The sequence below is a fragment of the Kitasatospora sp. NPDC001119 genome (assembly GCF_053598475.1).
The window spans coordinates 1-56,394 of the sequence record NZ_JBSFKI010000044.1; the positions used below are offsets into that span (position 1 = coordinate 1).

Consider the following 56,394-nt stretch of genomic DNA (forward strand, 5'->3'; position numbering starts at 1 on the left):
GCAGGGGGGACCCTGTGGGAGAGTAGGACGCCGCCGAACAATTCTTCAGAAGAACCCCCATCCGGGTCCCGGATGGGGGTTCTTCGCATTTCCGGTGACGTATCGTCAGGGCATGGACGATCAGACAGCGGTCATTGCGAACGATGTGCTCCGGCCCGCGCAGTGCGACGGCGCTCTGCGTGTTCTGGCGGAGGCCCAGGCGGTGGACGGCCGGGCCGCCGTGTCCGAGCAGGGCCGGCTTCGGCTGCGGAACGCGGAGACTCCGCGCCCGGGCGTCATCCATCTCGTAGCGACCGAATCCGGGGCCGAACCCGAGTCCGAAACCGGAGCCGTCCTCGGCTACGGCCAGCTGGAGGTGCCGGAGAACCCGGCCGCCAACCCCGCCGCCGAGCTGGTGGTCGATCCCGCCGTCCGCGGTCGCGGCCTGGCCCGCCCGCTGGTGGACGCCGTCCTGGCACAGGCCCACCGCGCGGGGCGCGAGGCGGTGGACTTCTGGGTGCACGGCGGCCACCCGGCGGCCCGGCACCTGGCCGAGGCGTACGGCGCGGAGCTGGTCCGCGAACTGCGCCAGATGCGCCGGCCCGGCCCGCAGACCGAGGACGTGGTCGTCCCCGCGGGCATCGAGCTCCGGACCTTCCGCCCGGGGGAGGACGACGCCGAGTGGCTGCGGCTGAACGCCCTGGCCTTCGCCCACCACCCCGAGCAGGGCACCTGGACCGAGCAGGACCTGGCCGAGCGGATCGCCGAGCCCTGGTTCGACCCGGCCGGCTTCTTCCTCGCCACCCGGGACGGCAAGGTGGTCGGCTTCCACTGGACCAAGGTGCACCCGGCCACCGCCACCGAGCCCGAGCTCGGCGAGGTGTACGTGGTCGGCGTGGACCCGGCGGAGCAGGGCAGCGGCCTCGGCCGGGCACTGACCGCGGCGGGCCTTCGCCACCTGACCGGCAGCGGCCCCGGCGAGCGCGGACTGGGCGCCGTCCTCCTCTACGTCGACGCCGACAACCCGGTGGCCGTGCGGGTGTACGAACGCCTGGGGTTCACCGTCCACGAGGTGGACCTCATGTACCGGGCCCCGTACCGGGCGCCCCGCCCCGCCTAGCCGTCGGTAGCCGCCGGCGGCCGGAACGCCCCCGGAACACCCCCGGACCGGGGCACGGACCAGGGAACGGACGGGGTACGGGACGGCCGAACCCCTTGCCCCGACCGACTCAGCTTTCCTCCCGGCCATGCGGTGTTTACCGTGGATTCAATTGCTGCCGCGAAGATCACAGGATGAAGTCCGTAGTGTCTCGCTCGTGCAGAGTCGACCGCCACGCACCGGCCGGTCCTGTACGGACCGCGCCCGGAGGGTGGGTGCTGTCCCCGGGTCCGGCCCGGGGCGAGGGCGACGGCCCGCAGAGCCCATCGCGTCCGGACGCCGTCCTGCTGCTGGAGGAGCTGGAGCCCATGAGCATCCCCCGCCCCGTCTCTGCCCCGCTGTCGCCCCCGGCCCGGATGTCCAGCGCGCTGGGGATCCCGCCGGAGCTGCCGGCCACGGACGACGAGGAGTTCGAAGCGCTGCCGCAGGGCCGCTTCCTGGACCGCGAGCGCAGTTGGCTCGCGTTCAACGAGCGGGTCCTGGAGCTGGCGGAGGACCCGGGCATCCCGCTGCTGGAGCGGGCGAAGTTCCTGGCGATCTTCGCGAGCAACCTGGACGAGTTCTTCATGGTCCGGGTGGCCGGCCTCAAGCGCCGGATCGCCACCGGCGTCGCCACGCGCAGTGCCTCCGGCCTCCAGCCGCGCGAGGTGCTGGACCTGATCTGGACCCGCTCGCGCGAGCTGATGGCCCGCCACGCCGCCGCCTTCCAGCAGGAGGTGCTGCCGGACCTCGCCGCCGAGGGCATCGAGCTGGTCCGCTGGTCGGAGCTGGCCGAGAAGGAGCAGGCCCGGCTGCACACGCTGTTCCGGCAGAAGATCTTCCCCGTGCTGACCCCGCTGGCCGTCGACCCGGCGCACCCCTTCCCGTACATATCGGGACTCTCGCTGAACCTGGCCGTCGTGGTGCGCAACCCGGTCTCCGGGCACAAGCACTTCGCGCGGGTCAAGGTGCCGCAGTCGCTGGCCCGTTTCCTGGAGGCCTCGCCCCAGCGGTACGTCCCGCTGGAGGACGTCATGGGCGCCCACCTGGAGGAGCTCTTCCCGGGGATGGAGGTGCTGGCCCACCACGCCTTCCGCGTCACCCGCAACGAGGACCTGGAGGTGGAGGAGGACGACACCGAGAACATCCTCAAGGCCCTGGAGAAGGAGCTGATGCGGCGGCGCTTCGGCCCGCCGGTCCGGCTGGAGGTCGAGGAGTCGATCGACCCGTACATCCTGGACCTGCTGGTGCGGGAGCTGAACATCACCGAGGCGGAGGTCTTCCCGCTGCCCGGGCCGCTGGACCTGACCGGGCTGTTCGGGATCGCCGAGCTGGACCGCCCGGAGCTCAGGTACCCGAAGTTCGTGGCCGGCACGGCCCGCGGGCTGACCGACGTCGAGTCGGCCTCCCAGCCGGACATCTTCGCCGCGATGCGCGAGCGCGACGTCCTGCTGCACCACCCGTACGACAGCTTCTCCACCTCGGTGCAGGCATTCCTGGAGCAGGCCGCCGCCGACCCGGACGTGCTGGCGATCAAGCAGACCCTGTACCGCACCTCCGGCGACTCGCCGATCGTCGACGCGCTGATCGACGCGGCCGAGTCCGGCAAGCAGGTGCTGGTGCTGGTCGAGATCAAGGCGCGCTTCGACGAGCAGGCCAACATCAAGTGGGCCCGCAAGCTGGAGGAGTCCGGCTGCCACGTGGTGTACGGCCTGGTCGGGCTGAAGACGCACTGCAAGCTCTCGCTGGTGGTCCGGCAGGAGGGCGACACCCTGCGCCGCTACTCCCACGTCGGCACCGGCAACTACCACCCGAAGACGGCCCGGCTGTACGAGGACCTCGGTCTGCTCACCTCCGACCCGCAGGTCGGCGCGGACCTCTCGGACCTGTTCAACCGGCTCTCCGGCTACTCGCGCCGCGAGTCCTACCGCCGTCTGCTGACCGCCCCGCGCGGCCTGCGCGACGGGCTGGTCGCGCGGATCCACAACGAGATCGCCCACCACCGGGCGGGCCGCCCGGCCTACGTGAAGGTCAAGGTCAACTCGATCGTCGACGAGGCCGTGATCGACGCGCTGTACCGGGCCTCCCAGGCCGGGGTGCCGGTGGACGTCTGGGTGCGCGGGATCTGCGCGATCCGCCCGGGTGTCCCGGGGCTGAGCGAGAACATCCGGGTCCGCAGCGTCCTGGGCCGCTTCCTGGAGCACTCCCGGATCTTCGTGTTCGGCAACAACGGCGATCCGGAGGTCTGGATCGGCAGCGCCGACATGATGCACCGCAACCTGGACCGCCGGATCGAGGCGCTGCTGCGGATCACCGATCCGGCGCACCGCGCCGAGCTGTCCGGGCTGATCGACCTCGGGGTGTCGGACGAGACCGAGTCCTGGCACCTGGGGCCGGACGGCGCCTGGACCAGGCACTCGCAGGACGCCGAGGGCCGGCCGCTGCGACACGTCCAGGACCTGCTGATCGACTCGCGCCAGCGCCGCAGGGCCGCCACCTCGCGCTGACGCGCCCACTGATGCGAGCCGCCGGAGCAGTCGGGCCCCTCGGGCCCGAAGGGGACCTGTTCCGGCGGTCGGCCACCAGCTCCGGGGGACCGCCCTGGGAGAACGGGGATCTACCACGCCATGACCGAAGCGCCGATGACGGCCCAGGCGGCCTCCACAGCGACCGCCGGGGACATCCTCTCCCGCCACCTCACCGTCCAGGCCGGCGCCTTCCTGCGCGCGCTGCCGCTGGCGGTGGGCGAGGTCGGTGCCAGACCCGGGACGGCCTCGACCGTCCCGTCGGCCGGCACCTCGGACCTGCTGCGGGCCGTCCGGCGGATCGGCGGGCTGCTGCACACCTTCGGCTCGGTCTTCGAACAGACCTGGGCGCAGGAGTCGCGCACCGAGCTGCGCTGGCTGCTCAACCTGCTGGCGCTGGAGCCCGGCTACGTCCGCCGCTCGGCCCGGCTGCTGGGCGCGCTGGACCTGCTGAGCGGCACCGACCCGGAGGGGACGGGCATGCTGGCCGGCCACGCGGGCGCCCCCAAGGCGCGCGCGCTGCTGGACCGGCAGCTGACCCTGGCCCGGACCAGGGCGCACTCCACCGTGCTCCAGGAGCTCCGCTCCGCCCGGCTGCACGCCCTGGCGGACCGGATGACCCTGCTGGTCGGCGAGGCGCCGCTGCTGGACTCGGCGGACGGCCGGGCCCCGGCCGTGCTGCTGCCGCAGGCCGCCGCCGCGTTCGCCGCGCTGTCCGCGGGCGCCCAGCAGCTGCCGCTGCAGCGGGCCGCGACGCCGTACGGCGGGGACGGGCTGCGCCGGCTGGGCGCGGTGCCGGCGTCCCGCGGGGCGACGGACGCGGACACCGCGCTGGCGGCCGACGACGCGCCCTGGGCGCGGTTGCGGATCCTGGTGAAGCGGGCCCGGTACGTGCTGGAGGTGTGCGGCCGCGCCTCCTCCGAGCTGGACGGGCTGGACGCGGTGCTGGACCGGCAGCAGGAGGCGGCGGACGCCGCCGTCACCGCCGCCACCGCGGCGCGCACCCCGCGGATCACCCCGGCGACCGCGTACGTCCTGGGCGTGGTGCACGCCGACCAGCGGCTGGAGGTGGAGTCGGCGCGGTACGCCGTCGGCCGCCGCTGGCCGGACCTGCCGCCCGGCCCGGACGGCTGGCTGGAGCTCGTCCCGGCCGACGCCTGGGGGCACTCCGTCGCACCCCGGACGGTCTGAGGTGGGCGAGCGCCCCCGCACCGGCCGGGCGGCGGCCGGTGCGGGGCACGGCCCGGTGATCCTGGCGGCGGGCGCGGTGCTGTGGCTGCCGGGCCGGCCGAAGAAGAGCGGCCGGCTGGGGCGGCCGCGGATCGCGCTGGTCCACCGGCCCAAGTACGACGACTGGAGCCTGCCGAAGGGCAAGCTCGAAGCCGGTGAGGGGATGGCCGAGGCGGCGCTGCGCGAGGTCCGGGAGGAGACCGGGTTCCACTGCCTGCTGGGCCCGGAGCTGCCTACCCAGCACTACCGGGTGCAGGGCCGTCCGAAGGAGGTCCGCTACTGGGCGGCGGTGCCGTCGAGCGGGTCCTTCCGGCCCAACCGGGAGGTGGACCGGCTGGACTGGCTGCCGGCCGGGAAGGCGCGCGCACGGCTCACCCACGACCAGGACCGGCTGCTGGTCGACGCCCTGCTGGCGGTCCTGGGGGCGGAGCCGGTGCGGGCCGCGGGGGCCGGGCCGGTGAAGGAACGGTGGAAGTGATCTCGTCGCGCCCTCCCCGTGACGCAACCGTTACTACCTGACGTAGTTTCCTGTCATCCGTTCGAGGTTCACTCGCCGTTCACTTGCGACCGGCTGTCGTGTCACTTACCCGGCCTAACTTCGGGACCACCGGAGGGCCGCACGGGCCCCGGACCACAGCAAAACCCGCGCTGGGCCGTACGCGTACGGCGCACGCCAAGGGCAATGCCACAGAAAGGGACACCCCTGTGAAGCTCCAGCGGAACGGCCGCTCCAAGGCCCTCGCGATCGGTGCCATGGCGCTCGTCAGCTCGCTGTCGCTCGCCGCCTGCGGGTCGGACAACAACAACACGACCGCGTCCGGTGGCTCCAACGGCTCCGCCGCGACCAGCGCGATCAACTGTGGCAAGGCCGGTTCGCTGATCGCCGCCGGTTCGACCGCGCAGACCGCGGCGATGGACGTCTGGAAGACCAGCTTCGCCGCCGCCTGCTCCGGCAGCACGATCAACTACCAGGGTGGCGGCTCCGGTGCCGGCATCCAGCAGTTCAACCAGGGCAAGATCCAGTTCGCCGGCTCCGACTCGGCCCTCAAGCCGGCCGAGGTCGACGCCTCCAAGGCGGTCTGCACCGGCGGCCAGGGCATCGACCTGCCGATGGTCGGCGGTCTGATCTCGCTGGTCTACAACGTCGACGGCGTCGACAACCTGGTCCTGGACGGCCCGACCTCCGCCAAGATCTTCGACTCGCAGATCACCAAGTGGAACGACCCGGCGATCGCGGCCCTGAACCCGGGCGCCAAGCTGCCGGACGCGGAGATCCAGACCTTCCACCGCTCGGACGACGCCGGCACCACCGAGAACCTGACCAAGTACTTCGCCGCCGCCGGCGGCGGCGCCTGGACCTACCCGGCCGGCAAGGCCTGGGCGGCCAAGGGCGGCCAGTCGGCCAACGGCAGCGCCGGCGTCTCGGCCCAGGTGAAGCAGGTCAAGAACTCGATCAGCTACGTCGAGCTGGCCTACGCCCAGACCAACAGCCTGAAGAGCGCCGACATCAACACGGGCGCCTCCAAGCCGGTCGCGGCCACCGCCGAGAACGCCGCCAGCACCATCGCCAAGGCCCAGGCCGCCGGCACCGGCAGCGACCTCGCGCTGAAGCTCGACTACGCGACCAAGGACGAGGGCTCCTACCCGCTGGTCCTGATCACCTACGAGATCGTCTGCGACAAGGGCAACAAGGCCGAGACCCTCGACACCCTGAAGTCCTTCCTGACCTACACGGCCAGCGACGCGGGCCAGAAGGCCGTCGGCGAGAAGGGCTACGTCCCGCTGCCGAAGGCCGTGACCGACAAGGTCAACGGCGTCATCGCGACCCTGGCCTGACCCGACAGGACCCCCGGTGGGGCGGCCCCGTGAGCGAGGGGGGCCGGGGCCGCTCCACCGGAACGCACCACACCCAGCACCACGTCCGGGGCACCGCCGCCATGGTGCCGTTCCCCCTTCCGGGGCGGCACCACCAGACCGGAGTAGACCAATGACTTCATCCTCCCCTGCCGCCCCGCGAGGCAGGGAACGCCGGCCGCGCGACAGCCGGGTCGGCGACAAGATCTTCATGAACCTCGCCCGGGGCTCGGGCATCCTGCTGCTGGTCATCATGGCCGCCATCGCGGCGTTCCTGACCTGGCGGTCGGTCCAGGCCCTGAGCACCAACGAAGGCAACTTCCTCACCTCCTTCGAGTGGACGCCGGACGCCCCGAAGCCCGTCTTCGGCATCGCCGTCCTGGCCTTCGGCACCATCGTGAGCGCCGTCATCGCGATGGCGATCGCCGTCCCGGTGGCCATCGGGATCGCGCTGTTCATCTCGCACTACGCGCCGCGCCGGATCGCCCAGCCGTTCGCCTACCTGGTCGACCTGCTCGCCGCCGTCCCCAGCATCGTCTACGGCCTCTGGGGCGCGCTCTTCCTCGTGCCGCACATGGACGGTCTGACCAGCTGGCTCAACGAGTACCTGGGCTGGACGTACATCTTCGACCAGACCAGGACCGGCACCCCGCGCAACCTGTTCACCGTCGGCATCCTGCTGGCGATCATGGTCCTGCCGATCATCACCGCGGTCTCCCGCGAGGTGTTCCGCCAGGTGCCGCGGATGCACGAGGAGGCGGCGCTCGCGCTCGGCGCGACCCGCTGGGAGATGATCCGCACCGCGGTGCTGCCGTTCGGCCGCCCCGGCATCATCTCGGCCTCGATGCTCGGCCTCGGCCGCGCGCTCGGCGAGACCATCGCGGTCGCGGTGGTGCTGTCCGCCAGCAACGTCCTGTCGCTGCACATCCTCGACGCCGGCGGCGGCACCTTCGCGCAGAACATCGCGCTGAAGTTCGCCGAGGCCGGGGACAACGGCCGCAACGCGCTGATGGCCTCCGGCCTCGTCCTGTTCGTCATCACCCTGCTGGTGAACGGTGCCGCGCGACTGATCATCGCCCGCCGCAAGGAGTACTCGGGGGCCAACGCATGACCGTCACCGCGCTCGTCGAGGACGCCCGGCCCGTCGGCCGTCCGCTGACCGCCAACCGCCTGCCCAAGTGGGCCCCGGCCGCCGTCGCCGCCGGCTCGATCGCCCTCGGCTGCGGGATCGGCGCGGTCGGCGGGCTGGCCAGCCACCTCCAGTGGGGCCTGATCTCGGGCCTGCTCTTCCTCCTGATCAGCTACACCCTCTCGGCCCAGGTCGAGGGCCGTCGGCAGGCCAAGGACCGGTTCGCCACCTCGGTGGTCTGGGTCGCCTTCATCCTGGCCGTCGTCCCGCTGGTCGCCCTGACGGTCTACACCGTCCAGCAGGGCATCCACGTGGTCGACGGGAACTTCCTGGGCCACTCCATGAAGGGCGTGATCCAGTCCGGGCCCGGCGGCGGCATCTACCACGCGCTGATCGGCACCCTGGAGCAGGTCGGCCTGGCCACCGCCATCGCCGCCCCGATCGGTCTGCTGACCGCCGTCTACCTGGTCGAGTACGGCCGCGGCACGCTCGCCAAGGCGGTCACCTTCTTCGTCGACGTCATGACGGGCATCCCGTCGATCGTCGCCGGTCTGTTCATCCTCTCGATCTGGAACCTCGCGCTGGGCTTCAGCTACTCCGGCTTCTCGGGCAGCCTCGCACTGGCGATCCTGATGATGCCGGTCGTGGTCCGGTCCACCGAGGAGATGCTCAAGCTCGTCCCGAACGAGCTGCGCGAGGCCTCGTACGCGCTCGGCGTGCCGAAGTGGAAGACCATCCTGCGGATCGTCCTCCCCACCGCGATCGGCGGCATCACCACCGGTGTGATGCTCGCGGTCGCCCGCATCACGGGCGAGACCGCCCCGGTGATGATGCTGGTGTTCGGCGCCGACTCCATCAACAACAACCCGTTCGAAGGCCCGCAGCAGTCCCTGCCGATGTACATCTGGCAGCAGTACTCGCAGGTCAACAACGACTTCGGCTACGCCCGTGCCTGGGGCGCGGCGCTGGTGCTGATCGCCTTCGTGATGGGGCTCAACCTCATCGCCCGGGGCATCGCGCGCTGGCGCTCGCCCAAGGGCGGGCACTGAGCGACCGACTGACGTACGAGACAGACGAGAGAAGCAACGATCATGGCCAAGCGCATCGACGTCAGCGGACTGTCGGCCTTCTACGGCACCACCAAGGCCATCGAGGACATCTCGATGAGCATCGAGCCCCGCTCGGTGACCGCCTTCATCGGCCCCTCCGGCTGCGGCAAGTCCACCTTCCTGCGGACCCTCAACCGGATGCACGAGGTGATCCCCGGCGCCCGGGTCGAGGGCAAGGTCCTCCTGGACGACGAGAACCTGTACGCCTCCAACGTCGACCCGGTCGCCGTGCGCCGCTCGGTCGGCATGGTCTTCCAGCGCCCGAACCCGTTCCCGACCATGTCGATCTACGACAACGTGATCGCCGGTCTCCGGCTCGCCGGCGTGAAGAAGAAGGCCGTGCTGGACGAGGTGGTGGAGCGCTCGCTGAAGGGCGCCAACCTCTGGAAGGAGGTCCACAACCGGCTGAACAAGCCGGGGGCCGGCCTCTCCGGCGGTCAGCAGCAGCGCCTGTGCATCGCCCGCGCCATCGCGGTCGAGCCCCAGGTCCTGCTGATGGACGAGCCCTGCTCCGCGCTCGACCCGATCTCCACCCTCGCCATCGAGGACCTGATCGGCGAGCTGAAGGAGCAGTTCACCATCGTCATCGTGACCCACAACATGCAGCAGGCGGCCCGCGTCAGCGACCGCACCGCCTTCTTCAACCTGGCCGGTGTCGGCCAGCCGGGCAAGCTGGTCGAGCTGGACGACACCCAGCGGATCTTCTCCAACCCGCAGGTCCAGGCGACCGAGGACTACATCTCCGGCCGCTTCGGCTAGACCGGCCCCGTCACGGGCGGCGCCCCGGCGCCGAGCGGCGTGACGGACCGCGAGCTGTCCCGTGGTGCTGCATGGCGGTGCCGCCACGGGGCATGGAAAAGGGCCCGCCCCCGAGATGTGGGGGCGGGCCCTGTCCGTTCGTGCGTCCTGCTCCGCGCGTCCTGCTCCGTGCGTCCCGCGGGGCCGTCAGCCCCAGAACAGGTGGGCGAACCAGTACACCAGCGCCGCGACGAGCGCGGCCGCCGGCATCGTGATGAACCAGCCGAGCACGATGTTCTTCGCGACGCCCCAGCGCACCGCGCGGATCCGCTTGGTGGCCCCCGCGCCCATGATCGCCGCGGTGATCACGTGGGTGGTGGAGATCGGCGCCTTGAAGACGAACGAGGTGACGTACATGACCGTGGCGGCGGTGGCCTCGGCGGCGAAGCCCTGCGGCGGGTCCAGCTCGATGATCTTGCGTCCGAGCGTCCGCATGATCCGCCAGCCGCCCGCGTAGGTGCCCAGCGAGAGCATGGTCGCGCAGGAGATCTTCACCCAGACCGGGATCCCGTTGCCGGACTGGTGGCCGGAGATGGTGAGCGCCATCACCACGATGCCCATGGTCTTCTGGGCGTCCTGGAGACCGTGCGCCAGCGCCATCGCGGCGGCCGAGGCGGTCTGGGCGACCCGGAAGTTGCGCTTGGCCTTGTGCGGGTTGGCCCGGCGGAAGATCCACAGGATCGCCAGCATCACCAGGAAGCCGCCGACCAGGCCGACCACCGGCGAGACGATCATCGGGATGACGATCTTGTCGAGGACCCCGCTCCAGATCACGTCGATGCCGCCGGCCATCGCCGCGCCCACCATGCCGCCGAACAGCGCGTGCGAGGAGGAGGACGGCAGGCCGAAGTACCAGGTGACCAGGTTCCAGGCGATCGCCCCGACCAGGGCGGCGAACAGGATCACCATGCCCTTGTCGCCGGTGGGGGTCTCGATGATCCCCTTGGAGACGGTGTGCGCCACGCCGCTGCCGAGGAACGCGCCGGCCAGGTTCATCACCGCGGCCATCGCCAGTGCCGCCCGGGGGGTGAGCGCCCGGGTGGAGACCGAGGTGGCGATCGCGTTCGCCGAGTCGTGGAAGCCGTTGGTGTACGTGAAGAAGAACGCAACGCCGACGACGGCGATGAGTGCTGCCATGTCCACGAGGGTCAGGACTCCTTGACGGCGATGGTCTCCACCGTGTTGGCGACGTGTTCGAACGCGTCCGCCGCCTCCTCAAGGACGTCCACGACCTGCTTGAGCTTGAGGACCTCGATGGCGTCGTACTGACCGGAGAACAGGTGGGCGAGCAGCTTGCGGTGGATCTGGTCGGCCTGGTTCTCCAGCCGGTTGACCTCGATCCAGTACTCGGTGAGGTTGGACATGCTGCGCAGGTTCGGCATCGCCTCGGCGGTGAGCTCCGCGGCGCGCGCCAGCACCTCGATCTGCTGCTCGATGCCCTTCGGCAGGGTCTGGATGTCGTAGAGGACGACCAGGTCGACGGCCTCCTCCATGAAGTCCATGATGTCGTCCAGCGACGAGGCGAGGCTGTAGATGTCCTCGCGGTCGAAGGGCGTGATGAAGGACGAGTTCAGCTGGTGGAAGACGGCGTGGGTGGTGTCGTCCCCGGCGTGCTCGGCGGCGCGCATGCGCTCGACGATCTCCGCACGGGCCGACACGTCTGATCCCAGCAGCTCCAAGAGGAGCTTCGATCCGACGACGAGGTTCTCCGCCGCGGCGGCGAACATGTCGTAGAAGCTCGTCTCCTTCGGGGTCAGGCTAAAACGCACGGAAATCTCCGATGTGCGGGGTAGGGACTGAACGATGCTAGGTGCAACCAAGCGCAATCACGCAAACGGGGGGCCGGGGAAGGAGCCGGAAGCTCCCCTTCCGTTCGGCTGCCGCACCGGCTGATCCGGACCGCACCGCCACGTGCGGACTCGAGCCCTCAGTCTGACGGAACCTCGCCCGGATTGTCCCCGTCGTGCGTACGGAAGACCGGGGCGCCGCTCAGACGGGTGAACCGCCGGCCACCCCCGCTCCCGGCCCGGCGGCACGTGCCGGGTCGGCCGTCGGAACACCACGGAGGGCCCCGGTGTTGGACACTGGTGGCCGACGCAGCCACCAGGCACTGAGACGAAGGCGGGGCCGATGACCACCACGCAAGCGCGCACCGAGCCGGAGCACGCGCAGGGGACCGACCCGCACGCCGGCCACGCCCCGGCCGGGCACCACGGCCCGCACGGCTACAGCGCGCAGAAGGACGCCCACCTCAAGCGGCTGCGCCGGATCGAGGGCCAGATCCGCGGCCTCCAGCGCATGGTGGACGAGGACGTCTACTGCATCGACGTGCTCACCCAGGTCTCGGCCGGCACCAAGGCGCTGCAGTCCTTCGCGCTCTCCCTGCTGGAGGAGCACCTGCGGCACTGCGTCGCCGCGGCCGCCGAGGAGGGCGGCGCCGAACTGGACGCCAAGGTGGCCGAGGCCACCGCCGCGATCAGCCGCCTGCTGCGCAGCTGAGCCGCCGGCCGTCCGCCGCTCCGGGGCCCGCCGCGCGGGCCCCGCTAGCCGTCGGCCTCCCGGTCGGCCTGCCCGGGTTCGCTCCGGTCCAGCAGCACCTCGTCGATCCGCTCGGTCGGCAGCCGGTCGCCGGAGCTGGCCGTCGCGGCGATCATCAGCTCCCCGGCCAGATCGATCTCGTCGAGGGCCGCGTCGTCGTGGCCGCCGCTGCGGCCGCCCGTGGACGACACCACCTGCACCACCCCTTCAGTGCCTCGCCAGCCCGGGCGGCAGCCACCCGGAGCCCAGCCTAGGCACTCCGGGGCCCGTCCACATGGCACGGACGGGCCATCTCGGCACCGCCGAAACGGGTGGCCGTCGCTCCCCGGACGGCCACCCGCCCCGGCCGCACCCCGTCTCGCCCCGGCAGCCCGGGAAGCATCGGACCCGCCCTACTTCGGGCTCTCCGTGGGCTTCATCTGGTAGATGTCCGAGGCCGCGGGCTCGGCCGCCTCCACCGGCTTGCCGAAGTCCGCCAACGAGGTCGTCGACGTCACCTTCACCTGGTCCTTGGGCTCCTTCGACCCGGCCACCCCGGCGAAGGTGAACACCTCGACCACCTTGCGCAGCCGGCCCTGGTCGTCCAGCCAGGCGTCGTACGGGACCTCCTTGACGGTGAAGGTCTGCGCGCCCGTCCGCAGGCCGTCCCCGCCCCGCCCGCCGGTCGCGTCGGCGGCCTTCGCCAGGTCCAGGGTGCCCCGGTAGTGGTGCAGCGCGACGCCGTCGACGGTCTCGGTGCCCACCGCCTCCGCCTTCTGCGCCCCGCGCAGCGCCCCCGCCGCCGAGGCCGGGTCGGTGGCGCCGCTGCTGACCAGGTTGCCGTCCGGCAGCTGACGCACGTCCAGCTTGACCCACTTGCCCTCGGGGACCTTGGCGCCGCTGTTCTGGAGGTAGACGGTGCCCGGCAGGACCACCTCGACGATCTTCCCGGTGGTCGCCGCGCCCGGCGGCACCTGGACCTCCAGCCGGCCGATCCGCTTGACGTAGTCGTAGCCGCCCGTGCCGCTGAACGAGGCCTTCTTCTCGGCGGACTCGGTGACCAGCTCCGTCGCGGTGTGCGCGGAGCCGGTGCGGCCGGTGATGTCGGCGGCGTTGCGCACCGCCGTCAGCGGGTCCGCGGCGAGCTGGTCGGGCGCGGCCGACTGCTGGTCGGAGGAGCCGTCGACGGATCCTCCGGAGCAGCCGGCGGCCCCCGCCGCCAGGGCGGCGGCGAGCAGGGCGGCCCCGGCCGCCGAGCGCAGGTGCGGACCCGGCCGGCGTGCCGGCCGTCCGGTGCGCTGCTGGTCGGTCATCTTCATCCTCGCGACAACCCCCTCGGGCCCGACTGCCCCGCCGGACACCACCGGTGGGCAGAGCTCTTTCCGGGCAAACGAGTTGGGGCGCGAAGGGTTACGGGGCCGGTACCGCCGGAGCGTCGCGCGGGGGGCGTCCGGCGCGTTACGGTGAACCACGTGCACAGTGAGCTGCCGGTCGCACCCGGCACCACCAGGATGCCCGAACACCGCCTCGTGATCAGCGAGCGCGGCTCCTTCGCCTTCGCGACCTGCAGCTGCGGCTGGTACTCCCCGGCCCGCCGCTCGCGCGACCTGGCCCGCCGTGAGGGGGCCGACCACCTCGCCGGGAACGGTGCCGAGCCGGACTGACCGCCTGGACCGCTTGGCCGCGTCCGCCCGCGGGCTCAGGCCGCGAGGTCGGACTCCGGCGGCTGCTCCCCGGCCCGCACCGTCCCGCGCCCGCGCCGACGGCCGCGCGGACCGGCCCCGCCGCGGGCCGCGCCGCCGCGCTCGGGCGCCCGGATCAGCGGGGCGACCGCCGTCCGGCTCAGCGCGTGGCAGAACGGCACCAGCACCGCCATCGCGATCGGCGCCAGCAGCAGCACCACGGCGACGGCCAGCGCGAAGCCGCCGATCACGTCGGTCGGGTAGTGGACGCCCATGAACATCCGGCAGAAGCCCTGGAGCAGCGCCAGCCCGCCGGCGATCCAGCCCAGCCTGCGGTTCACCAGGAACAGCGCCACCGCGACGCCCATCGTCATGGTCGAGTGGTCGCTGACGAAGGAGTGGGTGCCGGCCTTGCCGTCCACCAGCACCAGCAGCCCCGGATGGTCGACGAAGGGGCGTGGGCGGTTCACGATCGCGGCGATCGGCAGGTTCGCCAGCTCGGCGACCGCCACCGAGAGCGGCACCCAGAGCAGCCCGGCCATCGCCACCGGCGCGTCCGGACGGCGCCTGGCCTGGAGCCAGGCCACCAGGCCCAGCATCGCCAGGCCGATCAGGATGCCGTACTCGCCGATCCACGAGACCAGGTGGTCAAGCCACTGCGGGGAGCGCTTGGCCAGGCCGTTGACGGCGTAGAGCAGGTCGAGGTCGGGGTTGGTCGTGTCGGCAAGCGGCGTCGACACGCCGCACCTCCTTCTGGTCCACTGCACCTGTACGTTCCCGCCGGGGCTGGCCCGGCGCCGAAAGCTGACGGGGGGCCACCGGACCCAACGTCATCGCCGGGACACAGCGTTCCATGGAAACACGCGGTTATGTAAACGTGACTCAGCGTCCACGGCGCGCACACAGGTCCCGGCCGTCCCGGCCTCCTCGGGCCTACCCTCCCGTCCCGGTGGGACTCGGCCCGGCCTGCGCGGGCGGGGCGGCGGCCGCGGGCCGGCCGGAGGCTGCCGGAGCACCGCTCGGAGCACTGCCCGGCGCGCTGCCCTGGGTGCCGCCATGGCCTCCCGCCGGGGCGGTGGGCTCCGTCCCGCCCGGCCGGCTCGGGGCGTTCACCACGCCGTCGTTGTTGCGGGTCGGCAGCGCCTGGGCGCCGTCCGAGGTGACCCGGGTCGCGCCGATGTACTCCCGGGTGTCGATCTTGTCGTAGCGGATCACCGCGCCGGTGTGCGGCGCGTTGATCATGTACCCGCCGCCGACGTAGATCCCGACGTGGTGGATGCTCCGCGGATCGCTCAGGTCCGTCGCCCAGAACACCAGGTCGCCCGGCCGCAGCTGGTCCCGCGACGGGTGCGGCCCGGCGTACCACTGGTCGTTGGCCACCCGGGGCAGGGTGATGCCCACACTGGCGAACGCGGCCTGGGTCAGGCCCGAGCAGTCGAACCGCCCGTTCTGCGAGGGCAGGCCCTCGCCGCCCCACAGGTACGGGGTGCCGAGCTTGGTCTGCGCGAAGTAGATCGCGGCCGACGACTGCGCGGACACCTCCAGCGGCGCGGTCGGCGAGACCGGAGCGGTGAAGCTGCGGGCCATCGCCTGGATGTTCCGCACGTAGCCCTGGGTCTCCCGGTACGGCGGGATCCCGTTGTACTTGAGCACCGCGCCCTCGCCGGCGTTGTAGGCGGCCAGCAGATTGGCCTGCGGGTCGCCCGGGACCTTCGCGACCTGCTTGGCGATCGCGCAGTCGTAGGTCGCGGCCGAGGCGATCGCGTCCAGCGGGTCCCAGACGTCCGCCCTGCCGTCCCCGTTGCCGTCGGTGGCGTACGAGCTCCAGGTGCCCGGCATGAACTGCGCCATGCCCTGCGCCCCGACCCCGGAGCGCGCCTTGGGGTCGAAACCGCTCTCCTGGTACAGCTGCGCCGCGAGCATCGGCGGGGAGATCTCCGCGCAGAGCGCACCCCACCGCTGGATCGGTTCCTGGTAGGCCGCGGGGACCGTTCCGGGGGACAGGGCGGAACGATTCGCCGCCTGCTGCGGCGTCCCACTCGCCGCATAAGTCCCTATCGTCACCAGCCCGATGAACCCGAAACCAACAACTCCCGCAGCGACGGCGGCCGTACCGGCCTTCCGGAGTACCATCAGCACCATCCCGACGAGTCGTCAGTCGAAGTGTCCCGGAAGGCGTTGCTCACCGCAATCATCAGAGATACGAACAGTGAGCGCTATCCTTCGTACGGTGTACATCCTCGCGTACGTGTCCGATGCCTCACGACCAATCCGCGAGAAGTAGCCAAGTCGACATCAGATCTGGCCAAGAATAGGTACCGACCCTTCGCGCGGGCCGGGTCCGGGCCCTTGAATTTGCCTGATCGGGCGGTGAGATGGAAATGAACCTGAGCAGCGTGCACACCAATGCGGTCAGCCACCTGGCCGAGGACCCCCCCAAGAAGCCGAACATCGACACCATCATCGGCGGAATCGCCCCGGACTGGGGGCCGTTCGCGACCCTCGGGTCGGAGGCGCGGGTGATGGTCGAGGTCATCATGGCCGTCGCCATCCTCCTCTGCCTCGGCATCGCGGTCTGGGGCGCGGCCAAGCAGCGGATCGGGGCGACCGCGATGCGCGACAGCTTCGGCGCCGAACAGGGCAAGGGGCTGATCGTCGCCGGACTGACCGGCGTGTTCATCATCGGATCACTCGGCACTCTGTTCACCATTGTCTACGGCATGGCGATCTGACGATCGGACAGCAGTAGTCCGATCTGCCTGAGACCGGGTCCCCGTCCGGACCCCCTCCGACGGCCGGCCCGCCAGGACCTCACCCCCGTTCCCACCCTCCGCTCGCGCCCGCCCCCGGGCGGAGGGCCCCCGGAGCCGCCCCGGCTCCCCGCACCAGGAGGGCCGCCGTGCCGTTGTCCGACGACCAGCCGCGCACCCGTACGCGCCTGCCGGTCGGCGAACAGTCCTCCCCCCAGCAGAACCACCGTCAGTCCCGCCCGCTGCGCGCTCTGCTGGCCGTCCTCGTGGTCGTCACCCTGCTCGTCGTGGCCATCGCCATCGCCAACCGGGTCACACCCGGCAGCGGAAGCGGCACCGGAGGCGGCGGCGCCTCCGCCGACCGCGCCGGCTCCGGCGCCGGCCCCGCCCCCAGCGGCGACCAGCCCGTCGGCACCACCGTCAACGGCATCCCCACCGGCTACCCGCACACCGAACCCGGTGCCCAGTCGGCCGCCACCAACTACGCGGTGGCGATCGGCTCCGCGGACATGTTCCGCACCGACAGCCGGCACGGCATCATCACCACCATCGCCGACCCGGACGCCCTGGCGGGGCTCCAGGGCCGGCTGGACCAGGGCTTCGGCGGCGACACCGCCACCCGCTACGGCCTCGACGCCCAGGGCCACGCGCCCAAGGGCCTCACCTTCGTCAGCCGCACGGTACCGGTCGGCACCAAGTCGACGGGCTACAGCGACGGCGACGCCAAGGTCGAGGTGTGGTGCACCGGCCTCACCGGCCTCGCCGGCGAGCACTCCGTCCAGCCGGTGACCACCAACTGGTTCACCCTCACGCTCTCGCTGCACTGGACGGGCAGCGACTGGAAGCTCACCGACTACACCAGCAGGCAGGGCCCCGCGCCGCTGCCCGCAGACCAGCAGGCCGCCACCGCCGATGAGATCACCGGCGCCGTCCAGCAGTTCGGGGGGTTCCGCTTTGCGCGTTGACCAGACCTCACGCCGTTCCGGCGCACGGCGCCGCGTGGGCACCCTCGCCGGTGTGCTGGCCACCTTGCAGGTGGCGGCGCTGGCGGCCGCCCAGCGGGTGCTCGCGGAGCCGTCGCCGACGCCGAATCCGAGCGGCACCGCCAAATCCAACTGCCCTGACCTGCCGATCTCGGGCAGCGACATTCTCTGCGCCGACAAGCCCGGCGGGGGCTCCCTCCCCGGTGGCGGCGCCGTCGGGGCCGTGGCCGATCCGCTCGGGTCGTTGGCCAAGAGCTGTGCGCAGGCCGCGGCGTGGGTGGTGCGGAAGCTGTCGGGGGCGATCGACGGGACGACGCAGGTGGACTTCACCAATGCGTCGTTCCTGCAGCAGTATGCCGTGGTGTTCGCCGTGTCGACGGTGATCACGTTGGTGCTGTGGCTGCTGGCGGTGGCGAAGCGGGCGGTGCGGGGGGCGCCGTTGGCGACGGCGTTCTCGGAGGCGATCGGTTTCCTGTGGCTGACGGTGGTGGCGTCCGCGTTCACGCCGTTGATCCTGTACACCGTGGTGAGCGTGACGGACGGGCTGACCAAGGCGATCGCGGTCGGGACGAAGACGGACACCGGGTCGTACCTGGGGGGCTTCGCCGACACGCTGGAGAAGGGCGACGTGGGCGGCGGCCCGCTGATACTCGTGATCGTGTCGCTGGTCGCGGTGCTGGCGGCGGCGGTGCTCTGGGTGGAGCTGCTGATCCGGGCGGCGATGCTGTACGTCGGCGCGCTGCTGGGTACGGCGGTGTACGCGGGGCTGGTGGACCGGCAGCTGTGGAAGCACGTGCGGCGCTGGGCGGGGGTGATGCTGGCGGTGGACCTGGCGAAGCCGATCATCGTGGTCATCCTGGGCCTGGCGGGCGCGGTGGCGACCGGCTCCGGGGCGGACGACGACTTCGCCCGGGTGCTGTCCGGGCTGGCGATCCTGTTCCTGTCGATCTTCGCGAGCGCCTCGGTCTACCGCTTCGTGCCGGGTTTCGGCGACGAGATGCTGAACATGCGCGGGGCCCGGGCCAATGCCGTGCAGGCCGGTTCGGCGATGATCAACGGCACCGCGAACCTGATGAAGCAGGGCATCAGCACCCACGGCGACCGCGGCCAGGCGGCCGGTACGGGGGGTGGCGGGGGTGCCGGCGGCGGTTCGGTCGCGCCGGGCATCGCCGCGCACGCCGGGCGGACGCCGTCCCCGCCGCCGCAGGGCGGGCCGAAGCAGGGCCCGGTTCCGATCCGCGACAGCAATCCAGCGAAGGGAGGGTGACGGGTAAGTGAGCAGTGAACCGCTCGGCCAGTACGGTGCCCAGTACGCCCAGCCGTACGTCCACCAGCGCCGCACCTACCTGATCGGCAAGGCCCGCCCGAACGCGCCGATCGGCCGGAACCGGGAGTCCGGCGAGATCGTGCTGATCATCTTCGGGGCCTTCCTCGGCATGCTCTGGGGCCTGCTGATGCCGGTCCTGCCGCTGCGGATCGGCGGTCTGGTCGGTCTGCCGGCGCTCGCCATCGCGGCGGTGTACGTGCCGTACCGCAGGCGGACGTTCTACAAGTGGGTGGAGATCAACCGCACCTACCGCCGGACGGTCCGCAGCGGGCGGGCGGTGTGGCGTTCGGACGTGATGGACGCGGGTACCCGGCTGGACGGCCGGGAGGTGGAGGTCGGCCCGCCGCCGGGGGTGGGGCGGCTGCGCTGGCTGACGGCGCCGTTCGGGCCGGACGAGGTCGGGGTGCTGATGCACCTGGAGCGGCGCACGGTGACGGCCGCGATCGAGATCGAGGGCCCGGGCGTGGGCCTGCGGGACTCGGAGGACCAGGAGGCCCTGGTCGACCGCTTCGGGACGCTGCTGAAGCACGTCGCCAACGGGGACGGTTTCGTGACCCGGCTGCAGATCCTGGCCCGGACCCTGCCGGCCGACCCGGACGCGCACGCCAAGGACGTCGAGCGGCGCGGGGACCCGTCCTCGCCGCGCTGGCTGCAGGACTCGTACGACCAGCTCCAGTCGATGGTGTCGACCTCCTCGGAGCAGCACCGGGCGTACCTGGTGGCCTGCATGCACTACACCCGTGACCTGGCCGCCGAGGCGCACGCGATGGGCCGGACGGCCACCGGGCGGCGGGCGCGGGACGACGAGGGGCTGGCGGCCGTGATGGCGCGCGAGCTGACCGACATCTGCGCCCGGCTGGCCGAGGCGGACATCCGGGTGCGCCAGCCGCTGGGCCAGGCCCGGCTCTCCTCGCTGCTGCACTCGATGTACGACCCGGACCACCCGATCGACCACATCCAGGCGATGTCCCGGCGCAACGCCTGGCCGGCCGAGCTGGACGCGACCGACCCGCAGTACCTGCAGGCGAAGACCCGGGAGTCGGCGACCCGGGAGCCGTGGTGCCACGCGACCGCGTGGATCAAGGAGTGGCCGCTCACCCCGGTGGGCGTCAACTTCCTGGCGCCGCTGCTGGTGCACACCCCGGACGTGATCCGGACGGTCGCGGTGACGATGGACCTGGAGCCCACCGACGTCGCGATCGAGCGGATGCTGACCGAGAAGACCAACGACGAGGCCGAGGCGAGCCGCGCGGCCAAGATGAACCGCACGGTCGACCCGCGCGACCTGGCCCATACCGGCCGGGTGGACCAGCGCGGCGACGACCTGGCCTCCGGCGCGGCCGGGGTGAACCTGGTCGGCTACATCACGGTCTCCTCGCGCAACCCCGACGCGCTGGCCCGCGACAAGCGGACCATCCGGGCCTCGGCCGGCAAGAGCTACCTCAAGCTGGAGTGGTGCGACCGCGAGCACCACCGGGCCTTCGTCAACACCCTCCCGTTCGCCACCGGCATCCGCCGCTGAGCGGACGCACCCGCACACCCGTGCACCCGCACACCCGTACGTCCGTCCACCGCTGACCCGTCAGGAGCCCGCCCATGGCGCTCGGCAACCTCTCCGAGGCGTTCACCAGCCTGATGTTCGGCAAGGTGGAGACCACCCGTCTGCCGGTGCGCACCTCCACCGGCCAGGCGCAGGCCGTCTACCTGCCGACCGCCGCGCCGGGGCTGGGCGACTCCGGGGTGATCATCGGGCGTGAGGTGTACAGCGGCAAGGGGTACGTCTACGACCCGTTCCAGCTGTACGGGCAGCAGCTGCCCGCCCCGCACTGGCTGGTGCTCGGCGAGTCCGGCAACGGCAAGTCGGCGCTGGAGAAGACGTACGTGCTGCGGCAGCTGAGGTTCCGCGACCGCCAGGTCGTGGTGCTGGACGCGCAGGGCGAGGACGGCGTGGGCGAGTGGAACCTGATCGCCAACGCGCTGGGCATAAAGCCGGTCCGGCTGGACCCGATGGCGGCCCGGGACGGCGGGGTGAAGCTCAACCCGCTGGACCCGGCGATCACCCAGAACGGCCAGCTGTCGCTGCTGCGCACGATCGTCGAGGTGGCGATGGGGCGCGGGCTGGAGGAGCGGGCCGGCTTCGCGCTGAAGGCCGCGCACGCCCACGTGGTGGCCTCGGTGAAGGACCGCCAGCCGGTGCTGGACGACATCATCGACACCCTGCGCAACCCCGAACTGTCCTCGGTGGAGTCGCTGGGCGTGGCGGTGGGCGAGGTGCAGTCCTGGGGCCTGGACGTGGCGCTGGTGCTGGACCGGCTGGTCGACGGCGACCTGCGGGGCATGTTCGACGGGTCGACGACCGACGGCATCGACCTGGACGCGCCGCTGATCGTCTTCGACCTCTCGCACATCGACCGCAACTCGATCGCGATGCCGATCCTGATGGCGATCGTCGGGGTGTGGCTGGAGCACACCTGGATCCGGCCGGACCGGAAGAAGCGCATCTTCCTGGTCGAGGAGGCCTGGCACATCATCAACAGCCCCTTCGTGGCCCAGCTGTTCCAGCGGCTGCTGAAGTTCGGCCGCCGGCTCGGCCTGTCCTTCGTCGCGGTGGTCCACCACCTGTCCGACGTGGTGGACGGCGCGGCGGCCAAGGAGGCCTCGGCGATCCTGAAGATGGCCTCGACCCGGACGATCTACATGCAGAAGGCCGAGGAGGCGCGGGCCACCGGCCGGGTGCTGGGTCTGCCGCGCTGGGCGGTGGAGATCATCCCGACCCTGTCGCCGGGTATCGCGGTCTGGGACGTCAACAGCAACGTCCAGGTGGTCAAACACATCATCACCGAGGCGGAGCGCCCGCTGGTCTACACCGACCGCGCGATGACCGAGGACGCGGTGGCCGAACGGGTGCGCGCGGACCAGAAGTTGGCGGCCGAGCCGGGGGTCTGAGGGGCCTTCTCCGCAGGCTCCGCACCCGGCGGACGGTGACGGTTCGTCCGTAGGTAATCCTCTCGTTACGTTCCACGTCCTGACAGCTACGCGCGTTGACCCTAGGCTTCGCAGTCGCAACACATGTCACACGCCCGAACGCCGCCGCTGTCCGCAGCCGGTGCTCCCTCCAAGGTGCAGGGGAACCCTTCATGCTCACCGTCAGATCCCGACGGACGGCGCTCGCCGTCGTCGCCGCCGCTGGTCTGCTCGGCACGGTCGTCGTGCCGACGGCCGCCCAGGCCGCCGACGCCAAGCGCCACAAGACCGTCAACCTCCAGCTGCTGGCGATCAACGACTTCCACGGCAACCTGGAGCCTCCGGCCGGTTCGTCCGGCACGATCAAGGAGATCGACCCGGCCACCGGCAAGGAGGTCGCCACCCCGGCCGGCGGCATCGAGTACCTGGCCACCGAGCTGCGCAAGGCGCGCATCCCGGCCGACGACTCGATCACCGTCGCGGCCGGCGACATCATCGGCGCCAGCCCGCTGACCTCGGCGCTCTTCCACGACGAGCCGACCATCGAGGCGATGGACAAGCTCGGCCTGGACGTCACCTCCGTGGGCAACCACGAGTTCGACGAGGGCGCGCAGGAGCTGCGTCGCATGCAGGACGGCGGCTGCCACCCGACCGACGGCTGCTACGAGCCCGGCCGCACCTTCAAGGGCGCCAACTTCAACTACCTGTCGGCCAACGTCACCGACGAGAAGACCGGCAAGCCGCTGCTGGCGCCCTACTGGGTGACCAAGTCCCAGGGCGTGAAGGTCGGCTTCATCGGCGTCACCCTGGAGGGCACGCCGAACATCGTGACCGCCGAGGGCGTCAAGGGCCTGAAGTTCGCCAACGAGGTCACCACGATCAACAAGTACGCCGCCGAGCTCAAGGCCAAGGGCGTCAACTCGATCGTCGCGCTGATCCACGAGGGCGGCTACCCGGCCAGCGGCGTCTACAACTACGACTGCGGCGCGGCCGGTCAGGGCGTCTCCGGCCCGATCGTCGACATCGCCAAGAAGATCGACCCGGCGGTCGGCGCCATCGTCACCGGCCACACCCACAACGCGTACGCCTGCAGCATCCCCGACCCCAATGGCGTCCCGCGCTCGGTGACCAGTGCCGCCTCCTTCGGCCGGCTCTTCACCGAGATCGACATGAAGCTGGACAAGACCACCGGCGAGATCGTGCGCCCCTCGGTCAAGGCCGAGAACCACGTGGTGCGCCGCACGGTCGAGAAGGCGTCGGACATGACGGCGCTGGTCGACCACTACTCCAAGCTGGCCGCCCCGATCGCCAACCGTCCGGTCGGCTACGTCGCCGCGGACATCAACGGCCGCGGCAGCAACGACCTGGAGAAGCCGCTCGGTGACGTGATCGCCGACTCGCAGCTCGCCGGGCTGGCCCCGGCCGACAAGGGCGGCGCCCAGGTCGCCTTCATGAACCCCGGCGGCATCCGCTCCGACCTGGTCTACAAGGCCTCCGGCGGCGAGGGCGACGGCGTGGTGACCTACGGCGAGGCGTTCACCGTCCAGCCGTTCACCAACATGATGCAGGTCAAGACGCTGACCGGGGCCCAGCTGATCCAGCTGCTCCAGCAGCAGGTGAGCGGTTCCAACGCGGCCGCGCCGAAGGTCCTCCAGGTGTCCTCGAACCTGCACTACACCCTGGACATGCGCAAGACCGGTGCGGACCGGGTGGTCGTGGACTCGGTGCGGCTGAACGGCGCGCCGGTCGACCCGGCGGCCACTTACCGGGTCGCGGCCAACGAGTTCCTGGCCGGCGGCGGCGACGGCTTCCCGGCCTTCGCGGCCGGCACCGACAAGCTGGTCGGCGCCTCGGACCTGGACGTCTTCGTGGCCTACCTGAGCGCCCACAGCACGGCGGCCTCGCCGCTCCAGGCCCCGGCGCGGGACCGGATCAAGGTCATCGGCCCGGGCAGCGACATCGACTGACCGTGAGCCGGCTCCGGGGCGTGTGCCCTGGGACGGGGGCGGGTGGGGCGCTGTCGGGGCGCCCCACCCGCCCCTTTCGTCATTCCGTCATTCCGTCATTCCGGGGCGGGGCCGCCGGGCAGGCGGACGGTGGCCAGCGCGCCCGGACCGCCGTCCGCGGCCGGGCCGAGGGTGACCTCGCCACCCGCCTCCCGGACGCTCTGCGCGACGATCGACAGCCCGAGGCCGGAGCCGGGCAGCTGGCGCGAGGAGGGCGAGCGCCAGAACCGGTCGAAGACGTACTGGAGCTCGTCCGGCGGGATGCCGGGGCCGTGGTCGCGGACGGTCAGCACGCCCCGGTGCAGCCGGACGTCGATGGTGCCGCCGGGCGGGCTGTACTTGACCGCGTTGTCCAGCAGGTTGATCACCGCCCGTTCCAGCCCGGCCGCGTCGCCGTGCACGTACCAGGGCTCGGTGTCGGTCTCGAAGACCAGCCCCGGGCCGCGCAGCTTGGCCCGTTCGACGGCCCGTCCGGCGAGCTCGTGCAGGGCGACCACGGTGGGGGCCGGGCCGCTCTTCGGGGTGTCCGGGCGGGAGAGCTGGAGCAGGTCGCCGATCAGCACGGTGAGCTCCTGCATCTGCGCCTTCATGTTGCCGAGCAGCTTGGTCTTGGTGGCGGCGGGCAGCGGGCGGCCGGTGTCGTTGCTGCGGATCAGCAGGTCGACGTTGGTGCGCAGGGAGGTCAGCGGGGTGCGGAGCTCGTGCCCGGCGTCGGCTATCAGCCGGGTCTGCCGCTCGCGGGAGTTGGCGAGGGCGGTGCTCATCGAGTTGAAGGACGTGGAGAGGCGGGCGATCTCGTCGTGTCCGTTGACCGGGATGGTGGTGCCCACCTCCTCGGTCCGGGCGATGTGCTCGACGGCGTCGGTGAGCTGGTCGACGGGCTTGAGGGAGGAACGGGCGACCAGCCGGCCGGCGATGGCGGCGAGCAGGATGCCGCCGGCGGAGACGGAGCCGAGGAGGATGGCGAGGCCCTGGAGGGAGTCCTCGACGGGCTGGGTGGAGGTGGCGACCATCAGCAGCGCCGGCCCCGACACGGAGTGGGCCAGCGAGATCCGGACGACCGCCGGGGTCCCGTCGGTGAAACGGCCGTCGCGGATGATCGACTGGCCGTTCTTGAGCCTGAACCCGGCTGTGTCGCCGGGCTGGACCACGATCGCCTTGGTCGCGTTCGGGGGCAGGCAGACGCCCGTCGGGTTGGCCACCACGAACTGGGTGTCCCGGGCCACCGCGATGCTGTTCTCCGAGGTGGTGCTCGTAGGCTGGTTCGCCAGAGCCTGTTCCGCGGTCGGGTAACAGAGGAGCAGGGGTACTCGGGCCGCCGATGGCACGGTCGCGTTGGCCAGGTCGGTCCGCACCTGGTCGTAGAGCTGCTTCTCCACGATGAACCAGCACGCCAGCGCCGACAGCGCGATCGCCACCGCCACCGCCGCCGCGCTCAGGAAGGTGAGGCGGCTGCGCAGCGAGCGGGAGCGGAACCAGTGGAGGAGGCGCTGTCGGCGGCGGGGCGTGCGGGGCGGTGCCAGCGGGGGTGCCAGCGGTGGGGGCGGGACGTGGTTCACGCGCTCGTGCCGGCGGCCGGGCGCAGGGCGTAGCCGACGCCGCGTACGGTCTGGATCAGGCGGGGCATGCCGCCCTGCTCGGTCTTGCGGCGCAGGTACATCACGTACACGTCGAGGGAGTTGGAGGAGGGCTCGAAGTCGAAGCCCCAGACCGCCTTGAGGATCTGTTCGCGGGTGAGGACCTGGCGGGGGTGGGCGAGGAACATCTCCAGCAGCATGAACTCGGTGCGGGTGAGCTCGATCGGCTTGCCGGCCCGGGTGACCTCGCGGGTGGCGGTGTTCATCCGCAGGTCGGCGAAGGCGAGCACCTCGCTCTCGTCCTCGACGGCGGCGCGGGCGGCGGCCTCGGCGGCGAGGGCGTTGCGGCGCAGCAGGGCGCGGACGCGGGCGAGCAGTTCGTCGAGCTCGAAGGGCTTGGCGAGGTAGTCGTCGGCGCCGACGTCGAGACCGGTGACGCGGTCGCCGACGGCGTCGCGGGCGGTCAGCATCAGCACCGGGACGGTGTCGCCGCGGGAGCGCATCCGGCGGACGGCGGTGAGGCCGTCCATCCGGGGCATCATGATGTCCAGCAGGACGAGGTCGGGCCGGTCGCGTTCGACGGATTCCAGGGCTTCGTAGCCGTCGGTGGCGGTGGCGACCTCGTACCCCTCGAAGGCGAGGCTGCTCTCCAGGGCGTCCCGGAGGGCGGGTTCGTCGTCGACCACGAGGAGCCGGGCGAAGGGGTGGCCGGCCTCGGCGGTGGTGCGGTCGTCGGCGGACGGGGTCATGGGCGGGTGCCCTTTCTCGTCGGGTGGAGGGCCTGCTGGGAGCAATTGTCCGTCTCAGGGAGCGGTGCTCACAGGTTCTGGCCGGCTTCGAGCTTCGGCAGGACCTGCTTGATGTCGTTGATCGGGATGGCGAAGCCGAGGCCGACGCTGCCGGCCGAGCCGCCGGAGGAGCCGGATCCGCCGGGCGCGTACATCGCCGAGTTGATGGCGATGACCTGGCCGTTGGCGTTGATGAGCGGGCCGCCGGAGTTGCCGGGGTTGAGCGCGGCGTCGGTCTGGAAGGCCTTGTAGGTGGTGGTGCTGCCGCTGTCGGACTGCGGGGCGGTGCCGCGCAGGCCGGGCAGGTAGGGGAGGCCGAAGCCGCCGTTGTTGCTGGTGCTGCCCTCGTCGAGCTGGACGGTGACGTCGCGGTTCTCGGCGCTGATGATGCCGGAGGTGACGGTGCCGGTGAGGCCGTCGGGGTTGCCGATGGCGACGACCGGGTCGCCGATGGCCACGGTGGAGGAGTCGCCGAGGACGGCGGGGGTGAGGTTCTTCGCGCCGGTGGCGGTGATCACGGCGACGTCGAGGGCCTTGTCGGTGCCGGTGACGGTGGCCTGGGCGGTGGAGCCGTCCTTGAAGGTGACGGTGATCCGGCCGCCGGCGGACGCGGTGTCGATCACGTGGTAGTTGGTGAGGATCTGTCCGTCGGTGTTCAGGACGACGCCGGTGCCGGTGGCGGTGCCGTTGCCGGTCTTGACGGTGATCTCGACGGTGCTGGGCGAGACGGCGGCGGCGACGGCGGCCACGTCGGCGGTGCCGTCGGAGCGGGCGGAGACCGGGCTGGCGATGGTGCCGACGCGGTTCTCGGAGCCCTGGTGGTCGGCGGCGACCAGGCCGCCGGTGACCCCGCCGAGGACGGCCGCGACCGCGGCGACGGCGGTGACCAGGGCGAGCCGGCCGCGCAGCAGTCCGCGCCGGGCCCGGCCGCCGTGGTGGCCGGGGCCCTCGGGGGAGCCCGGTCCGAGGATCGTGGGCGGCTCGGGCGGGATCGGCGGGGGCGGCGGCGGGGCGTCGAAGCCGCCGTCGGAGTGGTCCTCGCGGTAGCTGTACCCGGGCCCGTACCCGTCCGCGCCGGTGGTGCCGGAGCCGCCGGCGGCCGGGCCGCTGCCGAGCACGGTGCCCTCGATCACCCGGGGCTCCTGGGCCTCGTACTGCCCGTGGGCCTGGTACTGGCCGTGCTGCCCGTACCGGCCGTGGGCCTGGTAGGGGTCGTACTGCTCGTGGGGCTCGTACGGGCCGTACTGCTCGCTGGGGTGCTGCTGCTTCTCGCTCATGTCGACCAAGCTCGGCCCGGTGCATGAGGAGTGGATGAGAACCGGCTCAGAACGGGGAGAGAAGCCCGTTGGGTTCTCATAAAGCCTGGTCAGCCCGCCTGCCGAGCGGAACCGGCCGTTCCGGTACGGGCCCGCCGCTCCGGTCCGGGCCGGCTACTCCGCTACGGACCGGCCGGGGGCGTCGCCGCCGCAGCCGCAGGAACGGCGGATGACCAGCCGGGACGGGAAGGTGCGGACCCGCTCGGTGTCCGAGCCGGGCACCATCAGCGAGTCGTCCAGCACCAGGTCCACGGCGGCCCGGGCCATCGCGTCGCGGTCGGAGGCGACGGTGGTCAGCGGCGGGTCGGCGAGCGCGGCCTCCGGCACGTCGTCGAAGCCGGCCACCGCGAGGTCCTCCGGGACCCGCAGGCCGACCTCGCGGGCGGCCCGCAGCACGCCGATCGCCTGGTCGTCGGTGGAGCAGAAGATCGCCCGCGGCCGGTCCGGCGAGCGGAGCACGCCGAGCGCGACGTCGTAGGCGCCGTAGCGGTGGAAGGGCGCGTCGATCAGGTGCGGCTCGGTGGGGACACCGTGCGCGTCCATGGCGCGCTGCCACCCCTCGACGTGGTCGATGACCGGGTCGCCGGGGGCGGGGGACTCGACCGGGCCGCCGAAGCAGGCCACGTACGGGTGCCCGTGCACCTCCAGCAGGTGGCGCACGATCGCCTCGGCGCCCGCCACGTCGTCGGTGACCACCGCGACGTCGTCGATCGCCTCGGGCCGGCGGTGCAGCAGCACGACCTTGGCGCCCTCCATCGCGGCGAACTCCTCGGCGGCGCGCTGCGAGGGGCCCTGGCTGACCAGGATCAGGCCGGAGACGCGCATCCCGAGGAAGGCGCGGACGTAGTGCACCTCGCGGTCGTCCACGTAGTCGGAGTTGCCGATCAGCACGAGCTTGCCGCGCTCGGAGGCGGCCCGTTCCACGGCGTGCGCCATCTCGGCGAAGAAGGGCTGGCGGGCGTCCGGGACGACCATGCCGATCAGGTTGGTGCGCCGGGAGGCCATCGCCTGGGCGACGCTGTTCGGCCGGTAGCCGAGCTGGTCGATCGCCGCGAGGACCTTCTCCCGGGTCGCGGGTGCGACCGGGCGCGGACCGTTGTTGATGACGTAGCTGACGACCGCGGTCGAGGTACCAGCCAGCCGGGCTACATCGTCGCGCGTCACTTTGGCCACGGGGGGAGTCTACGCGTGTGGCCTCCGGGGCGGCAGGGGGAGCTGGGGCCTTGTTCGGCAGGCCGGCGGGCGGCTCCGGGAGGAACCGGACAAGCCGGGCGGGGGACGGCCCGCCCGGCCGGTCCTCAGGCGTCCAGGGGGGTGGCGGGGCGCTGGGCGAGCTCCGGCCGTTCGCCCTTCTCGGGCTTCTCCGGGACGACGAAGCGGTAGCCGACGTTGCGCACCGTGCCGATCAGCTGCTCGTGCTCCACGCCGAGCTTGGCGCGCAGCCGCCGGACGTGCACGTCCACCGTCCGGGTGCCGCCGAAGTAGTCGTAGCCCCAGACCTCCTGCAGCAGCTGCGCCCGGGTGAAGACCCGGCCGGGGTGCTGCGCGAGGTACTTGATCAGCTCGAACTCCTTGAAGGTGAGGTCGAGCGCCCGGCCCTTGAGCTTGGCGGAGTAGGTCGCCTCGTCGACCGAGAGGTCGCCGTTGCGGATCTCCATCGGGCTGTCGTCGGTGACGACCTGGAGGCGGCCGAGCGCGAGCCGCAGCCGGGCCTCGACCTCGGCCGGGCCCGCGGTGTCCAGCAGGACGTCGTCGATGCCCCACTCGGCGGTGACGGCGGCCAGGCCGCCCTCGGTGACCACCAGGATCAGCGGGCAGCCGATGCCGGTGGACCGCAGCAGCTGGCAGAGGCTGCGGATCTGCGGCAGGTCCCGCCGGCCGTCGACCAGGATGACGTCCGCGCTGGGCGTGTCCACCAGGGCCGAGCCCTCGGCGGGGGCCACCCGGACGTTGTGCAGCAGCAGTCCGAGGGCGGGCAGCACTTCGGCGGACGGTTGCAGCGCATTGGTGAGGAGGAGGAGAGAACTCATACCCGGTGGTCCCCTTTCCGGGTCGTCGCGGTCGCGTGACGGCTGCCGCCACAGCCGGATGGCGCACGTGCTGAGGGGGAGGGGAGGACGACGGCCGGTCGCGGCGGACCGGGGGAGCGGACGGCGTGCGGGGCGCGACGGCGGGTCCGCCGGGGGTCCCGCAACCCCGGGCGCACCGTTTCTGCCCTGTTCCTCACCGCGAACCCTCCGGTCTGGTCCGGCGCCGGGTGGCGGCCCGGTGCCGGGTGGCGATGCCCCGGCCGGCCGGGGCACGTCGTTGTGCCGCGCCGGCCGGGAGGTCCCTGCTGCGCGCCGGGGGTGGGCCGACGAATCGCAAGAACGTCCGTACCGGCGTCCTGGAAGCACAAAAGGACCCGGGGGCGACTCTGCCCGGATCCCTCTTGGTGGTCGAGGATAGCCGACCGCCCCCTCCGCCGGGAGTGCCGGAATCCGGCGGTTCGCCCAATTCGGGCGTGCGCCGGGTGAGGCTGGACACAGCTTCGAGCGCCGGTCCGGCGCTGGTCCGGCGCCTCCGGGTGGCGGTCCGGTGCGAGGCCGGTGCGTACTCCGTGCCGGTCCGGCCAGGGCGATTGCCGCTCGTGGTGGCCGACACGCCATCATGGGGGGCGCACATCGGAGGCGCTGTTCGGGTCCATCGTTCGGGTGGTCGGGCGGCCGTCGCGGTGGCGAGCCGGACCGGGGTACCGGAGCCGGGCGAGGACGACGAGAAGGGGTGGCCCGATGGGCGCGACCACCGAGCCCGCGAGCGGCGCCCGGGTGCGCGGGACGATCCGCTACTGGGCGGCGGCGAAGTCCGAGGCCGGGCTGGCCGAGGAGCCGTACGAGGCGGCGACCCTGGCGGAGGCGCTGGCGGCGGCCAGGGCGCGGCACGCCGACCGGCCGAAGCTCGTCCAGCTGCTCGGGCACTGCTCGTACCTGGTCGACGGGGCCCAGGTGGGCGGCCGCGACCACGCGACCGTCGCCCTGACCGAGGGCGGGACGGTCGAGGTCCTCCCGCCGTTCGCGGGAGGCTGAGCGGCGTGACGGACATGAACAACCCGAACCACCCGAACCACGGCGGCCACGGCGAGTGGCCGCAGCAGCCCCACCAGCCGTACCCGCCCCAGGGACAGCAGCCGTACCCGCAGCAGCAGCCGTACGTCCCGCCGCAGCAGCCCGGCCACCAGTCGCCGTACGGCTACCCGGTGGACGACGCGGCGGCGACCGCGGTGCTGCCGGCGGTGCCCGCGTTCGACGACGCGGCCGCGACCACCCTGCTGCCGCCGGTGCCGGCGGTGAGCGACGCCGAGGCGACGGCGCTGCTGCCGCCGGTGGTGGTGTCCGGTCCGCTGTCGGGCGCGCCCCGGCAGCAGGGTCACCAGCCGCATCAGCCGCATCAGCCGCAGGGTCACCAGCCGTACCAGCCGCCGCAGGCCCAGCAGCCCCAGCAGCCGCAGCAGGCCCCGCAGCCGCGGCAGCGGCGGCGGCCGCCGGAGCAGCCGGTGCAGCCCCAGCCGGATCCGACGATCCAGCTGCAGCTCCCCCGGCCGCCGGGGCCGCGGGCCCGGCACGCGGCCCCGGCGCCGCAGCAGGCCCCCGCGCAGCAGGCGGCGGAGGCCTTCGACCCGCCGACCATGACGCTCAAGCGCCCGGTCGCCCCCGGCCCGCTGGGCGTCCCCGTCGCGCCGCCGTACGGGGCCGTCCCGCCGCAGGCGGTGCCGCCTGCCGGTCCGCGCGGCCGGACCGGCTCGCCGATCATCGACCCGGGCCTGCAGCCGGCCCTGATCACGGTGGGCATCGCCGCGCTGCTGGCCGGCGGTGCCGCGCTCGGGCAGGTCGCGCTGGCCCTGGTGGTCGCGCCGCTCCAGCTGCTGACGGCGGCCGGCTGGTTCCGGCTGAACGGCATGTGGCCGGCCCGGCAGGGCATCCTGCTCGCCGCGCTGGCGGGCCTGACGGCGGACGTGGCGGTGCTGCTGGCGGACTCCGACGGTGGCGTGGCGGCCGTGGTGGGCACCCTGGGCGGGTTCTTCCTGCTCGTCCTGGTGCTGCAGACGTTCCGCCCGTCGGACCCGAAGGAGCGGTTCTACGCGCTGACCGTGCTCGGCTCGGCCACCGTGGTGACGGTGCTGTGCACCGCGCTGCTGCTGGCCGACTGGGTGCCGGCCGCGGTGGGCGCGGTGGCGCTGGCCACCCTGCTGGCCGCGGCGCCGCTGCCCGGGCCGAAGCAGCTGGGCCCGGTGCTGGGCCTGGCCGCGGCGGTGCTGCTGGGCCTGCTGGTCGGGGCCCCGTTGGCGCTCGGTGTGCTCGCCGGGCTGGGTGCGCTGGTCGGCCGTCGGGTCGCGGCGTACGACTTCCCGTCCCGCTTCGTGCACATGACGGCGGGCGTGGCGCTGCCGCTGGCGGTGGCCGCGCCGCTGGCCTGGATCGCCACGGAGCTGCTGGCCTGAGCCACCCGTACCCACCCGTCCAGGCCTGTTCAGGTCGAATTCCCGCCCCGGAACCATGTTCCGGGGCGGGACGTCGTACGGTCGTGCGAGGGCGGACGTGTCCTGCGTCCGCCACGGAACGGTGAACGACCCACTGCGAACGACCACAGCGACGAACGACCACAGCGACCGGCGACGACGGGGGACACGATGCGCGGATGGCTGAAGGCCACGATCGGCCTGGCGGTGCTCTCCGGCCTGCTGCTGGGTGCGGACCGGATCGCGGTGGGCGTGGCCGAGGACGAGGCCGCCGACCGGATCGTGAAGAGCGGCCGGATGAGCCAGCGCCCGGACGTCTCGATCGAGGGCTTCCCGTTCCTCACCCAGGTGCTGTCGATGAAGCTGGACGACGTCCGGATCTCCTCCGACGGCCTGGCCGTCGGCGACGGCAGCCACCAGGTGGCGCTGCACTCGTTCAAGGCGCGGCTCGCCGGGGTCAAGGTCAGCGACAGCATGAGCAGTGCCACGGTGGACAGCGGCACCGGCAGCGGGGTGATCTCCTACCCGGACCTCGCGCAGCTGCTGCCGCCCGCCTCCCAGCTGCTGCACGGCGCCAAGCTGCCGGTGGGCGGCAACTCCCGGCTGAGCCTGGCCTACGCCGGTCCGGGCAAGGTCAAGGCCTCGCTGGGTCCGATCGAGATCGGCGAGGGCAGCGTGCGCAACAAGGGGAACACCGTCACGGTGGACGGCTTCCGGCTGAGCTCGCTGGCGGGGCTGGTGGCCGGCGCGACCAACCAGCAGCTGGAGCCGATGAGCTTCACCCTGGACTCGCTGCCGGCCGGGCTGAAGCTGGCCGACAAGGAGGGCGGGGGCGGCGGTGTGACGCCGCTGCCGGAGGGCCTCCAGCTGACCTTCGACGGCAAGGACGTCAAGCTCCTGGGCTGATCCCGGCCCGTGCGCGGCCCGTGCCCAGCCCGTCCCCGGCCCATCCCCGGCCCGGTCCCGGGGCCCGCCCACGGCTGTGCCGAATCGTTCCGCTCCGCGAGACGCGCTGTCCAGCGCGGGCCGTGGAGCGGTGTCGTTCGCGCCCCGCGCACGCCCTCCGGGGGCCGCCGGCCGGGCCCGGACAGGCCGGACCGGGGGCAAATCCCATCATCCGGTCGTTCTGATCCCACTATTCGATACGCTGATGACAGCGGGCCTCCGGTGTCCCTAGCATCGTCGGCATGAAGCGACAGACGGACCTCACGAAGCGGCGGGCGGTAGACCTGTGCCGCGTGGCCGCCTGTCTGTGTCGAATGCGCTGATTCGGCGCCCCCGGCAGGGCAGTTGACGCCCGCCGCCGATCTTTCCGGCGACCGCGCCCGGCCCCCCGGGCCGGCGGTCGCCGAGGTACTCCGCAGTCTCCTGCCCGGCCGCACCGGCCCACCCCCTCGTCCCGCTATTCGGACAGGGTTTCGGACCGCATCCTCCCGGGCACCCTGCAGCACCCTCCTGAGCAGCACCTTCCGCACAACCGCCCTCGGATGGAGAACCCACCATGAGCCGCAGCGACGTCCTGGTCGACGCCGACTGGGTCCAGGCCCACCTGGACGACCCGAAGGTCGTCATCGTCGAGGTCGACGAGGACACCTCCGCGTACGAGAAGAACCACATCCGCAACGCCGTCCGGATCGACTGGAAGCAGGACCTCCAGGACCCGGTCCGCCGCGACTTCATCGACCAGGCCGGCTTCGAGGCCCTGCTGAGCGCCAAGGGCATCGCCAACGACCAGACCGTCGTGCTGTACGGCGGCAACAACAACTGGTTCGCCTCGTACGCCTACTGGTACTTCAAGCTGTACGGCCACGGCGACGTCCGCCTGCTGGACGGCGGCCGCAAGAAGTGGGAGCTGGACTCCCGCGACCTGGTCGCCGAGGTGCCGGCCCGCCCGGCCACCGAGTACACGGCGCAGGCCGCCGACGCCTCGATCCGCGCCTTCCGCGACGACGTGATCGCCGCCATCGGCACCCTGAACCTGGTCGACGTCCGCTCGCCCGACGAGTTCTCCGGCAAGCTGCTCGCCCCGGCGCACCTCCCGCAGGAGCAGTCGCAGCGCCCCGGCCACGTGCCGAGCGCCCGCAACATCCCGTGGGCCAAGAACGCCAACGACGACGGCACCTTCAAGAGCGACGACGAGCTCAAGGCGCTGTACGAGGCCGAGGGCATCGACCTGGCGAAGGACACCATCGCCTACTGCCGCATCGGCGAGCGCTCCGCGCTCACCTGGTTCGTGCTGCACGAGCTGCTCGGCCAGGAGAACGTCAAGAACTACGACGGCTCGTGGACCGAGTACGGCAGCCTGGTCGGCGTGCCGATCGAGCTCGGCAGCAACTGAGCCCCCGGCTCGACCCGTAAGTCAGAAGGAGACAGACATGTGCGGTGCGAAGGCCGGCGGCCCGGACCTGGCAGGAGTTGACGTGGCGAACGAGACGATCATCCAGGGTTCGGTGACCCGCGACGGAGAGCCGGTCAACGGCTACGTGCGGCTGCTGGACGAGGGCGGCGAGTTCACGGCCGAGGTGCCCACCTCGGCGACCGGCCAGTTCCGGTTCTTCGCCCGCCCGGGCAAGTGGACCCTGCGCGCGCTGGTGCCGGGCCAGACCGTGGACCGTCAGGTGGTGGCCTCCCAGGGCACCGCCGTCGAGGTCGCGATCGCGGTCTGACCGGAGCCGGGACGATCCCGGACCAGACTCCGAGGGCCCCTGCCGAGCAGGGGCCCTCGGTCGTACCGTGGAGGGGTGCAGGCAAGGCGGCGGCGTCGCTACTACTTCGCCATGATGGGCGTGTGCCTGGGCCTGTTCGTCATGGCCTGGGGCGTGGTGCGGTTCTTCTCGGTCGGCGCGGCGATCGGCATGTGCGTGGTCGCGATGGTCATCCCGCCGGCCGCCGCGGTGTTCGCCAACAAGCGCGACCCGGACGACGACTGGTGGAACGACCCGCGCTGGGACGACCCGAAGTGGGACGAGCCCGGCCACGACCGGGACCGCCCCGACCACGAGGAACGCCCGTAGGCGTCAATACGCGAGGTGCCTCAGTACACGAGCGCCTGGACGTTGTCCGACATGATCTCGCTGACGAAGACCTGGGCGCCCGCGATGCGGACACCCTCGACGGTGTCCTGCTGTGTGATCCCGCGCCGGGCCGCGCACTGGGTGCACAGCGTCACCGAGCCGGCCGCCAGGATCGACTCCAGCAGGTCCGGCAGCGGCGCCGCGTGCGGCAGTTCGAACTCCGCGGCCCGGCCCGGCAGCGCGAACCAGGAGGACTCCCCGGTCAGCCAGAGCGAGACCTCGATCCCGCTGGCGACGGCCACCGCCGCCACCGTGAACGCCTGCGAGCACCGCTCCGGCGCGTCCGCCCCTGCGGTGACCTTGATGACCAGTTTCTTCGCCATGGCGCCACCTTAGAGGTGCCGGCGCCCCCGCCGTCCGGCATCCCCGGAAGCCTTGGGCAAAGCTTGAGCAGCCGCGGGAGGACGGCGCGAACGGCGACGTGGTGGGGCTCACCGCGACCCTCCGGAACCCGGCGGATAGAGTGAGCCGAGCACAATCCACCACACTGTCGCCGCCTGGGAGCCACCCGTGTCCGGTCTGGAAATCTTCTTCGACGGTCTGCTGGCCCTCATGGCCGTGCTGATCACCTGGTTCGCCATCTTCTCGGTGATGAAGCTGTACCAGGGCCAGCGCTGAGACTGCCGTACGGTTGAGGCAGTCCCACACCGACGAGAACAGCGACCAGGAACATGATCGAGATCCCTTCTGACCTCCACAGGGACGTCGTCCCGCTCGCCTTCCTCCTCGGCACCTGGGAGGGCGCGGGCGTCTACGACTTCCCGGGCGCGGAGAAGTGCAACTTCGGCCAGGAGATCGTGATCCGCCACGACGGCCGCCCCTTCCTGGAGTTCCGCTCCCGGACCTGGGTGCTGGACAGCGAGGGCGAGAAGGTCCGTCCGCTGGAGAACGAGCACGCGTTCTGGCGCATCACCAGCAACCACGACGGCACCAGCGGTGTCCGGGGGATCGAGATCTCCTCCGTCCGCGACGACGGCACGGTCGAGATCTGGTACGGCGAGCTGGCCGACGGCAAGCCCCAGGTCGACGTCTCCACCGACGCGGTCGCCCGGATCGAGGGCTCCCCGGAGTACTCGGGCGGCAAGCGGCTGTACGGCTTCGTCAACGGCGAGCTGCTCTGGGTCGGCGAGAAGGCCGCCCCGAGCGTGCCGCTGCGCCCGTACATGTCCGCCCAGCTGAAGAAGGTGCTCAGCCCGGCCCAGCTGATCAAGGACATCAACGACCTGCCGGACGACGGCATCGCCTTCTTCAAGTAGGCCGATCGCGCGACCGGCACTTCCGTGCACGAGGTAGGGACCGGCCCCCGGCCGGTCCCTACACTTGCTCCAGGACCCCCGACCATTGGCAGGGACGAGTACCGTGGCGGACACCGGCACCACCGACTGGCAGCTCTCCGGCGACTGGAAGGCCGACCTGCGCGAACGCGGGTACCGGCTCACCCCGCAGCGGCAGCTCGTGCTGGAGGCCGTCGACGAGCTCGACCACGCCACCCCCGACGACATCCTCTGCCACGTCCGCCGGACCGCCAGCGGCGTCAACATCTCCACCGTCTACCGGACCCTGGAGCTGCTGGAGGAGCTGGGCCTGGTCTCGCACGCCCACCTCGGCCACGGCGCCCCGACCTACCACCTGGCCGGCCGCCACCACCACCTGCACCTGGTCTGCCGGGACTGCGACAAGGTCACCGAGACCGGCACCGAGATCGCCCAGCCGCTGATCGACAGCCTGCGCGAGCGGCACGGCTTCGACACCGACCTCAAGCACTTCGCCATCTTCGGCCGCTGCGCCGACTGCACCGCCAAGCTCGTCGGGGACCAGCCGTAAGCTGGCCGGTATGACCGGTGTGAAGAGCCCGCTGCTTTCCCTGCCCGGAGCCGTCCCCGCCGAGGGGGCCGACGAGGGCGTCGCCGCCCACTACGGCGACATCTTCCGCGAGCAACGCAGGCTGTCGCAGGGCGTCGGCTTCGTCGACCTCTCGCACCGCGGCGTGGTCACCGTGACCGGCGCGGACCGGCTCTCCTGGCTGCACCTGCTGCTCACCCAGCACGTCAGCGAGTTGCCGCCGCAGCAGGCCGCCGAGGCGCTGGTGCTCTCCCCGAACGGGCACGTCGAGCACGCGCTCTACCTGGTGGACGACGGCACCACCACCTGGGCGCACGTCGAGCCGGGCACCCAGGAGGCGCTGGTCGCCTACCTGGAGGGCATGAAGTTCTTCTACCGGGTGGAGGTCGCCGACGCGACCGCCGAGTACGCCGTGGTCCACCTGCCGGCCGGCTCCACCGCCTCCGTCGAGGGCGCCGCCGCCGTCCGCGAACTCCCGTACGGGCGCGACCTGTTCGTGCCGCGCGCCGAGCTGGAGCGGCTCACCGCCGGGTACGGCCCGGCGGCCGGGGTCTGGGCGTACGAGGCGCTGCGGATCGAGGGCCACCGGCCCCGGCTGGGCTTCGAGACCGACCACCGGACCATCCCGCACGAGGTGGACTGGCTGCGCACCGCCGTCCACCTGCAGAAGGGCTGCTACCGCGGCCAGGAGACCGTCGCCCGGGTGCACAACCTGGGCCGCCCGCCGCGCCGGCTGGTCTTCCTGCACCTGGACGGCACCGAGGAGACGCTGCCCCCGCACGGCACCGAGGTGCGGCTGGCCACCGACCCGGACGGGCGGGCGCTGGGCTTCGTGACCTCCTCGGCCCGGCACCACGAGCTGGGGCCGATCGCGCTGGCGATCGTCAAGCGGAACGTCCCGGTGGACGCCGTGCTGCTGGCCGGCACGGTGCCGGGCACCCAGGACGTGATCGTCCCGCAGTAGGGGGCCGTCCGGGGCCGCGCCGGGGCCGCTCGGCGCCCCGGCCGGGCCCGGTGGGGCCCCGGCGGGGTCAGACCTCGACGAGGACGGTGAACGGGCCGTCGTTCACCAGCGCCACCCGCATGTCGGCGCCGAACCGGCCCGTCTCCACCGTGGCGCCCAGCGCGCGCAGCTGCGCCACCACCTCGTCCACCAGCGGCTCGGCGACCGGGCCGGGGGCGGCGGCGTTCCAGGTGGGGCGGCGGCCCTTGCGGGCGTCGCCGTAGAGCGTGAACTGGCTGATCACCAGCAGCGGGGCGCCGAGGTCCGAGCAGCTCTGCTCGACGCCCTCGTCGTTCGCGGGCAGCAGCCGCAGCGTCCAGAGCTTGCGGGCCAGTTGGGCGGCCTTGGCGGGGGTGTCGTCGTGGGTGGCGCCGACCAGGACGCAGAGCCCGGGCCCCTCGATCGCGCCTACGGTCTCACCGGCCACGGTCACCCGGGCCTCGGTCACTCGCTGCACCACTGCTCGCATGCCGCCATTGTGCCGGAGCGCCGTACGGCCCCCGGAGGAGCCCCGGGTGCGTCCCGCGCGGCCCGCGCCCGGCGCGTCCGCCGCCGCTCCGCGCCCGCGCATCCGCCGTGCCCCCGGCTCAGCGCCGCACCCTTCCCGGCCGTTCTGCCCGGCCGCCCCTCCGGTCGGCCCCGTCCCTCCGCCCCGGCGGCCTCCCCAGGGCGCACACCAGGGGCGCGCACGAAGGCCGTGCACGCCCTGGGGTGCGCGCCTGCGCGGAATCGGGCGCCACTCTTCCTGGGGAAAGGGCTGGTCATATCAGCCACCCCCGTTCGCCAGGGGGCCGTTCGGGTGCACGGGCGGTGCGCGTGCGCCGGGTGGGGTGGCACGCTGGTGGACCGTACGAGGGGTCCGGGGCGCCAGGAGGTCCGCCGCGCCGGACCCGGGTTCGGCCGGGCGGTCGAGCCGGTAGGTCAGGCGTCTGGCGGTGCCGCCCCGGTGGGCGTCACGGCCGGGGACCGGAGCCTCCGGGGGTTCCCGGCGGGCCGGTGGACGGGACGCGCGGCCCGTCGGGGGACGGGTCGGACCGGCGGCAGCGACGGGGTGCCGCGAGCGGGCGGGATCGGACGACGTCAGGTGGTTGGGTGATGGACGCGAGCAGCGTGGCGCGGGACCGGTCCGGGTCGGTGGTGCGGGCCCCAGGGGGCCCGGACGGTCCGGCGGCGGGCGCGGAGGACGAGCCCGACCTGGAGGGGCTGGGCCTGGAGCAGCTGCGGGTGCTGCGCCGGGAGACCCTGGAGCAGGAGGCCGACCTGTCCTACCTGCGGCGGCTGCTGCACGGGCGGATGGACATCCTGCGCGCTGAACTCGACCGGCGGCCCGGCACGGGCCCGGTCCGTACGGCCGACCCGTCCGGCCCCGACCCGGCCCCCGGCGACCTGCTGGACCGGCTGCCGGCCATCCTGACCGACGCGCCCTCCACCGTGCGGCGCTCGGCCCGGCACGTCACCCTCGGGCCGCCGCGCACCCGGGAGTCCCGGCTGGAGGCGGACGCGCTGATGGGCGACGTCCAGCTCGCCGACCTGGCGGCGCACCCGGCCGAGGAGCTGCTGGCCGCCCTGGAGCGGCTGCGGGCGTACGAGCGGGAGGTGTCCGGACGGCGCCAGCGGCTGCTGCGCACGGCCGACGGTTGCAACGCCGAGATCACCCGCAGGTACCGTGATGGGGAAGCACGGGTCGACGACCTGCTCGCACGGGGGCCGCTCTGACCGGGTGGGTCGCCGCGGGCGGGTGAGGCCCGGCTCGCTCCCGGCCCACCCTCGCCCCGGAAGGCTCACACCGCCATGTCCCTGCCCGCCCCCGCGCCCGTTCTCGCCGAGGTCATACGCTCCGGCTTCGTCGAGGGCCGCCACCGCGGCTCCCTGGTGCTGCTCGCGGCCGACGGCTCGGTCGAGTTCGCGCTCGGCGACCCGGACGCCCCGGTCTTCCCGCGGTCGACCGCCAAGCCGTTCCAGGCGGTGGCCACGCTGCGGGCCGGGCTGGCGATCGAGGGCGAGCTGCTGGCGCTGGCGGCCTCCAGCCACTCCGCGGAATCGTTTCACCTCGATGGCGTGCGGAGCATCCTCGGCTCCGCAGGGCTCGACGAGTCGGCCCTGCGCACGCCGGCCGACCTGCCGCTGGACGAGACCGAGGCGGAGCTGCTGCTCGCCGCCGGCGGCGAGCGCGCCCCGATCCTGATGGACTGCTCCGGCAAGCACGCCGGCTGGCTGGCCGCCTGCACGGCCAACGGCTGGGACACCGAGAGCTACCTCGACCCGGCCCACCCGATCCAGCGGCTGGCCCGCGAGGCCCTGGAGGAGGCCACCGGCGAGACCGCCGCCCACGCCGGGGTGGACGGCTGCGGCGCGCCGCTGCTGGCCGTGTCGCTGACCGGCCTGGCCCGCGGCTACCGCGGCCTGCTGCTGGCCGCCGAGGGCAGCGGGCCGCGCCGCGTCGCCGACGCGATGCGCGCCCACCCCGAGTACGTGGCCGGCACCCGCCGGGCCGACACCTGGCTGATGCGGGCGGTGCCGGGCGCGTTGTCCAAGATGGGCGCCGAGGCCGTCCAGGTGGTCGCGCTGCCGGACGGCCGGGCGCTGGCCTTCAAGATCGAGGACGGCGCCGAGCGGGCCCGCGGCCCGGTGCTGGCGGCCGCGCTGCGCCGGCTCGGGGTGGCCGGGGCGGACGGGACCGTCGAGCGGATCGGCGCGGCCCCGCTGCTCGGCGGCGGCGTGCCGGTCGGCGAGGTGCGGGCGGCGTTCTAGGACCAGCCCGCGGCGTCGGAGGCCACCCGTCGGGGTGCGGGCGGACCCGGGTCGGTGCACGGTGGACCGGGGGGCGTCCGTACAGCTGAGGGAGTCCGCCATGACCGACCATGTGTACCGGGTGACCGAGATCGTCGGGTCCTCGGCCGAGAGCGTCGACGCCGCGATCCGCAACGGGGTGGAGCGGGCCTCCCGGACGCTGCGCAACCTCGACTGGTTCGAGGTCTCGCAGGTCCGGGGCCACCTGGAGGACGGCCGGATCAAGCACTACCAGGTGTGCATCAAGGTCGGCTTCCGGCTGGAGGACTGAGCGCCGGCGAAGCGCTCAGCGCTCCGGCAGCACCAGCGGCACCCCGGTGCGCGGGTGCGCCAGCACCTCGACGGGGTGCCCGTACACCTCGCTGAGCAGCGGCGCCCGCAGCACCTCGGCGACCGGCCCGTCCGCGACCGTCGCCCCGCCCGTCAGCAGGACCACCCGGTCCGCGTAGGCCGCCGCCAGGGACAGGTCGTGCAGCACCACGACCACCCCGTCCCCGGCCGCGGCCCGGGCCCGGGCGACCCGCAGCACCAGCTCCTGGTGGCGCAGGTCGAGGGCGGCGGTCGGCTCGTCCAGCAGGAGCAGCGGGGTGCGCTGGGCCAGCACCCGGGCCAGCGCCACCCGGGCCCGCTCGCCGCCGGACAGGGCGGTGAACGGGCGCCCGGCGAAGGCGGTGGACTTGGTGGCCGCCATCGCCTCGGCCACGGCCGCCGCGTCCTCGGCGGCCGCCGCCGTGCCCGCCCACGGCGCGCGGCCCATCCGGACCACCTCGCCGGCCGGGAACGGGAAGGACAGTGCGGCGGACTGCGGCAACAGGGCGCGGTGCAGGGCGAGTTCGGCGGCGCCGTAGTCGGCCGGCGGGCGGCCGCGCAGGGCGACCGACCCGCCGTCCGGCCGGACGTCGCCGGCCAGTACGGACAGCAGGGTGGACTTGCCGGCGCCGTTCGGCCCGAGCAGCGCGACCAGTTCTCCGGCCGCGACCCGGACGGCGGCGCCGTCCAGCAGCGGGCGCCCGCCGAGACTCAGTCGGACGCCCTCGGCGGCGAGCAACTCGGTTCCGGGCGCCGGTCGTTCGGGGATCTCCCGGTGGCGTCGCAGTCTCACGCCCAGCCTCCCTGCCTGGTCCTGGTCCGGCGCAGCAGCCAGAAGAAGAACGGGCTGCCGATCAGTGCGGTGACCACCCCGAGCGGGATCTCGGCGGGCTCGGCGACGGTGCGGGAGGCGAGGTCGGCGGCCACCAGCACCAGCGCGCCGCCGAGTGCCGAGGCGGGCAGCAGGAAGCGGTGGCCGGGCCCGGCGAGCATCCGCAGCAGGTGCGGGACGACCAGGCCGACGAAGCCGACGATGCCGCTGACCGCCACGGCCGCCGCGGTGAGCAGGGCGACGACGGTGATCAGCGCCAGCCGCATCCGCTCGACGTCCACCCCGAGGTGGCGGGCCGGGCGCTCGCCGAGCGCCAGCAGGTCCAGCCTGCGGGCGTACAGCGGGGCGACGGCCAGGCCGGCCAGCGCGAACGGCAGGACGGCGAGCACCTTGCCCCAGGTGGCCTGGGAGAGCGAGCCGAGCTGCCAGAAGGTGACCTGGCTGATCGCGGCGGGGTCGGCGATGAACAGCAGGATGCCGATCAGCGCGCCGCAGAAGGCGTTCACGGCGACGCCGGTGAGGATCAGCGTGACCACCTCGGTGCGCCCGCCGGAGCGGGACATCGCGTACACCGCGACGACCGTCAGCAGGCCGCCGGCGAAGGCGAAGACGGGGGCCGTCCAACCGCCCAGGGTGTTCAGGCCGAGCACGATGCAGGCCACCGTGCCGACCGCGCTGCCGGAGGAGACCCCGATCACGGCGGGCTCGGCGAGCGGGTTGCCGAACACGCCCTGCATCAGTGCCCCGGCGCAGCCGAGCGAGCCGCCGACCAGCAGGGCGAGCACCACCCGGGGCAGCCGGACGTTCCACAGCACGGACTCGGGCACCCGGTCCAGGGCGTGGCCGCCGAGGCCGAGGCGGTGGGCGGTGGAGGCGAGGATGTCGCCGAGCGGGATGCGGTAGGCGCCGACGCCGGCCGCGAGGAGGGCGCAGAGGAGCAGGGCGGCGGCGAGTCCGGCGGTGAGCAGGGCGGTCCGGCCGGCGGTCGGTGCGGCGCTCTCCCCGGGCGCCTCGCGGGAGGTCTCCTCCCGTACGGCGGTGGTCACTTGGCGTCCGCCGGGTAGAGCTGGGCGGTGATCCCGCGCAGGACCTGCGGGGTGCGCGGGCCGTAGCTGAGCAGCTGGCCGTCCTCGATCGAGACGATCCGGCGGTCGAGCCCGGCCGGGGTCTGGGCGACGCCGGGCAGCTTGAGCAGGCCGTCCGTTCCGCCGACCGAGTCGAGCCCCTTGCTCATCACCAGGATCGCGTCGGGTGCGGCCTTGACCAGGGCCTCGCTGGTGAGCGGGACGAAGTCGTTGGTGAGGCCGGCCGCGGTGCCGGCGTCCTCGCCGCCGACCGCCTCGATCAGCGAGCCGGCGCCGGAGCCGGGGCCGCCGAGCAGGTAGACGGAGGCGCTGCCGCGCAGGTAGAGGAAGGCGACCCGGGGGTGCCGGCCGTCGGCCGGGACGGCGGCCATGGCCTGGTCGATCCGCTGCTCGGTGCGCTCCTTGAGCTGCCGTCCGGCGTCCGGGACGCCGAGTGCGGCGGCGACGGTGTCGATGCGCGGTCCGACGTCGGCCAGCCGCTTGGCGTCGTCCAGGACGATCAGCGGGACGCCGGCCGCCCGGATCTGCGCGATCGCCTCGGCCGGGCCGGTGGAGCGGTCGGCGAGGACGACGGTGGGGTGCAGTGAGAGCACGCCCTCGGCGGAGACGTCGTGGGCCTGGGTGATCACCGGCAGGGCGGCGGCCTGTTCGAAGGTGGTGGAGACGTCCCTGGCGACCACCTTGGGGCCGAGGCCGAGGCTGAACACCAGCTCGGCGAGGCTGCCGTTGAGCGGGATGACCCGTTCGGCGCTGGTGACGGTGACCTGGCGGCCGTCGGCGGAGGCGGTGGTGGCCGGGAGCCGGGGGGCGGGCTCGCCGGGCAGCGGTTCGACGGCGTCGGGGGTGCGGGAGACGGCCGCCCCCGCTGCCCCGGCCGTCCCGCTCGCGGCGCCGCAGGCGGTGAGGGCGAGCAGCAGGCCGAGGGCGAGCAGCAGGAGGACGGGCCCGCGGGCCGCCCCGGATCGGATCGTAACGCTGCTCAACCTGGTTCCCTTCACCGGGAGTTGGTGCCTGTGGCGCCCCGCCGCCGGGGGAGGGGGCGGCGGGGCTCTTGACTCATATATTAGGTTAGCCTTACCTGAGTTCCGCAAGGGGGTGGTGCCCACCGGGCCCTCCTTGCGGCATCCCCCCATGCCCCCTGAGGAGTGATTCGCCGTGCCCCTGTCCAGCCGGCTCCGCCGTCTGGCCGCCGCCCTGGTGGCCTCCCTCGCCGCCCTGCTGGCCGTGGGCCTGTCGCCGGGGCCGGCGGCCGCCGCCGAGGGCAGGGTCTCCGGCGGACGGCTGGACTGGGGCATCAAGCAGTCCTTCCTGACCTACGTCACCGGGCCCATCGCCAAGGGGAGTTGGGGGCTGACCGGCGGCGCGGCCACGGTCGGCGGCAGCACCTTCCGGTTCCACTCGGCGAACGGCACGTACGATCCGGCGGCCGGCGCGCTGACCGCCGCCTTCTCCGGCGGCGTGCGGTTCACCGGGCACCAGGAGGGCGGCTCCAACGCGCTCGACCTGAGCATCGGCCGGCTCACCTTCAAGGCCGTCCAGGGCGGCGCGGCCGGGCTGTACGCCGACGTCAGCGGCAAGTCCAAGGAGACCGGGCAGGTCAGCAGCGCGAGCCAGGCCAAGCTGGCCGACCTCTCGCTGGCCGGCGTCGACCTGCGCGGCGCGGCCGGCACCCTGACGCTGAGCGGTGTCCCGGCGACCCTCACCGACGCCGGGGCGAAGGCCTTCGGCGGCTTCTACCAGGCCGGCACGGCCCTCGACCCGCTCAGCCTCTCGGTCAACCTGCCCGCCGCGCAGCCGACGCCGGCGGCACCCGCCCCGACGTCCGGCGCGGCCGCCACGGCCGTGCCCGCGACCACGCCGCCGGCGACCGCCCCGTCGCCGGCCGAGCCGGCCGCCCCGCCGGCCACCGAGCCGGCCGCCCAGGCCCCGGCCCGTACCGGGTTCGCCGACGGCGCCCTCGACTGGGGCGTGCGCCGCACCTTCCGGGACTACGTCACCGGCGCGATCGCCCAAGGCCGTTGGGAGCTCGGCGGCGGCGCGGCCGATGGCGGCGCGTTCTTCCGCTGGACCCCGGCCAAGGGCGCGTACGACCCGGCGACCGGCGAGCTGACCGCCGCCTTCACCGGCACCGTCCGCTTCACCGGCATGCGCGCCGGCGACGGCTACGGCCTGGACCTCACCCTCGCCAACCCGGGCGTCAGCGTCTCCGGCGGCCAGGGCCGACTGCTCGCCGACGTCTCCGGCCGGACCCCGGACGGTGGCACCCGGCAGCTCCCCGGCGTCGAGCTGGCGACCTTCGACCCGGCCGGCCTCAAGGCCGAGGGCGGCCTGCTGACGGCCGTCGAACTGCCGCTCACGCTCGCCGAGGGCGGCGCCGAGGCCTTCGGCGGCCTGTACCCGGCGGGCACCGCGATGGACCCGCTGAGCTTCGCCGTCGCCCTCGACCCGGCCGCCGCGCTGCCCCCGCTGCCCGACCTCGGCAGCGCCCCGGCCACCCCGCCGGGCGCCGTCGCGAGCCCGCCCGCCTCCCCGGCCGCCGCGCCCGTCGCCGCGTCCTCCCCGGACGGCGTCCCGGTGCCGGCCGTGGTCGGCGGCGCGGTGCTGGTGGCGGCCCTCGCCACCACCGGCGGCCTGCTCGTCCGCCGCCGCCGGGCGGCCGCCGCGGCCGGGGCCCCCGCCGCCGGGCCCGACGCCGACGACGCGGCCTGACCCCTCCGGGAGCGTCCCCCCGCTCCCTCCCCCCATCCGAACGGAGTACCCAGCATGTCCCGCAACCGCACCCGGCTGGCCGCCCTCGCGGCCGCCACCGCCGGCCTCGGCCTGACCGCCCTCGGCGCCCCCGCACTGGCTTTCGGCGCGGGCGGCCCGAGCAGCGTCACGTACGACACCGGAGCGCTGGACTGGGGCGTGAAGGCCAGCTTCCGCAGCTACATCGAGGGCCCGGCCTCCCAGGGCGGCGCGATCGAGCTGACCGGCGGCGCGACCCGCAACGCCGACGGCACCTTCCACTTCGGCCTGGCGAACGCGGCGTACGACCTCACCACGCACGCGCTCAGCTCCTCCTTCACCGGCGGCGTGCACTTCACCGCCCACCACGGCGCGCTGGACGTCGCGCTCAGCGACCTGCGGATCACCACCTCCGGCACCACCGGCACGCTGACCGCCGACACCGCCTCCAAGGAGTCGGTGGGCGCCGCCGACGTCACCCGCCGGGACGACGTGCCGCTGGTGACGTTCACCGTCGCGCGGGACACCACCAACGGGACGCCCGCCGCGGCCAAGCTGACCGAGCAGGGCGCCCGGGCCTTCGCCGGCTTCTACCCGGCGGGGGCGGACATGGACCCGCTGTCGCTGCTGCTGAAGCAGAGCCCGGCCACGACCCCGCCGACCGTGCCGCCGACCGCGACGGCCACCGCCACGCCGTCCGCCACCTCCTCGCCGAGCACGGGCCCGACCGGCGGCCCCACCGGCAGCCCGAGCGCGAGCCCCACCGCCACGGCCACCGGCACGCCGACCGCGGCCCCGTCGTCCGGCACCCCCTCGGCCGGCTCCTCGCCGTCGGCCACCCAGGCGCCCGGCGCCACCGCCTCCCCGTCCGCGAGCGGGGGCCCCGGCACGGCCCCGGCCACCCTGCCGGTGGTGAACGGGACGCTGGACTGGAAGGTCAAGGAGAGCTTCCGCACGTACCTGGAGTCCCCGATGGCCGCCGGGAAGGTCGAGTTCGGCGGCGGCGCGGCCGACTACCGCTTCGGCGGTGCCACCGGCGCCTACAACACCACCGACCACTCCCTGAGCGCCGCCTTCAACGGCTCGGTCCGCTTCCTCGGCCACCCCGGCAAGGACGGCTGGGCGCTGGACACCACGCTCTCCAAGCTGGGCCTGACCATCGACCGGGACGGCGCCTTCCTGACCGCCGACGTCAACGGCAAGTCCCAGGACGGCGGTTCGACCTCGCTGAGCGGTGTCAGGATCGCCCGGCTGGACGTCCCGGCCTCCGCCCTGAAGCCGGTCGGCGGCGTGGTGACGCTCTCCGGCGTTCCGGCCACGCTCACCGCCGAGGGGGTGCCGGCCTTCTCCAACTACCCGGCCGGTACGGCCCTGGACCCGGTCAGCGCCACCCTCGCCTTCGACAAGGACGCCAAGCTGCCGCCGGCCGGCTCCTCCGGCAACGGCAACGGCAGCGCCGGCGGCGGTTCCGCGGCCGGCGGCGGCCAGGGCACCGGCAGCGGTACCTCCGGTGGGGCCTCGCTGACCACCGGCGGCCTGAGCGGTACGGGCGGCGGCTCGCTGGCCGCCACCGGTGCGGACACCCCGGTGGTCCCGCTGCTGGCCACCGCGGCCGGTCTGCTGCTGGTCGGCGGCAGCGCCACCGTCCTGGTGCGCAACCGCCGTGGCGCGGTCCAGGCCTGACACCCGGACGGAGTGCCGAAACGGCCCCGGCGAGCAAGCGCTCGCCGGGGCCGTTTCCCGTGACCGGGGTAAGGAGGAACGTTTACGCACTCAGCGGGTAGCGCGTGTCCAGGTCGCGGAAGACCGCCCCGTTGAGCACGAAGGCCCGCTTGCACTCCTCGACCACCCGGCGCCGCTCGACCTCGTCCATCGCCTCCCCGGCCGCGTCCAGCTTCGCCCGGTACTCGCGCTTGAAGGCGGCCGGGTTGTCGACCTCCTCGAAGACGTAGAACCGCACGCCGTCGCCCTTGCGCTCGAAGCCCCAGGTCTTCTCCGCTATGCCCCGGATGATCTGACCGCCCGACAGGTCGCCCAGGTAGCGGGTGTAGTGGTGCGCGAGGTACCCGGCCGGCCACTCGGCGGCCAGCTCCTCCAGCCGGGCGACGTACGCGGCGGTGGCCGGCAGCGGGGCCAGGCCGTCCCGCCAGTCGGGCCCGCGCAGGTGCGCCAGGTCGCGCTCGATGGCGGCGGTGCGCAGCAGCGCCCGGTCGATGAAGGGGCCCGCCAGCGGGTGCTCCGCGAGCTGCTCGGCCCGCTCTTCCAGGGCCCGGTAGACGTGCCAGAGCTGGCCGGTGAGGTCGGCGTACGCCTCGATCCCGAGACCGCCGCCCAGCAGCCGGCTCATGAACGAGGACTGTTCGGCGGCCTCGTGCTCCTCGCTGCTGGCGGTGCGGAGCACGGTGGAGAACGGGGCGGGCGCGGGCGTGGGCATGCGGCCTCCAGGGTCCGGGATCGGCCGGTGGGAATCGGCTGAATGTGTGGTTAGCCTAACCTAACTTCGCGTCTTGCCGACAGGCTGTCGGCAAGACGTCCCGTCCCCGGACACGACAGAGGCCGGGGTCCGCGGACGAATCCGCGAACCCCGGCCCCGGGCTGTCCCGACCTGCCTCCGACCGTCCCCGGCCGAGTGGGATCGGAACGACGGCTCAGTGGCCGCCCTGCTCCGCCAGACGCTTGATCGAAGCGGTGACCTCGGCCTCGGCCTCGGCGCGGCCGACCCAGTTGGCGCCCTCGACCGACTTGCCCGGCTCCAGGTCCTTGTAGACCTCGAAGAAGTGCTGGATCTCCAGGCGGTCGAACTCCGACACGTGGTGGATGTCGCGCAGGTGCTCCCAGCGCGGGTCCGTCGCCGGGACGCAGAGCAGCTTGTCGTCGCCGCCGGCCTCGTCGGTCATCTGGAACATGCCGATGGCGCGGCACTTGATGAGGCAGCCCGGGAAGGTCGGCTCGTCCAGGATGACCAGGGCGTCCAGCGGGTCGCCGTCCTCGCCGAGCGTGCCCTCGACGTAGCCGTAGTCGGCCGGGTAGCGGGTCGAGGTGAAGAGCATCCGGTCGAGCCGCAGACGGCCGGTCTCGTGGTCGACCTCGTACTTGTTACGAGAGCCCTTCGGGATTTCGATAAGGACGTCGAACTCCAACGGTTCCTCCAAGGTAGGGACTGACAGAATCCAAGTGTCTCCTACGGGAGCGGGTGCTCGGGAAAGGGGCCGGTCGGTGGGCACAGGGGGAGGGGCGGCGGGCCGCCGCGGGGGGACGGCCGCGGGGCTGTTCGGAGCGGCGCTCCTGGTCGTCGGTACGGTCCTGACCTCGGGTGGTGCGGTCGCGCAGCCGGCCCCGCCGCCGGGCGGGCACAGCGCCGGGCCGGGCGAGGGCGAGGACCACGACGGACCGAACGGCCACGGCGGGAGGAAGGGCGACCACGGGAAGGGCGGCGCCGGTCCCCGGTCGAACGACGACCCGGCTGCCGCGCCCGCCCGTCGCGCCGCGCCGCCCGCCGCGCCCACGCCCGCGGCCTCCGTGCCCGGCGCCCCCGTGCCCGCCACCGGGGGTGGCGACGCGTCCGCTGCGCGCCCGGCCCCCGCGCCGGGCGCCGTCCTGGCCGCCGTCGAGGGCGGCCCGGGCGCCGCCGTCCCCACCGCGCAGGGCCTCCGGCAGGCGCTCGCCGCCGCGCTCGCCGACAAGAACCTCGGCGAGGTCACCTTCGCCGTCGCGGACGCCGGCACCGGCCAACTCCTGTACGGCTCCGGGGAGAACACCCCCGCCACCCCCGCCTCCACCACCAAGCTGGCCACCGCGGTCGCGGCCCTGTCCCTCATCCCGGGCGACACCCGGCTGCACACCCGGGTGGTCCAGGGCGCGGCCCCGGGCACCATCACCCTGGTCGGCGGCGGCGACCCGACGCTCACCGCGCTGCCCGCCGACCAGGTGCAGATCGGCGGTCAGCCGGCCGACGCCGACACCGCCCCCGCCTCACTGGACTCCCTCGCCCAGCAGACCGCCGACAGCCTCAAGGGCCTCGGCACCACGACGGTCCAGCTGGACTACGACCTGTCGATGTACGCGGGCGGCCCGCAGCACAGGAACCACGACGCCCAGAACATCGCCCTGGTGGTCCCGCTGATGGTGGACGAGGCCAAGGCGGACCCGAAGAGCCGGGAGGACGCGCCGGACCGGGTCGCCGACCCGGCGGCCGCGGCCGCCGAGGCCTTCGCCGCGCTGCTCCGGGCCCGCGGCATCACCGTGACGGGCAAGGCCGGCCCCGCCGCCGCGCCCGCGCCCGCCCCGACCGCCACCGGCACGGCGCCCCTCGGCGACGTCTTCTCGCCGACCGTCGCCCGGCTGGTCGAACGCCTGCTGACCACCTCCGACAACCAGCTCGCCGAGGCGATCGCCCGTCAGGTCGCCATCGCCGCCCACCAGCCCGCGAGCTTCGAGGGCGCCGCGGCCGCCGTCACCCAGGAGCTCACCCGGCTCGGCGTGCCGATGGGCACCGTGGTCCTCAACGACGGCAGCGGCCTGCACCCGGGCAACGCGATACCGCCCGCCGTCCTGGTCCGACTCCTCGCGCTGGCCGCCTCCGAGCAGCACCCCGCCCTGCGCCCGGTGCTCACCGGCCTCCCGGTCGCCGGCTTCACCGGCACCCTCAACAAGCGGTACGGCTCCGGGTCCGGCGCCGCTGACGCGGCCGGGCTGATCCGCGCCAAGACCGGCACCCTCAGCGGCGTCAACACCCTCGCGGGCACCGTCGTCGACGCCGACGGCCGCCTGCTCGCCTTCGCCGTCATGACCCGTACCGCCGCCCCCGCCGACACCGCCCGCGCCGCGATGGACCGCGTCGCCGCCCGCCTCACCACCTGCGGCTGCCACTGACCCGCCGCCGCGCACCGGTCCGCCGCCCACCGCCGGGCACGCCCCGGGGCCCGGCCGGCTCCCGGTCGCGGCCGGAGACCGGTGGGGCCGGGGCCCGTTGGGGAGAGGTGTTCGCGGCGGGTGGCTGCCGTTGGTGGTGGGGAGCACGTACGGTGAGGGCATGACGAGCGCGAGTGGCGGTGCTGACATGGTCGACTGGAACCTCGCGGTCGCAACCGCGACCAGGTTGGTTCGGCCGGGTCCGGAAGTGAGCCGGGAGGAAGCGGCGGCGGTGGTCGCCGAGCTGCGCCGGCACGCCCTGGAGGCGGAGGAGCACGTGCGGGCGTTCACCGGCATGCGTTCGTCCAGCCTGTCCCAGGCCGCGGCGACGCCGGTGCTGGTGGTGGACCGTCCGGGGTGGATCCGGGCCAACGTGGCGGGCTTCCGCACGGTCGTCCAGCCGCTGGTGGAGAAGCTCCAGGCGCGTCGGGCGAACAGCACGGCGGCCGGGGTGTTCGGCGCGGTGGGCGAGAAGGCGACCGGGATCGAGGTCGGGGCGCTGCTGGCGTTCCTGTCCACCAAGGTGCTGGGCCAGTACGAGACCTTCGCCCCGGCCGAGCCCCCGCTGGAGGCGCCGGACAGCCCGGCGGCGCTGTTCGACAAGCCGCGGCTGGGGCCGGAGGGCCCCGGGCCGGGCCGGCTGCTGCTGGTGGCGCCGAACATCGTGCACGTCGAGCGGGAGCTGGACGTCGACCCGTCCGACTTCCGGCTCTGGGTGTGCCTGCACGAGGAGACGCACCGGACGCAGTTCACCGCGGTGCCGTGGCTGCGCGACCACATCCAGTCCGAGGTGCAGTCCTTCCTCGCCGAGACGGACGTCGACCCGGGCGCCCTGCTGGAGCGGTTGCGGGACGCGGCGGGTTCGCTCGGCGGCCTGCCGGGTGGCGGCAGCCGGGAGGGCGCCTCCTCCGGGAACCTGCTGGAGATCGTCCAGTCGCCCGCGCAGCGCGAGATCCTCGGCCGGCTGACGGCCGTGATGTCGCTGCTGGAGGGCCACGCGGACGTGGTGATGGACGGCGTCGGGCCGGCCGTGGTGCCGACGGTCGCCGAGATCCGGGAGAAGTTCCAGCAGCGCCGGGACCGCGGCGCCAACCGGCTCGACCTGCTGCTGCGCCGGCTGCTCGGCATGGACGCGAAGCTGCGCCAGTACCAGGACGGCGCGGTGTTCGTGCGCGGGGTGGTGGAGCAGGTCGGCATGGAGGGGTTCAACCGGGTGTGGACCTCCCCGAACACCCTGCCCACCAAGGACGAGATCCACGACCCGGCCGCCTGGGTGGCCCGGGTGGCCCGCTGAGCGCGGTCGTGACGCGGGCGCGCCGTACGCCGGACGGCAAGCGGCGCGCGCCGGTCAAACCCGCTCGTACGAGTGGTCCAATCAGGCCGACGACGAGTGAAGAAGCGTTTCTTCATTCACCCGAACGTGGGACGGTCGACCTGCCGGGGGCGCGGGTGGCGTAGTGGGTGGCCACTATCTGCCACCATCTGTGAGCGCCCGGTAACCGGGTGCTCATGCGGGTGCGCGGTCCCCGCCGCGTCCGCCGCACGTCCTGTCCCCCCTCCGTCGAGGAGTCGTCCGCCGTGGGTCCTCACCCCGCCGTCGCCGCGATACGCCTGGCCGTTCGCCGTACGCTCACCGACCTCGCCGCCGAGGCCGGTTCCACCTTCACCGCGCCCGTGCGCCGACCGCGGGAGCGCCCGGCCGGGGCGCCGCTGGTGGGTGCCGCGGTCGGCACCACCCTGATCGGCAACGCCGCGCGCCACCCCTCCGGGCTGCCCCGGACCCCGGCCGCGCCCGGCTCGCCGCTGGTCCTGGTCGCGGTCAGCGGCGGCGCCGACTCGATGGCGCTGGCCATCGCCGCCGCCTTCGAAGCCCCCAAGATCGGCCTGCGGGTCGGCGCCGTCACCGTCGACCACGGCCTCCAGGCGGGATCCGCCGAGCGCGCCGCCCAGGTGGCCGACCGGCTGCGCAGCCTCGGCCTCGACCCGGTGGAGGCGGTCCCGGTCCGGGTCGGCCGCGCCGGGGGCCCGGAGGCCGCCGCCCGGGACGCCCGCTACGCCGCCCTGGACGCGGCCGCCGACCGCCACGGCGCGATCGCGGTGCTGCTCGGCCACACCCGGGACGACCAGGCCGAGACCGTGCTGCTGGGCCTGGCCCGCGGCTCCGGCTCCCGCTCGCTGGCCGGGATGCCCGCCCAGAAGGGCCGCTACCGCCGCCCGCTGCTGGAGCTGGACCGGGCGGCCACCCGGCAGGCCTGCGCCGCCCAGTCGATCCCGGTCTGGGACGACCCGCACAACTGTGATCCCGCCTACACCCGCTCCCGGGTCCGCCACGAGGTGCTGCCGGTCCTGGAGAAGCACCTGGGCGGCGGGGTGGTCGAGGCGCTGGCCCGCACCGCCCGGCTGTTCCGCGACGACGCCGACGCCCTCGACCAGTGGGCCGCACTGGCCGAACGCGACCTCCGTACGGGCGACGGCGCCCTGGACGCCGTGAAGCTGGCCGAACTGCCGCCCGCGGTGCGCCGCCGGGTGCTGCGCCGGGCCGCGCTGCGGGCGGGCTGTCCGGCCGGGGACCTGTTCGCCCGGCACCTGGAGACGATCGACCTGCTGGTCACCGGATGGCGCGGACAGGGCCCGCTGCACCTACCCGGGGGCGTCGAGGCCACCCGCAGGTGTGGCACGCTGGTCTTTCGGCGGCAGGGCGACTGACGGGCGAGGCATGCCCAGGGGGAGCCGACCGCCGGCCACACAGACCCCGAACGTTTGAGGACGTATCCCCGGTGGACCAGAACGACATGGGCGCTGACCTCGCGAAGGTGCTCATCAGCAAGGACGAGATCGACGCCAAGCTCCTGGAGCTGGCCGAGCGAATCGACCGGGACTACGCAGGCAAGGACCTGCTGATCGTCGGCGTCCTCAAGGGGGCTGTGATGGTCATGGCCGACCTGGCCCGGACCCTGCACTCGCAGGTCACCATGGACTGGATGGCCGTCTCCTCGTACGGGATGGGCACCAAGTCCTCCGGTGTGGTGCGGATCCTGAAGGACCTGGACACCGACATCGCCGGCCGTGACGTCCTGATCGTCGAGGACATCATCGACTCCGGTCTGACGCTGTCCTGGCTGCTCGGCAACCTGGGCTCGCGCGGTCCGGCCTCGCTGGAGGTCTGCGCGCTGCTCCGCAAGCCGGACGCCGCCAAGGTCGAGATCGACGTCAAGTACGTCGGCTTCGACATCCCCAACGAGTTCGTGGTCGGCTACGGCCTGGACTACGCGGAGAAGCTGCGCAACCTCCCCTTCATCGGGACCCTCGCCCCGCACGTCTACGGCGGCTGACGGCCCCGTTCGGGTTACGGGCGGGAACAGTAGGCCGTTCCCGCCCGTTGGACCCCCGGGGACAAAGAACCACAGCCGTCTCGCCGTGCTCCCGCCATGGGTGGGTCCGACTGCGGTACGGTCCAATAAACCGCTCTTCACATGAGCACCAATCGGATTGCGCCGCGGCCCAACAGCCCCCCGGCGCCGTTGAGTGGCAGGAGGGACGGGGCGGCAACGCCCCGCATGGATGGACGTCAAGCGATACTTCCGTGCGCCGATCATGTGGATCGTGCTGGCCGTCCTCGCCGTCATCGTGCTGATGCAGGTCGTTTCGGACTCCAACGGCTACAAGACGGTGGACACCGGTCAGGTCGTCGCGGCGATCGACGCGCACAACGTCAAGTCGGCGCAGATCACCACCGGTGACTCGAACACGATCAAGATCCAGCTCAAGGACGGCGCCACGCTGCCCAGTGCCGGAACGGGCAAGACCCCGTCCGGTACCAAGTTCCAGGCCTCTTACATCGGCGACCAGGGTGTCGCCATCGCCGACAAGCTCCAGGCCCAGGTCAACGACAAGGACGCGAGCACGCTCGCCGAGGGCTACACGATCAGCCCGGAGAAGCAGAGCACCTTCGTCAGCCTGCTGCTGTCGATGCTCCCGATCGTGATCATCGTCCTGGTCTTCCTGTTCCTGATGAACCAGATGCAGGGCGGCGGCTCCAGGGTCATGCAGTTCGGCAAGTCCAAGGCCAAGCTGCTCACCAAGGACACCCCGAAGACCACCTTCGCCGACGTCGCCGGCGCGGACGAGGCGGTCGAGGAGCTCCACGAGATCAAGGAGTTCCTCCAGGAGCCGGCCAAGTTCCAGGCCGTCGGCGCCAAGATCCCCAAGGGCGTGCTGCTCTACGGCCCGCCCGGCACCGGCAAGACCCTGCTGGCCCGCGCCGTCGCGGGCGAGGCCGGGGTGCCCTTCTACTCCATCTCCGGCTCGGACTTCGTCGAGATGTTCGTCGGTGTCGGCGCCAGCCGCGTCCGCGACCTCTTCGAGCAGGCCAAGGCGAACGCCCCGGCGATCGTCTTCGTCGACGAGATCGACGCCGTCGGCCGGCACCGCGGCGCGGGCCTCGGCGGCGGCCACGACGAGCGCGAGCAGACCCTCAACCAGCTGCTGGTCGAGATGGACGGCTTCGACGTCAAGGGCGGCGTGATCCTGATCGCCGCGACCAACCGCCCCGACATCCTGGACCCGGCGCTGCTGCGCCCGGGCCGCTTCGACCGCCAGATCGCGGTCGAGCGCCCCGACCTCCAGGGCCGGCTGGACATCCTCAAGGTGCACCAGAAGGGCAAGCCGATCGCGCCCGACGTCGACCTGTCGGCCGTCGCCAAGCGCACCCCCGGCTTCACCGGTGCCGACCTGTCGAACGTCCTCAACGAGGCGGCGCTGCTGACCGCCCGCTCGGACAAGAAGCTGATCGACAACGGCATCCTGGACGAGGCGATCGACCGCGTCGTGGCCGGTCCGCAGAAGCGCACGCGGATCATGTCCGACCGGGAGAAGAAGATCACCGCGTACCACGAGGGCGGCCACGCCCTGGTCGCGGCGGCCTGCCAGTACAGCGACCCGGTGCACAAGATCACCATCCTGTCCCGCGGCCGGGCCCTCGGCTACACCATGGTGCTGCCGGACGAGGACAAGTACTCCACCACCCGCAACGAGATGCTCGACCAGCTCGCCTACATGATGGGCGGGCGCGCGGCGGAGGAGCTGGTCTTCCACGACCCGACCACCGGTGCCTCGAACGACATCGAGAAGGCCACCGCGACGGCCCGGGCCATGGTCACCCAGTACGGCATGACCGAGCGCCTCGGCGCGATCAAGTTCGGCTCGGACAACTCGGAGCCGTTCCTCGGCCGCGAGATGGGCCACCAGCGCGACTACTCGGAAGAGGTCGCCGGGCTGGTCGACGAAGAGGTCAAGAAGCTCATCGACACGGCGCACAACGAGGCCTGGGAGATCCTGGTCGAGAACCGCGACGTGCTCGACAACCTGGTCCTGGAGCTCCTGGAGAAGGAGACCCTGAACAAGGAGCAGATCGCCGAGGTCTTCGCCCCGATCGTCAAGCGCCCGACCCGGCCGGCCTGGACGGGCTCCGCCCGCCGCACGCCGTCCACCCGGCCTCCGGTGCAGTCCCCGAAGGAGCTGGCGCTCACCAACGGCGCCGCCTCCGGCGAGGCCGCTCCGGTGGACGTCGTGAAGCTCCCGCCGCTGCCGGCCACCGAGCCGCCGACCGAGGGCTGACCCCCGCTCCGTAGGGAATGGATGCCGCGTCACCAGGG

General features: G+C 73.1%; 54 protein-coding genes. 36 read left to right on the top strand and 18 right to left on the bottom strand.

Features of this window, described 5'->3' with window-relative positions:
- The first annotated feature begins 112 nt into the window (after positions 1–112).
- The 8 genes from mshD to pstB all read left to right on the top strand — a co-directional run bounded on the left by mshD (position 113) and on the right by pstB (position 9,723).
- Positions 113–1,099: a mycothiol synthase gene (mshD, locus tag ACWDD9_RS36555; protein WP_449813979.1), complete on the top strand. Its 987-nt coding sequence runs from the start codon at positions 113–115 to the stop codon at positions 1,097–1,099.
- A gap of 347 nt (positions 1,100–1,446) precedes the next feature.
- A complete protein-coding gene (locus tag ACWDD9_RS36560; protein WP_063780380.1) occupies positions 1,447–3,624 on the top strand; it encodes an RNA degradosome polyphosphate kinase in 2,178 nt (725 codons plus the stop codon).
- A gap of 120 nt (positions 3,625–3,744) precedes the next feature.
- On the top strand, positions 3,745–4,833 hold the full coding sequence (locus ACWDD9_RS36565; RefSeq protein ID WP_074006420.1) for a CHAD domain-containing protein: 1,089 nt from the start codon (positions 3,745–3,747) through the stop codon (positions 4,831–4,833).
- 1 nt (position 4,834) lies between these two features.
- Entirely contained in the window at positions 4,835–5,350 is a 516-nt protein-coding gene (locus tag ACWDD9_RS36570; RefSeq protein ID WP_049655980.1) for an NUDIX hydrolase, read from the top strand.
- A 227-nt stretch (positions 5,351–5,577) separates the two neighbouring features.
- Positions 5,578–6,708 carry a phosphate ABC transporter substrate-binding protein PstS gene (gene pstS, locus ACWDD9_RS36575; protein WP_181970641.1) on the top strand — a complete coding sequence of 377 codons (1,131 nt, stop codon included), beginning with the start codon at positions 5,578–5,580 and terminating at the stop codon, positions 6,706–6,708.
- 151 nt (positions 6,709–6,859) lie between these two features.
- Positions 6,860–7,837: a phosphate ABC transporter permease subunit PstC gene (pstC, locus tag ACWDD9_RS36580; RefSeq protein WP_049655977.1), complete on the top strand. Its 978-nt coding sequence runs from the start codon at positions 6,860–6,862 to the stop codon at positions 7,835–7,837.
- On the top strand, positions 7,834–8,904 hold the full coding sequence (gene pstA / locus ACWDD9_RS36585; RefSeq protein WP_049655976.1) for a phosphate ABC transporter permease PstA: 1,071 nt from the start codon (positions 7,834–7,836) through the stop codon (positions 8,902–8,904). Before pstC ends, pstA begins: the two co-directional genes overlap by 4 nt.
- A 42-nt stretch (positions 8,905–8,946) precedes the next feature.
- Positions 8,947–9,723, top strand: coding sequence for a phosphate ABC transporter ATP-binding protein PstB (pstB, locus tag ACWDD9_RS36590; protein ID WP_049655974.1), 777 nt, complete (start codon positions 8,947–8,949; stop codon positions 9,721–9,723).
- A 186-nt stretch (positions 9,724–9,909) separates the two neighbouring features.
- Here pstB and ACWDD9_RS36595 read toward each other — a convergent pair whose 3' ends face one another.
- Both ACWDD9_RS36595 and ACWDD9_RS36600 read right to left on the bottom strand, forming a co-directional pair.
- On the bottom strand, positions 9,910–10,905 hold the full coding sequence (locus ACWDD9_RS36595) for an inorganic phosphate transporter (protein ID WP_049655972.1): 996 nt from the start codon (positions 10,903–10,905) through the stop codon (positions 9,910–9,912).
- A gap of 5 nt (positions 10,906–10,910) precedes the next feature.
- A complete protein-coding gene (locus ACWDD9_RS36600; protein ID WP_030059626.1) occupies positions 10,911–11,531 on the bottom strand; it encodes a DUF47 domain-containing protein in 621 nt (206 codons plus the stop codon).
- A 361-nt stretch (positions 11,532–11,892) separates the two neighbouring features.
- Here ACWDD9_RS36600 and ACWDD9_RS36605 point away from each other — a divergent pair, with 361 nt between their 5' ends.
- Positions 11,893–12,261, top strand: a complete 369-nt coding sequence (locus ACWDD9_RS36605) for a metal-sensitive transcriptional regulator (RefSeq protein WP_049655968.1) — start codon at positions 11,893–11,895, stop codon at positions 12,259–12,261.
- A gap of 44 nt (positions 12,262–12,305) precedes the next feature.
- On the opposite strand, the gene ACWDD9_RS36610 is transcribed toward ACWDD9_RS36605, so the two are convergent.
- Together ACWDD9_RS36610 and ACWDD9_RS36615 are read right to left on the bottom strand one after the other, a co-directional pair.
- Positions 12,306–12,494 (bottom strand): hypothetical protein, encoded by a 189-nt coding sequence (locus ACWDD9_RS36610; protein WP_049655983.1) that lies wholly within the window; start codon positions 12,492–12,494, stop codon positions 12,306–12,308.
- Between the two features lie 198 nt (positions 12,495–12,692).
- Complete coding sequence (locus ACWDD9_RS36615; protein WP_049655966.1) at positions 12,693–13,592, bottom strand: LolA-like protein; 900 nt, start codon at positions 13,590–13,592, stop codon at positions 12,693–12,695.
- 159 nt (positions 13,593–13,751) lie between these two features.
- On the opposite strand from ACWDD9_RS36615, the gene ACWDD9_RS36620 reads away from it, so the two are divergent.
- Positions 13,752–13,943, top strand: a complete 192-nt coding sequence (locus ACWDD9_RS36620) for a hypothetical protein (RefSeq protein ID WP_143204767.1) — start codon at positions 13,752–13,754, stop codon at positions 13,941–13,943.
- Positions 13,944–13,978: 35 nt separating this feature from the next.
- Here ACWDD9_RS36620 and ACWDD9_RS36625 read toward each other — a convergent pair whose 3' ends face one another.
- Together ACWDD9_RS36625 and ACWDD9_RS36630 are read right to left on the bottom strand one after the other, a co-directional pair.
- Positions 13,979–14,701 carry a phosphatase PAP2 family protein gene (locus ACWDD9_RS36625; protein ID WP_387830988.1) on the bottom strand — a complete coding sequence of 241 codons (723 nt, stop codon included), beginning with the start codon at positions 14,699–14,701 and terminating at the stop codon, positions 13,979–13,981.
- Between the two features lie 193 nt (positions 14,702–14,894).
- Entirely contained in the window at positions 14,895–16,094 is a 1,200-nt protein-coding gene (locus ACWDD9_RS36630; protein ID WP_449813981.1) for a C40 family peptidase, read from the bottom strand.
- 248 nt (positions 16,095–16,342) lie between these two features.
- On the opposite strand from ACWDD9_RS36630, the gene ACWDD9_RS36635 reads away from it, so the two are divergent.
- The 6 genes from ACWDD9_RS36635 to ACWDD9_RS36660 all read left to right on the top strand — a co-directional run bounded on the left by ACWDD9_RS36635 (position 16,343) and on the right by ACWDD9_RS36660 (position 23,952).
- Positions 16,343–16,693, top strand: coding sequence for a hypothetical protein (locus tag ACWDD9_RS36635; RefSeq protein WP_049654299.1), 351 nt, complete (start codon positions 16,343–16,345; stop codon positions 16,691–16,693).
- A 167-nt stretch (positions 16,694–16,860) separates the two neighbouring features.
- On the top strand, positions 16,861–17,676 hold the full coding sequence (locus ACWDD9_RS36640) for a hypothetical protein (protein ID WP_074006423.1): 816 nt from the start codon (positions 16,861–16,863) through the stop codon (positions 17,674–17,676).
- Between the two features lie 52 nt (positions 17,677–17,728).
- On the top strand, positions 17,729–18,961 hold the full coding sequence (locus tag ACWDD9_RS36645) for a hypothetical protein (RefSeq protein WP_449813982.1): 1,233 nt from the start codon (positions 17,729–17,731) through the stop codon (positions 18,959–18,961).
- Positions 18,962–18,968: 7 nt separating this feature from the next.
- On the top strand, positions 18,969–20,543 hold the full coding sequence (locus tag ACWDD9_RS36650; protein ID WP_049654294.1) for an SCO6880 family protein: 1,575 nt from the start codon (positions 18,969–18,971) through the stop codon (positions 20,541–20,543).
- 74 nt (positions 20,544–20,617) lie between these two features.
- Positions 20,618–21,967: an ATP-binding protein gene (locus tag ACWDD9_RS36655; RefSeq protein ID WP_049654291.1), complete on the top strand. Its 1,350-nt coding sequence runs from the start codon at positions 20,618–20,620 to the stop codon at positions 21,965–21,967.
- 191 nt (positions 21,968–22,158) lie between these two features.
- Positions 22,159–23,952, top strand: a complete 1,794-nt coding sequence (locus ACWDD9_RS36660) for a bifunctional metallophosphatase/5'-nucleotidase (RefSeq protein WP_449813983.1) — start codon at positions 22,159–22,161, stop codon at positions 23,950–23,952.
- A 95-nt stretch (positions 23,953–24,047) separates the two neighbouring features.
- On the opposite strand, the gene ACWDD9_RS36665 is transcribed toward ACWDD9_RS36660, so the two are convergent.
- From ACWDD9_RS36665 to ACWDD9_RS36685, 5 genes are all read right to left on the bottom strand, one after another.
- A complete protein-coding gene (locus ACWDD9_RS36665) occupies positions 24,048–25,550 on the bottom strand; it encodes a HAMP domain-containing sensor histidine kinase (RefSeq protein WP_387830979.1) in 1,503 nt (500 codons plus the stop codon).
- Positions 25,547–26,317 carry a response regulator transcription factor gene (locus ACWDD9_RS36670; RefSeq protein ID WP_074006426.1) on the bottom strand — a complete coding sequence of 257 codons (771 nt, stop codon included), beginning with the start codon at positions 26,315–26,317 and terminating at the stop codon, positions 25,547–25,549. The genes ACWDD9_RS36665 and ACWDD9_RS36670 overlap by 4 nt, the downstream gene beginning before the upstream one ends.
- A 68-nt stretch (positions 26,318–26,385) precedes the next feature.
- Complete coding sequence (locus tag ACWDD9_RS36675) at positions 26,386–27,633, bottom strand: S1C family serine protease (RefSeq protein ID WP_449813984.1); 1,248 nt, start codon at positions 27,631–27,633, stop codon at positions 26,386–26,388.
- 153 nt (positions 27,634–27,786) lie between these two features.
- Complete coding sequence (locus ACWDD9_RS36680) at positions 27,787–28,845, bottom strand: LacI family DNA-binding transcriptional regulator (protein ID WP_049659714.1); 1,059 nt, start codon at positions 28,843–28,845, stop codon at positions 27,787–27,789.
- Between the two features lie 125 nt (positions 28,846–28,970).
- Positions 28,971–29,702, bottom strand: a complete 732-nt coding sequence (locus tag ACWDD9_RS36685; protein WP_074006427.1) for a response regulator transcription factor — start codon at positions 29,700–29,702, stop codon at positions 28,971–28,973.
- A 741-nt stretch (positions 29,703–30,443) separates the two neighbouring features.
- Between ACWDD9_RS36685 and ACWDD9_RS36690 the strand changes: the two genes are divergently transcribed.
- The 7 genes from ACWDD9_RS36690 (at position 30,444) to ACWDD9_RS36720 (ending at position 35,181) form a co-directional block, all read left to right on the top strand.
- Positions 30,444–30,737, top strand: a complete 294-nt coding sequence (locus ACWDD9_RS36690; protein ID WP_049659718.1) for a MoaD/ThiS family protein — start codon at positions 30,444–30,446, stop codon at positions 30,735–30,737.
- 5 nt (positions 30,738–30,742) lie between these two features.
- Positions 30,743–32,149 carry a hypothetical protein gene (locus tag ACWDD9_RS36695; RefSeq protein ID WP_449813985.1) on the top strand — a complete coding sequence of 469 codons (1,407 nt, stop codon included), beginning with the start codon at positions 30,743–30,745 and terminating at the stop codon, positions 32,147–32,149.
- Between the two features lie 189 nt (positions 32,150–32,338).
- Positions 32,339–33,073, top strand: coding sequence for an LmeA family phospholipid-binding protein (locus tag ACWDD9_RS36700; protein WP_049656250.1), 735 nt, complete (start codon positions 32,339–32,341; stop codon positions 33,071–33,073).
- 281 nt (positions 33,074–33,354) lie between these two features.
- Positions 33,355–33,435 (top strand): Ms5788A family Cys-rich leader peptide, encoded by an 81-nt coding sequence (locus ACWDD9_RS36705; protein ID WP_350517234.1) that lies wholly within the window; start codon positions 33,355–33,357, stop codon positions 33,433–33,435.
- 233 nt (positions 33,436–33,668) lie between these two features.
- Entirely contained in the window at positions 33,669–34,505 is an 837-nt protein-coding gene (locus ACWDD9_RS36710; RefSeq protein ID WP_049656251.1) for a sulfurtransferase, read from the top strand.
- A gap of 37 nt (positions 34,506–34,542) precedes the next feature.
- Positions 34,543–34,833, top strand: a complete 291-nt coding sequence (locus ACWDD9_RS36715; protein WP_030059605.1) for a DUF1416 domain-containing protein — start codon at positions 34,543–34,545, stop codon at positions 34,831–34,833.
- A 75-nt stretch (positions 34,834–34,908) separates the two neighbouring features.
- Positions 34,909–35,181 (top strand): DUF3099 domain-containing protein, encoded by a 273-nt coding sequence (locus tag ACWDD9_RS36720; RefSeq protein WP_082346012.1) that lies wholly within the window; start codon positions 34,909–34,911, stop codon positions 35,179–35,181.
- A gap of 20 nt (positions 35,182–35,201) precedes the next feature.
- On the opposite strand, the gene ACWDD9_RS36725 is transcribed toward ACWDD9_RS36720, so the two are convergent.
- Complete coding sequence (locus tag ACWDD9_RS36725) at positions 35,202–35,564, bottom strand: DsrE family protein (RefSeq protein WP_049656255.1); 363 nt, start codon at positions 35,562–35,564, stop codon at positions 35,202–35,204.
- A gap of 348 nt (positions 35,565–35,912) precedes the next feature.
- On the opposite strand from ACWDD9_RS36725, the gene ACWDD9_RS36730 reads away from it, so the two are divergent.
- The 3 genes from ACWDD9_RS36730 to ygfZ all read left to right on the top strand — a co-directional run bounded on the left by ACWDD9_RS36730 (position 35,913) and on the right by ygfZ (position 38,047).
- The gene (locus tag ACWDD9_RS36730; protein WP_049656257.1) at positions 35,913–36,497 is read left to right on the top strand and encodes an FABP family protein; all 585 of its coding nucleotides are present in this window, start codon (positions 35,913–35,915) and stop codon (positions 36,495–36,497) included.
- A 103-nt stretch (positions 36,498–36,600) separates the two neighbouring features.
- Positions 36,601–37,065: a Fur family transcriptional regulator gene (locus tag ACWDD9_RS36735; RefSeq protein ID WP_049656259.1), complete on the top strand. Its 465-nt coding sequence runs from the start codon at positions 36,601–36,603 to the stop codon at positions 37,063–37,065.
- 19 nt (positions 37,066–37,084) lie between these two features.
- Positions 37,085–38,047, top strand: a complete 963-nt coding sequence (ygfZ, locus tag ACWDD9_RS36740; protein WP_117491889.1) for a CAF17-like 4Fe-4S cluster assembly/insertion protein YgfZ — start codon at positions 37,085–37,087, stop codon at positions 38,045–38,047.
- Positions 38,048–38,114: 67 nt separating this feature from the next.
- Here ygfZ and dtd read toward each other — a convergent pair whose 3' ends face one another.
- Positions 38,115–38,555 (bottom strand): D-aminoacyl-tRNA deacylase, encoded by a 441-nt coding sequence (gene dtd / locus ACWDD9_RS36745; protein WP_449813986.1) that lies wholly within the window; start codon positions 38,553–38,555, stop codon positions 38,115–38,117.
- A gap of 626 nt (positions 38,556–39,181) precedes the next feature.
- Here dtd and ACWDD9_RS36750 point away from each other — a divergent pair.
- From ACWDD9_RS36750 to ACWDD9_RS36760, 3 genes are all read left to right on the top strand, one after another.
- On the top strand, positions 39,182–39,802 hold the full coding sequence (locus ACWDD9_RS36750) for an RsiG family protein (RefSeq protein WP_234348561.1): 621 nt from the start codon (positions 39,182–39,184) through the stop codon (positions 39,800–39,802).
- Positions 39,803–39,877: 75 nt separating this feature from the next.
- Positions 39,878–40,837, top strand: a complete 960-nt coding sequence (locus ACWDD9_RS36755; RefSeq protein ID WP_388051627.1) for an asparaginase — start codon at positions 39,878–39,880, stop codon at positions 40,835–40,837.
- A 100-nt stretch (positions 40,838–40,937) separates the two neighbouring features.
- On the top strand, positions 40,938–41,147 hold the full coding sequence (locus ACWDD9_RS36760; protein ID WP_049661518.1) for a dodecin: 210 nt from the start codon (positions 40,938–40,940) through the stop codon (positions 41,145–41,147).
- 15 nt (positions 41,148–41,162) lie between these two features.
- On the opposite strand, the gene ACWDD9_RS36765 is transcribed toward ACWDD9_RS36760, so the two are convergent.
- Genes ACWDD9_RS36765 through ACWDD9_RS36775 form a run of 3 tightly spaced genes read right to left on the bottom strand, consistent with a single transcriptional unit; the run spans position 41,163 to position 44,085 of the window.
- Positions 41,163–41,972 (bottom strand): heme ABC transporter ATP-binding protein, encoded by an 810-nt coding sequence (locus ACWDD9_RS36765; protein ID WP_449813996.1) that lies wholly within the window; start codon positions 41,970–41,972, stop codon positions 41,163–41,165.
- A gap of 2 nt (positions 41,973–41,974) precedes the next feature.
- Positions 41,975–43,063 (bottom strand): FecCD family ABC transporter permease, encoded by a 1,089-nt coding sequence (locus ACWDD9_RS36770; protein WP_117489025.1) that lies wholly within the window; start codon positions 43,061–43,063, stop codon positions 41,975–41,977.
- On the bottom strand, positions 43,060–44,085 hold the full coding sequence (locus ACWDD9_RS36775; protein WP_387976273.1) for a heme/hemin ABC transporter substrate-binding protein: 1,026 nt from the start codon (positions 44,083–44,085) through the stop codon (positions 43,060–43,062). The genes ACWDD9_RS36770 and ACWDD9_RS36775 overlap by 4 nt, the downstream gene beginning before the upstream one ends.
- 172 nt (positions 44,086–44,257) lie before the next feature.
- On the opposite strand from ACWDD9_RS36775, the gene ACWDD9_RS36780 reads away from it, so the two are divergent.
- The gene (locus ACWDD9_RS36780) at positions 44,258–45,811 is read left to right on the top strand and encodes an HtaA domain-containing protein (RefSeq protein ID WP_449813987.1); all 1,554 of its coding nucleotides are present in this window, start codon (positions 44,258–44,260) and stop codon (positions 45,809–45,811) included.
- Positions 45,812–45,865: 54 nt separating this feature from the next.
- Complete coding sequence (locus tag ACWDD9_RS36785) at positions 45,866–47,512, top strand: HtaA domain-containing protein (protein ID WP_449813988.1); 1,647 nt, start codon at positions 45,866–45,868, stop codon at positions 47,510–47,512.
- An 82-nt stretch (positions 47,513–47,594) separates the two neighbouring features.
- Here the strand turns inward: ACWDD9_RS36785 and ACWDD9_RS36790 are convergent, their stop codons facing one another.
- Together ACWDD9_RS36790 and ACWDD9_RS36795 are read right to left on the bottom strand one after the other, a co-directional pair.
- Positions 47,595–48,263, bottom strand: a complete 669-nt coding sequence (locus ACWDD9_RS36790) for a biliverdin-producing heme oxygenase (RefSeq protein WP_449813989.1) — start codon at positions 48,261–48,263, stop codon at positions 47,595–47,597.
- Positions 48,264–48,477: 214 nt separating this feature from the next.
- Positions 48,478–48,969 carry an inorganic diphosphatase gene (locus tag ACWDD9_RS36795; RefSeq protein ID WP_030244505.1) on the bottom strand — a complete coding sequence of 164 codons (492 nt, stop codon included), beginning with the start codon at positions 48,967–48,969 and terminating at the stop codon, positions 48,478–48,480.
- A gap of 76 nt (positions 48,970–49,045) precedes the next feature.
- On the opposite strand from ACWDD9_RS36795, the gene dacB reads away from it, so the two are divergent.
- From dacB to ftsH, 5 genes are all read left to right on the top strand, one after another.
- Positions 49,046–50,701, top strand: coding sequence for a D-alanyl-D-alanine carboxypeptidase/D-alanyl-D-alanine endopeptidase (gene dacB, locus ACWDD9_RS36800; RefSeq protein ID WP_449813990.1), 1,656 nt, complete (start codon positions 49,046–49,048; stop codon positions 50,699–50,701).
- Positions 50,702–50,861: 160 nt separating this feature from the next.
- Entirely contained in the window at positions 50,862–52,034 is a 1,173-nt protein-coding gene (locus ACWDD9_RS36805) for a zinc-dependent metalloprotease (RefSeq protein WP_049659916.1), read from the top strand.
- A gap of 284 nt (positions 52,035–52,318) precedes the next feature.
- Positions 52,319–53,446, top strand: a complete 1,128-nt coding sequence (gene tilS, locus ACWDD9_RS36810; RefSeq protein ID WP_074006435.1) for a tRNA lysidine(34) synthetase TilS — start codon at positions 52,319–52,321, stop codon at positions 53,444–53,446.
- A gap of 71 nt (positions 53,447–53,517) precedes the next feature.
- Positions 53,518–54,072 carry a hypoxanthine phosphoribosyltransferase gene (gene hpt, locus ACWDD9_RS36815; protein WP_049654051.1) on the top strand — a complete coding sequence of 185 codons (555 nt, stop codon included), beginning with the start codon at positions 53,518–53,520 and terminating at the stop codon, positions 54,070–54,072.
- 229 nt (positions 54,073–54,301) lie between these two features.
- A complete protein-coding gene (gene ftsH, locus ACWDD9_RS36820; protein ID WP_074006436.1) occupies positions 54,302–56,356 on the top strand; it encodes an ATP-dependent zinc metalloprotease FtsH in 2,055 nt (684 codons plus the stop codon).
- The last annotated feature ends 38 nt before the right edge of the window (positions 56,357–56,394 follow it).

What these genes read in the sequence shown, in the direction of transcription:
- mshD (WP_449813979.1), top strand. Translation starts at nt 113, where the DNA reads ATGGACGATCAGACAGCGGTCATTGCGAACGATGTGCTCCGGCCCGCG.
- ACWDD9_RS36560 (WP_063780380.1), top strand. Translation starts at nt 1,447, where the DNA reads ATGAGCATCCCCCGCCCCGTCTCTGCCCCGCTGTCGCCCCCGGCCCGG.
- ACWDD9_RS36565 (WP_074006420.1), top strand. Translation starts at nt 3,745, where the DNA reads ATGACCGAAGCGCCGATGACGGCCCAGGCGGCCTCCACAGCGACCGCC.
- pstC (WP_049655977.1), top strand. Translation starts at nt 6,860, where the DNA reads ATGACTTCATCCTCCCCTGCCGCCCCGCGAGGCAGGGAACGCCGGCCG.
- pstA (WP_049655976.1), top strand. Translation starts at nt 7,834, where the DNA reads ATGACCGTCACCGCGCTCGTCGAGGACGCCCGGCCCGTCGGCCGTCCG.
- pstB (WP_049655974.1), top strand. Translation starts at nt 8,947, where the DNA reads ATGGCCAAGCGCATCGACGTCAGCGGACTGTCGGCCTTCTACGGCACC.
- ACWDD9_RS36605 (WP_049655968.1), top strand. Translation starts at nt 11,893, where the DNA reads ATGACCACCACGCAAGCGCGCACCGAGCCGGAGCACGCGCAGGGGACC.
- ACWDD9_RS36615 (WP_049655966.1), bottom strand. Translation starts at nt 13,592, where the DNA reads ATGACCGACCAGCAGCGCACCGGACGGCCGGCACGCCGGCCGGGTCCG.
- ACWDD9_RS36630 (WP_449813981.1), bottom strand. Translation starts at nt 16,094, where the DNA reads ATGGTACTCCGGAAGGCCGGTACGGCCGCCGTCGCTGCGGGAGTTGTT.
- ACWDD9_RS36635 (WP_049654299.1), top strand. Translation starts at nt 16,343, where the DNA reads ATGAACCTGAGCAGCGTGCACACCAATGCGGTCAGCCACCTGGCCGAG.
- ACWDD9_RS36655 (WP_049654291.1), top strand. Translation starts at nt 20,618, where the DNA reads ATGGCGCTCGGCAACCTCTCCGAGGCGTTCACCAGCCTGATGTTCGGC.
- ACWDD9_RS36660 (WP_449813983.1), top strand. Translation starts at nt 22,159, where the DNA reads ATGCTCACCGTCAGATCCCGACGGACGGCGCTCGCCGTCGTCGCCGCC.
- ACWDD9_RS36670 (WP_074006426.1), bottom strand. Translation starts at nt 26,317, where the DNA reads ATGACCCCGTCCGCCGACGACCGCACCACCGCCGAGGCCGGCCACCCC.
- ACWDD9_RS36675 (WP_449813984.1), bottom strand. Translation starts at nt 27,633, where the DNA reads ATGAGCGAGAAGCAGCAGCACCCCAGCGAGCAGTACGGCCCGTACGAG.
- ACWDD9_RS36685 (WP_074006427.1), bottom strand. Translation starts at nt 29,702, where the DNA reads ATGAGTTCTCTCCTCCTCCTCACCAATGCGCTGCAACCGTCCGCCGAA.
- ACWDD9_RS36690 (WP_049659718.1), top strand. Translation starts at nt 30,444, where the DNA reads ATGGGCGCGACCACCGAGCCCGCGAGCGGCGCCCGGGTGCGCGGGACG.
- ACWDD9_RS36700 (WP_049656250.1), top strand. Translation starts at nt 32,339, where the DNA reads ATGCGCGGATGGCTGAAGGCCACGATCGGCCTGGCGGTGCTCTCCGGC.
- ACWDD9_RS36705 (WP_350517234.1), top strand. Translation starts at nt 33,355, where the DNA reads ATGAAGCGACAGACGGACCTCACGAAGCGGCGGGCGGTAGACCTGTGC.
- ACWDD9_RS36710 (WP_049656251.1), top strand. Translation starts at nt 33,669, where the DNA reads ATGAGCCGCAGCGACGTCCTGGTCGACGCCGACTGGGTCCAGGCCCAC.
- ACWDD9_RS36715 (WP_030059605.1), top strand. Translation starts at nt 34,543, where the DNA reads ATGTGCGGTGCGAAGGCCGGCGGCCCGGACCTGGCAGGAGTTGACGTG.
- ACWDD9_RS36725 (WP_049656255.1), bottom strand. Translation starts at nt 35,564, where the DNA reads ATGGCGAAGAAACTGGTCATCAAGGTCACCGCAGGGGCGGACGCGCCG.
- ACWDD9_RS36730 (WP_049656257.1), top strand. Translation starts at nt 35,913, where the DNA reads ATGATCGAGATCCCTTCTGACCTCCACAGGGACGTCGTCCCGCTCGCC.
- dtd (WP_449813986.1), bottom strand. Translation starts at nt 38,555, where the DNA reads ATGCGAGCAGTGGTGCAGCGAGTGACCGAGGCCCGGGTGACCGTGGCC.
- ACWDD9_RS36750 (WP_234348561.1), top strand. Translation starts at nt 39,182, where the DNA reads ATGGACGCGAGCAGCGTGGCGCGGGACCGGTCCGGGTCGGTGGTGCGG.
- ACWDD9_RS36755 (WP_388051627.1), top strand. Translation starts at nt 39,878, where the DNA reads ATGTCCCTGCCCGCCCCCGCGCCCGTTCTCGCCGAGGTCATACGCTCC.
- ACWDD9_RS36760 (WP_049661518.1), top strand. Translation starts at nt 40,938, where the DNA reads ATGACCGACCATGTGTACCGGGTGACCGAGATCGTCGGGTCCTCGGCC.
- ACWDD9_RS36785 (WP_449813988.1), top strand. Translation starts at nt 45,866, where the DNA reads ATGTCCCGCAACCGCACCCGGCTGGCCGCCCTCGCGGCCGCCACCGCC.
- ACWDD9_RS36790 (WP_449813989.1), bottom strand. Translation starts at nt 48,263, where the DNA reads ATGCCCACGCCCGCGCCCGCCCCGTTCTCCACCGTGCTCCGCACCGCC.
- ACWDD9_RS36805 (WP_049659916.1), top strand. Translation starts at nt 50,862, where the DNA reads ATGACGAGCGCGAGTGGCGGTGCTGACATGGTCGACTGGAACCTCGCG.
- ftsH (WP_074006436.1), top strand. Translation starts at nt 54,302, where the DNA reads ATGGACGTCAAGCGATACTTCCGTGCGCCGATCATGTGGATCGTGCTG.